Consider the following 57,671-nt stretch of genomic DNA (forward strand, 5'->3'; position numbering starts at 1 on the left):
CGTGGAGGTTCGAGTCCTCTCTACCGCATATAGAATGATGAAAGAATCCTTGCGATGCAAGGATTCTTTTTTTGTGCTTAACGAGCAATCGGAAAGCTGTATTTTCGTATAATGGATAATGACAAAAAGGACACTGACCGCATATCACCTGGTGGTCTGAGGGATGTGGCCAGTACCCTTTTTCAAAATTTCTTATTGAATGGATTATTTCAGAAGCTTGGAGATATAGGATTCGATCTGCTGAGGAGTAGTTTTAGGAGCAAAACGCTTAAGGACACGGCCTTCTTGATCCACCAGGAACTTGGTGAAGTTCCATTTCACGCTTTTTGAGCCTAGAACACCAGGAGCTTCCTTAGATAAGTATTTGAATAATGGATGTGCTTCGTCGCCTTTTACATCAATCTTCTCGAACATGGGGAAAGTTACCCCATAGTTAATCTCGCAGTATTCTGCAATTTCATCACTTTCGCCAGGCTCTTGGCCGGCAAACTGATTGCTTGGGAAACCAAGCACTTCGAATCCGCGATCCTTAAATTTATCATACACTTCCTGAAGCCCTTTATACTGAGGCGTAAACCCGCATTTGCTAGCTGTATTTACAACAAGGAGTACTTTACCTTTGTACTTGGACAATGATTCTTCTGCACCCCGAAGAGTGTTGACCTCAAAATCATAAATACTCATGGATGCCACCTCCTTTGGAATTCCTATTTTTAATTTATCACAATTTAATTGTACACTATTTATGATGGGGAGCCAAATAAGAAAATTCTATGAACCATTAACGCCCATTCGGTTTATCAAATCACAGCAAAATGAATGATCATAAATTAAATGTATCTGTATATATTTTATGGAAATAATGACTGAATAAAGGTGTTGATCAGAAAAGAGCAATAAATAGCTTCCGTGTTAGCCGTCTTTGGTTGACATCACCCTTAAAATTCTTTAATATGTCTAAGTATCTGAGAATATGTTGCGTGTGCAATTTACAACCAAAAATTTAAATAATGGGTGATGAAGATGTCTTACAGACCGAATATTACGAATGTGACCAAAGCCAGCAGCAACGATAAGGAAGGATTGTACGAGTTCATTATCAAGCTTGCTGATGGAACGGAGTGCCGTGCGTTTTATAATCGGTTTCCGGAATGGAAAATGACGAACATCAGCCGCCTGCTTAAAACTCCATGTCCAATTTGCCGCAAAGATTTCATCTGTAAATGCATGGAGGCATTCACTGCTGATTTCGAAGGACAAATGATCGGTGATCAATGGATTGAAAAGGCAATTGCTGAATAATTAAAGAACGGTACATGTTGGCGCGGGATTCTATCCCGCGTTTTTGTTTACCCAAAATATGCGATACACTTATCTTTATAGGGAGGGGGAGCTATGAACGAGGAGCTGAACATTATGCAAAATAAATCCATTGTGTTGATCGATGGGGTGTGTCATCTATGCCAAGGTTTGATTCGTTTCATCATCCCGCGTGATCCCAAGGCTAAATTTCTATTCGCGCCTTTACAAAGTGAAATTGCCGCTAAGCTAATGAGTGAGGCTGGACTTCAACCTGGGCAGTTGAACACAGTTGTATTGCTGGAGAACGGTATGTATTATACAGAGTCGGCTGCTGTACTGCGAATTGCACGTAGATTGAGATGGCCTTGGCCTGCTGCGTATATCTTCATTATAGTGCCGCGCCCAATACGGAATACCCTTTACCGCTATGTTGCAAGGAATCGTTACCGTTGGTTCGGGCGTGATGAGCAGTGTCTGCTCCCCACACCGGAGATCAAACAAAGATTTTTGTAATCCGCAGTTTGGCTAGATGTTATAATGTACCATAATTTGGTATGGTTAAGGACATGTAGCGAGGGGTGAAGGGATGGCGCGAAAGGTAGGATTTTATCTTTTAATTCTTATGCTAATTTCTTTAGGTACAATGGGGACGATATCCGCAGATTCTAAGCTCAGGGTTATGGTGAATAATTCGAGCCTGAATTACGGTGTACAAATCATTTCCGGACAGACGATGGTTCCGCTGAAGGCTTTTGAGAGCTTCAAGAATACTTCTATTCAGTGGGAAGCCCGTACAAAGCAAGTAACGATCGTTAGAGACTCTATGAAGCTTAAGCTTGCTATAGGTTCTCGAACGGCGTGGAAGAACTCGGAATCTGTGCAACTGGCAGCACCTGCTAGAATCATGGATGGAAGAGTTACGGTACCGCTGAGATTTATTGCAGAAGCTCTTGGGGCTAGAGTAACGGTAGATGCTGCTACGAAGACTGTCTGGGTTCAGGAACGTGCTAATACAAAGCTTGTGCAGAATTATACTAGTAACGACTTAGTAGTTTCCCGCATTGCTGCTTTACAATTCCCGGTTGATGAAAGAGAACCGTCTCAATTAACGGGTGATAATGAAGCGTTGTCTATGTCGTATTATTTTCCTGAAGGCAGATCTGATGGATATTTCATAATCTATGGGCATTTTGTATCGTATTATGAGATTAAAGACAACATTAGAACAGTCGTATGGGAAGCCGATTTGGACAATTCGAAAGAGGCTGATAAAAAAGATTTTACCGCGATATTCGGACACCCCATTGCGAAGGAATATGGCAAAGCCCCTGTTTTAGCGCCATCCTATGCCTATTATTATACGAGTGTATGGGGTAGTCAGATTATTTGCGGAATCGTTAATGTGGATGGAACAACTAAAGTATCAGGGAAGTCGCTGAACTGGGAGAACAACAAGCCCTTTATCGTGGCTATTCCCGGCGAGACGAAGCTTTAAACGCTCTACAAGTCATATAAAATATGGAGATGAATTATGAATAAAGGGAAGCCCAAGGGATTTATGCGTTTTGATTGGCCTTTTCATTTTGTGACGATGCCGCTTGCGCTGATTTCGTTTGTGTGGTCGACGATTTATGCTGTTCAAGAGATACGTGATGATGGTGCTTTAACGGTGCCATTGCTGTTATTCGGGATGTCCTTATGCTTACTTTTTGCGATTACAAGAATTCGTATATATGCGACAAAAAATCAGGACCGCGTGGTGAGAGTGGAAGAGCAGTTTCGCTATTTCCGTCTGACAGGCGAAGCTTTGAGCCCAGAGCTTGAAATAGCCCAAATTATAGCGCTACGTTATGCGGGTGATGATGAGTTTCCAGCACTGTGTCAGCGGGCGGTGAAGGAGAAGCTCAACCCTGCCGATATTCGGTCTGCCATTAAGTACTGGCGCGAAGATAAGATGAGAGTATAGTATCCAGCTAGTGTGTGAAAAAACTTATTGCTGCCTTCTTATATATATGCTACTATAGCTGTAAATTAAAGGAATAGTAACGGAAGCACCGTTCAATTACCGTATTCACGGTTATTGTCGGTGCTTTTTTTGCTGTCTTTTTTTGAGAAAATAATGGATTTCTTCTTATCGAAAGGAGCGTGGTTTCATGGCGGCAAGGATTGTGCTCGCAGTGCGTGAAAGTCAATATATCGAACCCTTACTGCACTATCTTCATCACAGCGAGTACGGAGAAATGCTGCGTATTACGGCTTTTAGCCGAATGGATGCTTTTATCGAATTTATGAGGGGAGAGGACATCCCGGATGCTGTTGTGGGGGACTCTTCTTTTATTGAGGCTTGGCTAGTAGAGGGGAAAAGCATGGTTCCGTGGGCAGTTTTGAGTGAGGATGGAGGTTATCTCGGTAAGAGTGCTAAGAGTCTGGGAGGAGGAGTGATGATTGCCAAATATCAGGCGCTTCCTTCCCTTCTAGGAGCATTTCTCCAGTTATGTGAAGTTCAAAGAGGTAGAGGAGCTTCTGTACTAGATGAAACGCTGTTGCTGGGGGTTGTCTCTTCTAGCGGCAACATGGGCAAAACGACGATAGCATTGAATATGGCTAAGCAGCTTGGTGAAATGGGCCTTTCGGTGTTTTATTTGAACCTTGAGAGTGTTGACAGCAGTGGGTTGTTTCTCAGAATCCCTGCAGGTCATACGCCTGGACTAGAGCGACTGCTATATGAAATAAAGGCCCATCGAGATAAGGATGAAGCGGATACGATCGAATTAGGACAATACTTCATTAGATATGATCACCTCCGAACTGCTTCTTTCAGGCCAGTTATTAATGTGAAGGAAATGCTGCAGATGACTTTGCAAGATACGCTGGATTTATTAGAGCGGCTGGTTGCCGAGAGAAACTTTGATGTTGTTATTGTGGACACCGGAAGCATCGAGGAAGAGCGTGCGAAAGCTGTGCTACAGCGGAGTGGGATTTTACTTTGGGTCCTGAAAAATGATGATGTAAGCATGTATAAGGCTATGAGATGGCTGTCGCATTGCACTGCTCCTAACTCTGGAATGTCCCCCCATGTGATGGACAAGAGTAAATTTGTAGTGAATTTTGCAGTAGATCGCTTGGAAGAGTGGGTGCCTCCAGAGGGAATTACCATTGAAGGCATATGCCCTTTTATCCCGTCATGGACACTGCAACACCGTGAGGAGCTTTTTTTGAACTCTCCGCAATTTCAGCGAGAAATTTTGCAGTTATGCAAACGGATTGTAGAACCAGCGCTCCCACTGGTGTTTACCGGGAAGAACCTGCATGAATGAAGAGATGTTCAGGGCGCTGCGTAGTGAGATTCGTGCAGGACTTGATGTAACATCTGCAGTAGAGAACCGTGAACTTACCGGGTTTATCGAACGAACGATTCTAGAAAGTGAAAGACTCCGTTACTTAACAGCGCAGGAGAAGCATGAGCTAGTGAAGAGATTGTTTGATTCTTTCCGGGGATTGGATGTGCTTCAGCCATTAGTGGACAACCCGGCGATCACGGAGATTATGATCAACAGTCATACTGAGATTTTTGTGGAAGAGGAGGGTCAGATTCGTCGTCTTCCTTTGGAATTTGAGTCCAGCAGCAGGCTGGAAGACATTATCCAAACGGTAGTATCCGGTGTTAACAGGGTAGTAAATGATTCCTCTCCTATCGTTGATGCCCGGTTGAAGGATGGATCTCGCGTGAATATTGTTCTTCCGCCAGTCTCGCTGAAAGGACCCGCGATGACCATACGTAAATTCCCGGAGAAGCCGATGACGATAAATGAATTGGTGAGCCGTGAAGCTTTAAGCCTGGAAGCAGCAGAGTTACTGCAAATCTTAGTAGCTGCTAAATACAACATTTTTATAAGCGGGGGAACCGGCTCGGGGAAGACCACCTTTCTAAATGCATTATCTCAGTTTATCCCATCACAGGAGAGGGTCATCACAATAGAAGATTCTGCTGAGCTACAGATTGTAACGGTGCCAAATCTTGTATCCCTGGAGACTAGGAACGCGAATACAGAAGGTAGAGGTGAGATTTCCATTCGAGATTTGATTCGTTCTTCACTGCGGATGAGACCCAATCGAATTGTTGTGGGTGAGGTGCGTGGAGCGGAATGTCTTGATATGCTACAGGCGATGAACACTGGGCACGATGGAAGCTTGTCCACAGGGCATAGTAACAGTGCGCACGATATGGTCAGTCGATTGGAGACGATGGTGTTAAGTGCAGCGGATCTGCCGGTAACGGTTGTTCGTCAGCAGATTTCATCGGCGATTGATATTTTCGTACATTTATCCAGGCTCCGTGATCGTTCTAGGCGAGTGATGGAGATTAGTGAGGTTGCAGGCCTGAAAGATGGAGAAGTGTTCTTAAACCCTCTATATGAATTTCAAGAATCCGGTGAGCGAGAGGGACGGGTACAAGGGGGGCTAGTTTCCTCTGGAAACCTGCTTATGCATACAGCAAAGCTTAGAATGGCTGGTGTAACCTCCTACCCGTTATCTCAGGCTGGATTTTAAATTCTAAAGGGGGCAAGAAGTAGTGCTTAAGATTAAGTTTGCTGCTGAAAAATCTAAGGAAGCTGATGCCAGAGACCATTCATTATTGCCGAATTATACGGTATACGAATTGACCTTGGTACAGAAAACTCTGGCTATTGCAGTAGGTGGTATGCTGCTGTTTGGAGTGGGCTATCTTTTTTATCATCATTGGATACTATCGTTACTACTTATGCCTGGTGGGCTGTATGCACCTCGTATGCTGCGTAATTATTTGCTGAAAAGACGCCGGAGTATGCTTAATTTACAGTTTAAACAGACGTTGTTTTCATTGTCTTCCTCACTCTCAGCAGGGCGATCGGTCGAGAATGCTTTCCGGGAAGCGGTCCAGGACTTACGTATGCTGGACCCGGAGGGGGGCGGCGATATGATCTCGGAGCTAAATATTATCTGTACGCGCATGGAATACGGTCAGCCAGTGGAGGAAGCGCTTCGGGATTTCAGTGCAAGAGCAGGAATGGAAGATATTGAGCGGTTCGCTGACGTGTTCACTGTATGTAAACGTACAGGCGGCGATCTGGTAGAAGTAGTGCGCCGTACGTCTACGATTATTGGGGAGAAGCTGGATATTCAGCAAGATATTGCTGTAAGCATTTCACAGAAGAAATTCGAAGCGAAAGCGCTGTTAATATCTCCACTAATCATGGTGATCTTTATGAGTTTGACTGCAGGAGACTATATGCAGCCCATGTACACAGGAGCGGGTATAGCTATATCGACGCTTGCATTAGTAGCTTTGTTTTTATGTTATCTCTGGACTACTAAAATAATGGACATTCCGCTGTGAAGGGGAAGTAATCATGCGATGGCTATGTGCAGTAGTCACTATATTTTTACTTGTTGTCTGGGCTCTGTTACGAATTAAATGCGGAAAAAGATATGACGGATTAAGAGAACTTCCTATGGAAGGACTACGACTTCGGAAGTTGGGTGAACCGCTGCTGCTGCTCATTGAGAAAAGCGGCATTGTCAGTCGTTTTCCATCATTGATGTTCAGGATTCAACGTTCCCTGCAGCGAAGTTATGGGATGCGTTACAGTGCAGAACGAACCCTGCTGTTCATGGGTGAGATGCTTAGCTACAGTTGGTTGTTGCTTGTGGGTGGAAGTTTGATCACAGGGTTTAGCGGCGATCAGACAGGTCTGATTCTAGGTATTTTCTTGGCGGTAGCTCTACCAGCTGCTATGGTGAGTGATTTGCATAAAAAGGTGAGGGTGAGAGAGCAAAATATTATGCTCGAGCTACCAGAACTTCTGAACAGCATTGTATTGCTGGTAGGAGCAGGTGAGACCGTACAACGGGCGATTATCCGCTGTGTGGAGAGCCGCCGAGGTGATGTTAATCACCCATTATACAAGGAGCTTAGGATCATGACCAGTGAATGGGAAGGAGGGTATTCATTTCAGCAGGCATTCGAGAATTTTAGCAAGAGATGTGCAGTGCAGGAAGTATCGTTGTTCACGACGACGGTTCTTTTGAATTACCGCAGAGGTGGAGCGGATTTTGTGTTATCGCTACGCGATCTCTCGCGGATGCTGTGGGATAAACGTAAAGCTATCAGCCGAACGCGAGGGGAGCAAGCTTCCTCTAAACTAGTCTTTCCGATGGTAGTTATTTTTTTAATAGTAATTGTACTGGTGGGAACACCAGCATTCATGATGTTAAAAATGTAGGAGGGTGAACTAATGATGACGACAATGTCGGGTAGTGTGAAGAATTTCTGGAAGGACGAGGAAGGCCTGGGGACACTGGAAATGATTCTGATTATTGCAGTGCTGATTGCGGTCGTTCTTTTGTTTAAGGACAAAATTCAGGAGGTAGTAGAGGCTTTGATTAAAACTGCAGGAGAAAAGAGCCAGGAAGTATTTGAGTGAATAAGCTTAAGGACGATCGAGGCAGCTTTACTATTGAAGCTTCAATTCTACTACCTATGGTCATGTGTATTACAATGCTTCTTCTGTTCTTTTGTTTGTATAGCTACCAAAAGTCCATGCTGCTGCAAGTAGCCTCAGGGGCTGCTGAGCGTGCGGCTTACAATTGGGACAACAGCCATAAAGAGGTTTCTGGCTCCTATGCTGCTGGTGAGTATGACTCCCTTTATTGGAGAATTGGAGATGATGCGTTGCTGGCCTCATTATTCGGCGGAGAAGCTGGGAAAGGTGGCGCGACAATACAGCTACCTGGTGAAGTGTCAGATGAGAGTGATCTACCAGATCTTAAACTCAGACATTCGTCCTCTATGATTCCGAATAATATGCCGGGAAATATGAACTACGAATACACGCTTACGGGGCGGAAAGTAAGCGGTGAATTAAATCGTCTACTGCACTTACCTGTACTTGATGAAGTTTTGTCTGATGAGGCAAAGCCAACTGTAAGAACTCAATCTATCATCGCTGAGCCTGTTGAGTTTATCCGTACGGTAGACCTGATGCGTTACTTCGGGGCTAAGTTCAAGGGTGGCTCAGAGGGTACTAGTGGGTCTGGAGTCCACATGGAGAAGAAGGATGCATCCGCGATGATGACCAAGCTTCAGGATAAGTGAATATTTCCTTGCTAATGGATCTTGTATCTATTGAAGGTAGGGATAAGGAGGGAGGTTTTGATGAGGAGTATCTTTAGCAGTTGCCTTGTTAGCGGTAAGAGTCGAAAGAAACAAAGGCAGGGTAAGGGCAAAACGGAAGGTTCAGTATCCATTTTTTTAATTACGGTACTGGCTTTCGTCTTTCTGTTTACCGCTGTGCTGATTGACTATGCGCGGATTGCGGCCTTCAATGTTCAGGAGGAACGTTTAGCGAGGGCTAGCGTTCGCTCTGTAATGTCATCTTACGATGTTGAGCTACGAGAAAGGTATGGTTTATTCGCCTTTGGAGAGAGTGACGGGGATATGCTGCTGTCTCAGGTACTCAATGATAATATGCATAAAAGTGGTAGGAGTGACGTGTTCAATCTGGTACCCTTCGTGTTGGAAACGTCATCTTTGAAATGGAGCAGGCCGCTGGGTAGCTATGATGTTGTGAGTCGACAAATACTGGAGGAAATGAAGTATAAGGCTCCTGTGGATTTTGCTTTGGAATTGGCAGGTAAATTCAAGCCGATGTCAGGAGTAATGGCAGAGGCCTCACGGGTTACTGAATTACTCAGTAAGCTACAGCCGTTATATGACGAGCGGGAAGAGGCTTTGGATCTTATGTTAGAACGGAGAAGCCAGGCTGCGGAGAGTGGGAGAAGGTTGCTTCAATCGATTATGGATCCGCTTGCAGAGTCCATTTCGGCCAGTTCACTCGGAAGTATACAATCGGCGGCGGATATTCCCGCACAGTATAGTGACTATCTTGGGAAATATTACGATGATCTTTATCGTGATAGTAAAAAGCCTGCAAAGTACACTTATCAATTGTCTCTCTATCGGAGTCGAACTACTGAGATGTTATCGCGGTTTCCTGGCTTATTAACAGCTTTTCGAGAAGATCATGAAAGATCAATGGAGGGAGCGAATGAAGCGATAAAGAAGGCAGAGCAATTGAATGACGAGATGAGAAATATATTGGAACAGTCGCGAATGGAGGGGGTGAATCTATCAAATGATCCTGCTAATGACTGGGATATTCCGGGAAGCTCAGGAGAGATAAGCTCAGACCCGCTTAAAAAGCTGCGTGAGCAGGAAGATGCACTGATTCTCTCCTCAACGGATCTAAGTCAGATGGAGAATAGTATATCCACGCAGCAAAGTGCTTACGGTGCCATCGAACCGATTGTGACAGGAATGTCGGGTGTGCTGTATGAAGCTTTGAGTGAATATGGTGACTCCTATCAAATGATCTCTTCTGTTCTAGAAGCTTCACGCGTAGTGAATAACTATCTGCAGAATTACGGTAAGAAGGGAAGTATTATCGTTAGTGATTTGGCTGTAATCGAACAGCACCGTAGCTCAGATAAAGAGCGAAAGCAGTTGGAGAGAGAAGCAAAATCTAAGCTGGGTGAAGCGAAAGCATTGCTTGATAAGATTCGAATGATGGGTAACGGAGTGACAGATTCTCTGACAAGCTATCAAACACTTCGTCAATATTACGAGGAGAATATCGCTTTTAATAAGGAATTAGTATCCGATTCACTTGTTAAATCTGAAGTAAGCACTAACCCGTATACTGCTGGGAGTTCGGCAATGGAGGATATGGACGGAATCTATGCAGCGATGGGTGGCATTATGGGAGGAGCTAGAGATAGACTTTTCCAAACAGAGTATTCTGCGTTCTATTTTCAACATTTTGACGTTTCCAAGCTAGCCACTCTAGCAAAAGGTTCTGAGGGTACAACCGAACTTACAGACCAGCTTAATCCTCAAGCGCAAGAGCTGGAATACATTCTTTATGGATTTCATAATCCTGCTGGAAATGTAGCCGCAGCGTATGCTGAAATATTTGCCATGAGGCTGTCTATTCGAACGATGGAAGGTTTTATTGAGAAGGCAAGTTTAGGAAACCCGTTGGCCGTTCTGGCCGCAGCACTGTTGTATGGCATCCAGCAAGCTATTCAGGACATGTTGTTACTCTGTGAGAAAAATTCCATAACACTGTCTAAATACTTACCAGCCCAGCTGACTTATCGCGATCATTTGCGTCTGTTCATGATGCTGCATGGAGGCGGAAATGTTCAGTTATCTCGAATGCTGGCTCTAATCCGATTGAACACAGGAATAAATCCAGATGAAAGAAGTACGTATGTCTCTTCGAATATTAAGCTTGGGATGCGGCTATGGTTTCTGCCGGGTGTTGTGAAGCTGTTGGATTATAGCGCTGGGTATTCTGGAGAAGTGCAAGGCAGTACATATATGAGAACAGTACAGGCTGATTTTTCATACTAGCAGGAGGTTGGTAAGGATATGGGGGACAGGTACCGGATTAGGGGGAAGACGAAGGAAGAAGGCAGTATGGTAGTAGAAGCGGCGATGGTTCTCCCGATCTTCCTACTGTTTGTTTTGTTCCTAATTTCTATCGTACAGATGACCTTGTATTCGACAGCCTTACAAAGCACAGCATCCGATACTGTGAAATCTATTTCAACGCATATGTACCCGGCAGCTTTGGCGGTGCAGAAATGGGGAGCAACAAGCGAAGCTGGTGCTGATCCAGTGAAGGGTGGTACGGATCTACCCGCTGGCAATCAAGCTGAATCGAATTGGACGATCCCTCGCTTGTCACTTACAGATTGGGGCAGTAGTTATGCAATGTCATTACCTAAGCCGCTGAATGAGTGGGTCATGTCAGCTTTAGAGAAGGGCGAGGGACCTCTGCAGAAGCTACAGGCTGAGACCTCTGAAAGTGTACTGGATCTAGCGATTAAACCCCTATTAAAGCCTTATCTGTCATCAGACTTGTTGGATTATGATCGAATTCATGTATCTAACATTATCGTGCCTGAGTTAAAGAAGGGTACCCGACCTTACTTTGGAATGGTTGTTAGCTATGAGCTGCCGATGAAGGTGCCCTTTCTAAACCAACGCATTGTACTTGAGGCAAGTGCTGTTGAACGTCTTTGGATCGGGGATACAGGAGAGGGTACAAATAAGGGCAATGACGGCACTGGTCAACCAGAGGATTTTATTAAGATTTTGGAGAAGCCGAATCCAGCTGTAGCCAATAAGCAAGGCAAAGTTCGTGCTAAAATTCCGCCGAATGCTTCCGCTAGCTTATCCGTTTTTTATAAAAGCGGGGGAAGTACTGCTAGATATTTAGGCTGGAAACAAGCGGATGCGGACGGATATATCGAGTGGGAGTGGAAAATAGGTGTGAATACCACACCGGGCTCGTGGCCATTTGTAATTCAGCTCGATGACGGTAGATCTATTGAGGTGATGTTCACAGTAGTGAAATGAATGAAGGGGAAGGAGGGTAATCCATGGCGGAGTGGGCCTTCTGGGGATGTCTGCCGTTTCTGGCAGCTGCATTTATTACGGATATAAAGTCGATGAGAATACCAAACTGGATCACTGTCTCAGGATTGCTTGCGGGTCTGCTGGCTCAAGCGCTGATGAACGGCTGGGATGGACTGCTGAAGGCTGGTGTGGGTGCCGCTGCAGGATTTACAATACTTCTAATCTTGCATTTGATAGGGGCGGTTGGTGCGGGGGATGTTAAGCTTTTTGCCGGGATTGGAGCGTGGACAGGGATGCTATTTACATTGCAGGTCGTGATGTACTCCGTACTGTTTGGTGCTTTGATAGGCTGGCTAATTGTCTTAAAGAGACGGGAGACAGGCAGGCGTACGCGTAAGATCTTTAACATAATTTCCGGATTTATATTATTGAAGAGTTCATTCCTATTACGAAATAAAGATAATGAGCTGTTGAAGTTTCCCTTCATGCTGGCTGTAGTCCCTGGTACCATTTGCGCTTATCTTTATTTTTAAAATAGGAGGTGGTAATGCTTGTTGTACGGATTATCCCGTGACTTTATGCAGCAGGACGGTATATATATGATGCTTGGCGAACCAGAAGGGATGCCGGTGGGGAAGCTTAACATGGTTCAAGCTCGTATGCTGATGAACACTGACATCCCTCATCATTTAAGGTTGTTACTTAGGGAAATTGATTTAAAGGTTACGATGGAATATGCTGTTCTGCGTAAAAAAATGCTCAGTCATTTACTCAAAAGTGAGAAGCTGAGCATGGCCTCATTTTTTGGATTACTTCTGCAAATTGCGCAAGGGATGGAAGATGGCAGGTTATATATGCTTCGGGCGGATCAGTATGCTTTGCATGAAGATTACATTTTTATTGAAGGATCATTGCAGAGTGGTAAGGTATATCTCACCTATATCCCTGTGCAGGGGAATGAGCCTGCTTCTAGGCTGGGACATTCCCTCAAGTCCCTGATCATGGTGATGATGGCATCTATCACAGAGCTTACTGGCAGTGGTGTTCAAAGAGTACTGCAATACTGTGGGGAAGAAGATTTTACACCAGCCGGCTTAAAGAATCTTCTCTCAGAGCTGTTGACAGAGGGCGACTCTAGTAGAGGACAATTCAGTAGTAACGCAGAAATGGCATACACATCACCTAAGATGACAGAAGTACGTCCGGCAGAGCCTGAAAGACGAATGCAAGAGAGAGTAAGGGAACTGTTTGTGAATGAGGTAGCTGCTCCCCAGAAAAAAATGAGTGAGCGGAACGAGGAAAAGGGTCTGCTTACTCAGCAGAACTCAGCTCCGTGGTTAAACAGCTATTCCAGTCCGAATCTTAGGGGGAAAGTAGAGGAGAGGTCTCTTCGGTCTACAGAAGATAACAGGTTGACGAATTCACAACCCTCAAGCTCAAGAACCTATGTTATTCTAGGGTGCTTATTGGGTGATGCATTATTATGGAAATTCCTATATCTAAATAACCAAAAACCTTTATGGCTAGCCGTGTGTGGGATCGCAACGATTGTCTTGGCTACTTTTAGCTGGATGGTATGGAGCGAAAGGATAAGGTTTGGAAGTGACGAAGAAAAGGAACATAAGAGTGAGGATTCTGAAGATACAAACCGGAGTCCGAATCGAAGAGAACTGGAGTGGAATTTTGGTAGGAATCCTGTGACCACTGTGCGTCCAGCAGCGTCAATTCCAAAGGGTGATCAGCATCCATCCGACCCTTTTTCTGACATTCCGTCAGTACGATCTGAATCAAGGAAAGAGGAGGAGAGTTTCGTAATACCACCAGGTCCAATAGCCCCAACAGCTTTATTATCACGGGAGGAAACACCTGAGCAAGGCAAACGAAATGAGAAGCTGGCTCGAAATGTTCCTTATCTTAAAAGAAGCGATGAGGAAGAGGCAGAGTCGGAAACCATTGCGTTAAACCGAACTAGCTTTATCATTGGCCGATCGGCGGAAGTAGCTCAGTATGTAGAAAAATCGGAAGGAGCTTCAAGAGTACATGCGGAGATATCTAGAAGCCCAAGCGGATACGTACTAAAGGATCTCGACTCCAGAAACGGAACGTTTTTTCAAGGGGAAGCCATGATCCCTTACAAAGAGTACCCGCTGTCAGAGGGGACCGTATTTAAGATTGTAAAAGGAAGTTACACATTCCACATGGAATGAAGAGCGCAAGCAAAGAGTGTTGATTCTGCTATATTTGGCTTTTCAAATTTTCTAAAGCGGTTTGAAGTGTAGGGAAGGTAAAGTTAAAGCCCTGCTCTAATGCTGCCGAAGGAAGGACGCGTTGTCCTTTGAGCAAGATCTCAGACAATTCACCTATTGCTGTTTTTAACAGCATGGCAGGCAGTGGGAACCAATGCGGCCGGTTGTATACTTTGCCAATCATTCTACCGAACTCTTCGTTCGTAACCGGCTGTGGAGCAGTCGCATTAACAGGTCCGGAGATGGTGGGGTTTTGAATACAAAAATCGATTAGACGAACGATATCGGTCAGGTGAATCCAGGAGACCCACTGGTTTCCCGCTCCGATGTTACCACCAAATCCTAATAAATAGGGAAGCTTCATCTTGGGGAATGCTCCGTTTCGGTTACCAAGAACAACCCCAGTTCGCAACTTGATCATACGGATATTCGTGTATGCTTCATCAGAAGCTTCTTCCCATGTCTTAACCACGTCAGAAGGGAAGTCCATGACATGGGCTGGTGATGATTCATTAAAGGTATCTTGCAAAGAGGTTCCGTAAATAGCCACAGCTGATGCCTGAATGACTACAGGAGGTTTGTGTTTCAAACGGGCGAGTAGCTTAGCTGCAGCGGAAACGGCCCAAAGACGGGATTGCATAATTGCTGTTTTGCCGCTCTGACTCCAACGTTGGCTGAGAGAAGCTCCAGCAAGATTGATCAAAGCATCCGCATTTTCGACGGGTGTTGAATCAGTGTGTAGGCTGTCCCATGTGTGGTAACTCAGCTTAGGATGATATGGCGCAGCTTTAGGTAGATTGCGACCGACGATTGCAATTTCATTTCCTGCCTGTAGCCAGTATTTTGTTAGTTCACTGCCAATGAAACCGGTGCCGCCACATATTACATATTTCATAAGGTTGGCCTCCGTTCTGAATGCAACATCAGATTATCAATCACTTGAACAAATGCTGATAAGCAGTGTAGTCGATTTTATTCTTTTCAAGAAAATTGACGAGGAAACGATTGTCACGCCGTGGTGTGGCGACTATGTAACCTTTAATGCAGTGATCACGAGTAACCTCTTTCGCATTACTTTCCACAGCGATCTTACCGATCTCGGCAGCAATGGAATGTTTGGCGATATCGCGAAAAGGGCTAGGCACAGGCTGTACAAGCTGGTCTAAGAAAGCTTTTGATTCATCACTCCAGAGTGAACGACTGCGTTCTACCCAGTAATTTTGCCAGTCCAGCTTTGATTTTCCATCGGCTTTCGGCAATACCTTTAGGAATTTCCGGAACATAAAAAAACCGCCGATACACATGGAACCCAGCAGCATAAATGTCCAGAAAGCGATAGAGTTCATGAACCAATTGCTCGGTGTTGCGGATAATAAACCAAGTCCTGATTGGATAGACATGCATACACCACCTTTTGGCAATGAGTATTCTCACATAATTTAATCTCATATTAAAGTATAGCTTATTTCCAAAGTTTTGCGAAGCAGAACCCAGCATATTGACCTTGTCTAGATTTATTTTTCTGATCACGGTAGAATAGGGGGTAATTCGTGAAGGAAAGAGGGAAGAAGTATGCTGAAAATAGGTTCACACGTGTCTTGCTCGGACAAGGGTCTTTTGACCGCAGCAAATGAAGCAAATGAGTATGGTTCCAGCTCATTTATGATATATACAGGAGCGCCACAGAACACGCGCCGCAAGCCGATTGATGCCATGTATCCGGTTGAAGGAAAGCAAGCAATGAAAGAAAACGGTGTGGAGGAAATTGTCGTCCACGCACCTTATATTATTAATCTCGCTTCCTATAAAGAGAACACGTATCAGTTGGCTGTTGATTTCTTACAAGAGGAAATCCGCCGTACGCATGCGCTTGAGGTCAAGCATATCGTATTACATCCAGGTGCATTCACTGATAAGGATGCAGAATACGGTATTCAGCGGATTGCAGATGGACTTAACGAGGTTCTTGGAGGAACCAATGAAACGGAAGTTCATATAGCCCTAGAAACTATGGCTGGTAAGGGAACAGAAATCGGGCGCAGCTTCGAGGAGATAGCTTCTATTATTGATAAGGTTGAACATAACGAGCGTTTATCCGTATGTCTTGATACTTGTCACATTCATGATGCCGGCTATGATATCGTTAATGATTTGGATGGCGTTCTTAACAAGTTTGATGAGATTATCGGCTTGAATCGTCTTGGGGTTATCCATATCAATGACAGCAAAAATCCATGTGGAGCAGGTAAAGACCGTCACACTCCAATTGGTTCGGGTTGGATCGGTTTTGATACGATTAACAAAATCGTCCATCATGAGAAATTGACAGGTCTGCCATTCATTCTTGAGACGCCATGGGTTGGTAAAGATGCGAAGAAACAGCGTCCGATGTATGAGGTTGAGATTGCTTTGCTCCGTGGCAACGTAGCGGAACGATTTGGACCGGAGTTTATAGAGGATGTTGAAAAACTGCGTGAGTTTTTTGCGAATAAGGAGATCGACTCCCGTCAATTTGTGCTTAATGTCTGGGAGTTGCTGAAGAACGATGCCAAGGCTAAAAAAGCTGATCCACGTGAACCACTGGAACGTCTATATGATGAAGTCATCGCTGCCGAGCTATTCCCGCAATTGAGCGAAGAAGCCATTAATCATCGCTTGATTGCATGGTTAGCAGGCAAGTAAGTGCTCGTTCATGCATAAGTTAGACTTCAGATTGCACATGTAGATGAGAGGATGGGATGAGGGTCATGGAATTACACGTAAAAAGAAACAATTCGTCAGGTGTTGAGTCTTATTCCAACCGCGCGCGTATGCTCATTTCTTGTCCTGACGGACCAGGAATCGTGGCGGCTGTATCACACTTTCTGTATCAGCATGGCGCGAATATTGTGCAATCGGATCAGTACACAATGGATCCAGATGGCGGAATGTTCTTCATGAGAGTTGAGTTTGACCTTCCCGAATTAGGAGATCGTCTGGAAGAGATACGTTCTTTGTTCGGCGGGGTGGCTGAACGTTTCAAGATGAACTGGAAAATTTTCAATGTTCGTCATAAGAAAAGATTAGCCATATTTGTCTCTAAAGAAGACCATTGTCTTGTGGAGCTGCTCTGGCAGTGGCAAGCTGGTGATCTAGAAGCCGACATCGCTCTCGTCGTGAGCAACCATTTGGATATGAAATCGTATGTTGAGTCCTTCGGCATTCCTTTTCACCATATTCCAGTTACAGCTGATACTAAGGCTGAGGCGGAAGTACGTCAGCTTGAGGTCATCGGAGACGACATTGATGTTATCATTCTGGCTCGGTATATGCAGATTATCTCGCCGTCGTTTATTGAACACTATCGCCACCAAATTATTAATATTCATCACTCCTTCCTGCCAGCCTTTATTGGCGGCAATCCTTACGCTCAAGCGTACCAACGCGGGGTGAAGATTATCGGAGCAACTGCTCACTATGTTACAGAAGAGCTTGATGGTGGCCCAATTATTGAACAGGATGTACAGCGGGTTAGTCACGGTGATGATGTCATCGAGCTGAAGCGGATTGGACGCACCATTGAGCGGGTTGTTCTGGCTCGTGCGGTGAAGTGGCATATCGAAGACCGGATCCTCGTCCATCAAAATAAGACCGTAGTGTTTAAATAAAAGGTTATTTTCCGGTGAGAGCCTATGGTATGAACCTGAGCGCTTTTATCGGAACCCTATAATCTAATAGCTCTTTAAATCTCTACAGGTAAAAAAAGCATTTTACCAGCAGCTTGGCTATTTACGCCAAGTTGCTTTTTGTCGTTTTTCAAAACTGTGCTTTTGAGGAGGCGGAAGGCTTGGCTTTACAGCGTAGGCAACTGTTGAAACGCAATTATTTCTTCGCAAGTCTCATTTTGATTACTGGAGTCGGCGGATTATTAGGCTATGATCTCTACTTCAAGCCCTACGTACTATCCCGAACTGTGGTCAAAATCAAAGTGGAAGGCGGGGAGCTTCTTCCCAAAAACTATGAGCTGAAAGCAAGTGATTTATATCTGGATTCTGTTCAGACCAAGGATATACCTTCGGGTGTAATTACAGAAATCGCACAAGTGGAGCACAAAATTACGAATGTAAATCTGACCAATGGAAGTATTTTGACGGCATCCTTAGTGGATGTTAGTGATTTAGAACCCCTAAAGGATGAAGGGATTTTTCCTATACCGAAGGAGGCTATCTTTGCCATCAATGGTTCACTGCGCAGCCGGGATAAGGTGGATATTTATCTTGTTGATGGAGACCGAGAAAGGCGGAGTGAATCGCTTAGCCCAGACAAGAAGGAAGAGGAAGAACTGATCGTGCAGAGCCCAATTAGTGAACCTGCAAAGGAGGTGTTTATATCGGGAGTCACCGTTAATTATGTGCGAACAGAAGACAATAATGATGTGCTGGATTCAGAAAAGGGAAACAACAATAATCGTTTTACTTCGACTGGCAAGGTGGCGACACCAGAATTGAAGCTGAAGAAAAGTGATGGCGAGCGGCTTGGACAATTTTTGGAGCAGGGAAAGAAGCTGTGGATCGTACGGGTCGAGTAGGAGGGAAGAGTCTTGAAAATATTTAGTCTAGGCCTAGAACAGTTAACCATTAATGATATCAAAAATGCAGGATTTATTGTAATTACACAAAGTGTACTTCCTGATCCATCTCATACAGAGGGCCATATGCTAATGGTTACCAGTGATCAGATTCAAGCTCAGTCACTTAGCGAACTGCGCCGGAATTATCCGGGCTCAACGATCTTATATGTATATTTGCAAAAGGGAATCAGTGGTTACCAAGCTGTACATATGCTGTGTGAAAGCTTAGGGATCTATTTTATACCTCCTCGTTCTACCTCGTCAGCGGTGATAGAGAAGATTCGCTTTATTCTAGACGAGAATGGCGAGGAACGAGGTAATTTGGTTGGTTTTTTTGGATCTGGTCCGGGGATCGGCTGCACTAGTGTAGCCAAACTGTTCGCAAGACGAATTGCCGCGGCGGGCCTTCGTGTTATTGTCCTTGGACTTGATTTATATGATCCCGGATATGACCGCAAAGCTACCATTAGTCTGGATAGGCTTCGATCAAGGCTCACAGGGAAGATGATTCATGATGAGGATTTTGAGCAATTGATTAAGCAAGACGGTTACTCGTATCTCCCAGGCAATTACGATTACTTAAGCGCACAAGATTATCAGGAGGATGAGATTGAATATTTTTTGTCTAGAGCTGGGGCAAATGCAGATGTGGTTATTGCTGACTTCGGCTCTATCCCGGAAAGTGCTGCATGGTATGTCGGAATGCACAAATCGGCACTGCGTATGATCGTCACTCATCCAAAGCATGAATACAGACTCGAACCTCTGCTAGAGCTTGCTGGGCATATGGATCTACATCCACATGATTTTCAACTAATTATTAATCGCAGTAATGTGGAAGAAATATCTTCTCCTAAAAATCTAGCGCTTCGCTTTGGGACTGAAATTTTGCTGGAGCTGCCGTATTACCAGCCCTTGCAGGAGAGCTTACCCCTAGGCAAAAAAGAGCTGCAGCATGTGGATGATAAGGTACATTCTCTGCTCGTGTCCATGAGCCTGGCGCCAGAAGCTAAAAAGAAAGGTATATTCCTATGAATGGAAATCAACCGAACCGTCCATTGTTCTCTCTAAAAGAAAGTATCCTACGTATGAGCAAACCGGGCAAGGAAGACTTTTATGTATTTTTGCAAAAAATGAAAAACGATATGAACGAAGGGCTGGAACGTGAGGATGATGTTTACTTCGAGTTAAATGCGAAGGCGCTAATTGGGGATCCGCAGGCGGTTAGCTTTTTTATGAATGAGATAGAGAAATACTTGCGGAAGATACCCTTTACGGGCATGGTTCCAGAAGCATACAGAACAGCTGCAGAAGCGCTCTATCATGAGTGGAAGGGCTTTGGTCCAGCGTATCGTTGGTTTACGGATCGTGCATACAGTGAATCAACCGGGCTACAGATGATCGGAAAGCAGATCTTTTATAACCATAAAGGTGAGTTTGTAGTTTATCCATATGAGATGCCTTCACTAGATCGGGTCGAACAGTTAAAGCGCTCCTTATTAAAAAGTGATCCCAACAAAAAGCTGAACAAGGACAACCCTTCAGTGGAGTTTAAAATGGATGACCCGCTCTGGCCTGGCCGATTTATTAGGCTTGCCATTTGGGTATCCCCGAGAGTATGGGATGGCTTCACCACAATATCGTTACGGCGGCAGGTTGTAGAGTTTCTGAGTCTAGACGATCAGGCGGGTACGGAATGTATTCCTGCGGAAGCGGTTGAAATGATTCGGGTGTTATCATCTACCTTTCGCAATAGCATTATTGCGGGCGCTGTAGGCTCGGGAAAAACAACCTTTGCAAATACGATCGTCGGTGAGCAACTGCTCGGATCTTCATCCTGTATGGGTGTAGTGATGATAGAAAAGCATCCGGAGTCGATTTTACCTTATCAAATTAAAGGGCACCGAATCATTCCAATCCAGGCTGCGAACGAGGAATTGATGGAGGTAGGGGTAGAGTCTCTGCGGCATGATCCGAACATTTTGTATATGACCGAGATGCGGTATAACGAATGGGAATTTTATCTGTGGAGTGGGGAAAAAGGGTATGACGGCATCACCGGAACGTTCCACACCGTTGATTCGGAGGATATTCCTTATCAAGGCGCTTTTGCCGTGTCGACAAGGATTGGCGGGAGCCTTAAGGGGCATTTGATCTCTGCACTGAAATCATGCGAGCTGGTCTTTATTCTGGAAAGTGTTCCGAACGGAAAGAAGCGGTTAACTCGAATATCGGAAGTCTTTTATGACGAGGAAAAGAACTCTGTATTTGCGAATGATCTGATGCGCTGGGAACCCCAGAAGATGCGTTGGTCCTATAATGACAAGCTGACGAAGAACCTGATTCTGAAGATGACTAGGAAAAATGAGCAGGCAACACAGTTGCTTCAGAAAGAGCTGGGACAGCTTGCAGCAGCAAAACCAATGGATCAGCCTATCAAAGAAAGCTTGAAATCTAAGATCATTCTTAACGAGTGAGGAGGTGAAACCGTGGATTTATTATTGTATATTTTTCGTTTTGTCCTTCATTTGTTAATTGTATGGGGAATTTGGCTGCTCATTAAACCGCTAATCGAACGGCATTTACGACAGGTAGGTCAGAAGTTCGATTATCGGATCAAACATAAAATGAGTATTTTTGGAAAAAGGGTTAGCTCGGTGAAAAAAAGGTTGTGGCTCTACCGTCATCTAGATAATCTTTTATATTTTGTACACCGAAAATATGAGCCGGGCATTAGCGTTATGCGATTTTTCATGCGTACAGCAATAGTGTTTATCGCGGTTTTTCTATCAGGACTACTGACGCTAAGCGAGCTTCCTGGGCAATTGAGTTTTAACAATCCTTTTCTGGAGGGGATAACTTTTAACGAAGGGCGTTCGATTCAGGGGGCTTGGAGATTTCCACTTTTTATGGCTGTGATTTCTGCGACGATTCCTTATTTTCGTATGAGATACATCTACGCGCAGAGGAAGGTGCATGGAAGCTATGATTTACTCGATGTAGTCAAAATTTCCACCAAATTCACTCACTTGTCGGTAGATTCCATTCTCGATCGGACAACGGATTTTCTTACGGATAAGAATGTGCTGAAGGGTCCTTTGAAGCTGCTAGGGGCTGCATTTTCCAATTACAGTAGTGAGAAGGAGCTTGTTGAGGAAGCCGGGAGATTTTCGAATGCGATTGGCACTACCTTCGCCCTAGAATTTATATCGGATCTGCTCTATGCCGAGAAGGAGGGGACCCGTTATTTAAAAAGCTCATTGATGCTGTTAAATCGTTCCATGGAACAACAGAGGGAAACGATTTTGACTGTGAAAGCGGGGAGTAGAGATGCGATTAGCCTTGGCTTATACGGAAATCTTTTGGTGCTGATATCAACGGTTGGAACCTTTATGTACATGCTGAAGCCTGATATCTATTTCCAATTGCAGTTTGAGACTACAGTAGGACTTTCTTTTTTGATGGTGATCATCTCCGGTCTTTTTATTTCTTTTGTGATTAGCACTATTCTTGCCAGACCTAAACTGGACTACCACTAAGGTGATGAGCTATGGACAGATTGTTACTATTAATTACTGTAATCGGGATTGTATATGTCGCTTTACTTGTCTTTATAAGCAGCAGCAGTAAACAGGAAAAATATCTTGTCCGATTAGGACTGCGGTGGAATAAGTTTGGGGAACGGATGCAGGGAGATAGACTCCAGCAATTATTGAACGATTCAGGTTTATCTATTGCGGCCCGTAAAATTACGCTTTTCCGTTACTCGGCAGCGCTGATTTATTTAATAACTCAAGTCATCAGTGATTTTATTCGTTCAAATTCTTTTTCTATCTATGACCCTCTAATTGCTCTACTTATTCTCATAATTAGCAGTCCGATGCGCTATCTTCCGTTTGGCTGGGTGCTTGCATGGCTTCATCAAAAAACGGTTATTAAAAAAGACGGTGAGCTGATCTCTTTCATCCGTCTATATGAGAATAATCGGCTGCGCAAGCGCGGATATGCGCAATTTGGCACTTTTTGCGGGAGTACGGCTGGACATTTTCAATATATACGTCAGGACTTGTACGAGTTGTCTGAACGAGCAGTAGATGAGGGTGTGGAGGGGGCGATTGAATGGTTCTGTGCCAAGTTTCCGGATAATCATAGTTTTATTAATGACATCCGGTCCATTTTGCTGGCTACTGAGGGTATGGAGGACGACACAGAAGCGGCGAATTATTTGCGTGAGCAAGGTAAGATTATATCCAAAATCTCCAGTGATCAGTATTTGAAAAAGTGGTCTTTTATCGGTGATTTATCTACGATCATTAATGTGATCCCATCGATTGCTACTTTTTTGATGATTGTCGCGATGGCGATGCAGTACATTTTGCTGATCAAAGGGAATTTTAATGGTGTCGGCATGTTCCAGTGAAAAATTGTATATTCAATATTATTTTAAAAATATAAAATAAAAGGGAGATTTTAACAATGAAAAAGGATGCTATTTCTACAGGTTTGTTTATTGCTATTGGATTTTTATGTGTGGCCATCGTAATTGCTGTTTTGATTCCTGTAGTTCGGGAGGTCATTGATGCTACGGATGATAATAAACCGACGATTCCGGGTGTGACTTTTATTCAACCACTGGATTCCAGCCAAACTTCAACTGCTCGGGTTTAATTCGATTATGAAAAAAGACTCTATCTCCATAGCAATGTTTCTGGCTATTGGCTTTGTGATCGCAGGGATGTTTATCACAGTAGCTACGCATATCATTGGCAGCAGTCAAGACGATATCATCACACATACTAAGCAAGTAGAGCAATATTAGAAGGAGGCGTTTCTATTGAAGGAGACCGTCCTCCGGGCATTATTCATGTGGCTTGTCCTGTTTATTATCCTGCAGCCCATATTTACCTATATTGATTATTTGCTAGATTTACAGGTCAAAGCTAATACGTCCTACATCACACAAAAAGCTGCAACAGAGGGGATGGTCACAGCGTCTATGCGGAACGAAGTGATTTCAAATCTCAAGGCGATTGGGTTCTCAGAGGGTTCTATAGAAATTACGAGCAGTACGGATACCATTCAAGAACGCAAGCAACGAATTGATGTGTATGTAACAGCACCGCGGATAAATTTGTTTCCGTATAACTTTTCCACAGTTTCGCAGCCGACCCGATATTATGGCCATGGGTCAATTATGAGTGAATATCTCGATTGATTAAGGGATGAGCCTAATTTATGGATTACATTATTAAGCTGGCATTTGTCCTGCTGATCTTTATCTACTCCTGGTTCTTTCAGATCCAGAATCAGGAGTGGGACATGCTGCGCAGCATGCTAAAAGATGCAAACAATATCGCTGTTCACGATGCTGCGCAGGAATTAGATGAAACTGAACTCACACGAGGTCGTCTAATTATCGATCCCGCGCTTGCTTACGATACTTTTCAACATGCCTTGCAGGCGAATCTTGGGCTTGATAACGGCCTTTCTCCTCAAGTAGGCAGTCGTTTTAAGAATCAAGTAAAGATCGTGAAGTTTGATATTATTGATGATTCCGATGGAGTGACTTTTCCGCTTTTATACGAGGATAGTGAATATGGCATTACCAAATACATAGAGGGTCCCTCGGTTATTGCCGTTATCGAGACGGAACATCCGTTGCTGATCTCCAGAGCCAAAACACAAGAGCCTATCAGAGTACCTGCAGTTCAGGAGTATAAGTTCAATAAGTAGGGAAAATCCAATTGAGACTAGGGAGAGATTCGGGGATGAAGAAGAGAGTTGTAAAGGCGACTTTGGCAGCGGCAATGTTATTTAGCGTGGTTTTAGGGCAGGGAGTGGCTGTAAAAGCGGAAACGATTACACCAGTAGTTACGGCTAAGCCAATCACATCCGAGGTACCCGCAGCAACGGTGAAACCTGCAGTTACGCCAGCGCCTATCATGAGGGATAATCTGTTTAAATTTGGTCTGAAGAAAGACTTGGAGTTGCCTGTGACAGTTACGGCGGGTGGGTTGAGTTATACTCTGGAGAAGCTGATGTTTTACGACGTAAAGTCTAAAGAAGCACAATCTCTAATGAAGCTGTATGGTTATTCAGATCGAATTTATAAAACACCTACTAAATATATGGTATGGACTAAACTCACCATTGAAAATAAGGGTAGTAAAATCATTCAATTAAGTGCTAAAGATCCGAGTTCGAAATGGTATTTTAAAATGGATGGTAATAATCTTCTTGAACCTGCACCTAAAAATAAAATGTTAGAGTTGAACAATAAAGAAGCATTGTGGAATTGGGTATTGAAACCAGGTGAAAAGCTATCTAGCTATCAGATGTATGGGTACATTAAAGACCCTTCAGTTATTTCTATATACGTTAATCTTGGAGGCGATTTTGAAGAAAAATACATTGTTAAACGCCAGGGGAGTAATTTATATGAAGAAAATTTGGATTGTTCTGCTTACAGTTATACTAGTTTTTGTATATATCCCACAGAACATTAAAGCAGCTAATTCGCAAAGCAAAACAGTGTCAATACCTTCAGAAATTCTTAATGGGTCTGCAAATGCTCAAAAATCTTACTACTTAGATCTTCCAAGTGGAGTATCCAATTCGGCAATTAATGTCTCTTCTCTTAAATATAATGGCACTAATCAAAAAGTTGCTCTTACAATGGAGAATGGAAAAATAAAGGTTACTTTAAAGGGCGTTGAAGCAAAACAACGAATAGATAATTTACTCGGGTATAATGCCTCATTTGAAACCCTTTTTTTAACAACTCCTGGTAATTCTATTTGGCGATATTCAGACGGAGTAAGATGGCAGATAAATGAATGGGATCCATACATTAATGCTCAGAAACATAACGATAAAAATGGACAAGGTAATGGTACACCTAGAAATGATCCCCCGGATATGACGGTGGTAACTCAATCAGCAGTATCACGTTCGGGAATTAAATGGTATGACAAAAACGTGAATTCGGTAATTGATTCATCTCAGATCATAGAGTCAACCGTCCAATTAGTTGTACCTACAGATACACTTCCATCAACATATGTTAATCATAATGTCTTAAATGGGAAGCAATTTATTATTTATTATAAAACTGACGCAGCTACGCAAAATTTTGATCCTGAACAATTAAGTTCGAACTTTGACAAAAGTGGTCATGCGTTGGGTAGGCGTTATAAAACAAAATTAAACTACTACTTTACAGGTTCGGCTAATGTAACTACTTACAAATACAGTGGAAACGTCTCTTTTGACTACACTCTCCCTACAGAACCAACACTTACCGGTACGGTAACTCTAAATAAACCTAATCCCAATCCAACAAAATTGGGAGATAAAGACGAACCCGTTCAAATCTCATTAATAGGGCTGCTGCAAGGATACAATGATGCTTCAAACATTGACGAGTGGGTGTTCTATGCTAAAGAGAAAGATAAGAACAACACACTCAAAACGAAAAAGGAATCTGCAAAGACATTTAACGTAAGCGCTTTATTTGACTTTGAGATCAAAAAGTCGAGTGTAACGGGCGAATATTTTACTCAGGAATATGCTTTAACCGTTCTCGTCCGCTTTAAAAAGCCAATCGTCACAAAGAGTGGAACCATCACCTCTCTGGAACAGCCCCTACAGATTTCAGCAGGTGTTTATAAAAACAAACCTCTGGTTACTTTTCCTCCACCTCCGACCAAGCCAACAGAACCGGAAGGAAAGCCGCCTATTGCAAGAATATCAACAGCTAGATACATAAAAGCAGGGGATGATATGCTCGTTAGCGGAAATGCTTCCTATGATCCGGATGGATATATCACTGATTATGCTTGGAGCACATCTGGAGCGCAGGGAGAAATAGGAAATGTCCCAAGGGGGTATGTATGGTATACCAGAGAGCAAGTTGGAGAGACATTTCCTATAGCGCTCACAGTCGTTGACAATGATGGACAAATAGGTAGTACAAGTACAGAAGTTACCGTCATTGAGCCGAAACCAGCAGCAATTATAGGTATAGAAGGAATACTTAAACAAAATCGTAAAACGACATTGTTTAATAGAAGCCAGAGTCCAACACGCTTTCCGTTAATACCATCGAAAACACGAGTTACCATCACTGCGGTTTCTGTTGGGACGAATGAAGATATTAAGTACAGTGGCACATTGTCTGATTTCGAAAGCAAAGACGTCTTATTTAAGAAACCTGGAAAATATAAGGCTACGATCTATGTGGAAAACACGCTTGGATATTCTTCAAGTAATGAGATCACTTTTGATATTGTGCCAGATGAAGCGCCGTACAACTATTTTACTCTGCCTGGAGTGCTATATCGAAGTCCTGATTACGGTAATAAAGCGGTGGTTTCATTGGATGATATCTCCTATTCGCCTGATAAAGATGTAGTGGGTCGGAGACTCTGGGAGTATCGCTATGATTCAAATAATGACGGGAGTTTCAGCGGAGAAGCATGGGTGATCTTCAGTAATGAGAACAAAGACCGCTTAAATTTAGAGCTGAGCGAGGTAGGGAAATATGAAATCCGACTTACTGTGTTTGAAGAGTTTGGTCAACCCACCATTGATGAGTTTGTGACAGAAGCTGATCGGAAATCTACAAATTCAGATGGACAAAAGTTAAGCTCACGGATTGTAGAAGTGAAAAATCGAGCGCCAGAAGTTGATTGGTCCTGGTAGGAGAGGTGCTTAAATGAAAAAAACAAAAGAAATACTTTCACTAGTAATTATAATCACTATCTTATTCGGAGTTTTTCCTAGTCAGGGAGTGTATCTTCAGACAGCAGAGGCTGCGACGGGTGATCCTAATTTCATTACTTATAAAGATATAAATATACCTGCTGATGGTGATTTTTATGACGCTGGTTGGAATTATGGTACTATGCGTGGGACAATAAATAACCAAAAACTAACGAATATTAAATATAATCGTACCACTAAGCAAATTACATTTGATATTAGTTCAGATGCAACATTGACTGTAGGAGTAAACTTGTATAAATCACAAAGTGCTCTAGATAGACGTGTTGTTCGAGCGGATCTCTGTGTAGCGGCAATACCAGAGGGGGCACCATTAGATTTACCAGTCTACCAATATAATTGTCCGAGCCACTGGTCAAATCCAAATACCAATTGGACCCCATTGTATAGGAGTTTTTTTGCTGGACCGTTTGACCCGAATACATTCGATCATACATTTAATCTTGCGACAGATGTTCCTTATGGAAATGTTATAGGGAATTTAAGTTATGGTGAACTTCCAATAGGTTTAGTTATTAATTACAGTTTTGGTGCAGGTCAACAGGATGGATTTCGTGGATATGGTCCAGAACATGGATATGGAGGGCCGTACATTGGTTGGAGTTTTCAAAGAGTATTTCCTTTGATACCTAATAGTCCACCTACCATTTCGTTAAATACACCCAATAATCAAGTCCTGCAGAACGAGCCTGGACGAAACACACTTAACATCGAGGGATATGTCCATGATCCAGATAATGATGATCTTATCGTAAGTGCGGAGATACCAAATATATTTTATAGGAAGACGGTAGTCTCTCAAACGAAAGGGTATCAGTATTTCTCTATCCCTGTAGACGCTGTGGCTGATTCGATCCCGCCGGGCGATTATACGATGACTGTAAAAGTAGCAGATCCTTCAAATATGTCAGAATCCGCGAGTATGACCTTTAAAGTTACAAACAGACTGAAGCGAAACGCTTTTGTTCTCGTTACTAGTCCTATAGAGAATAGCGGCACCACCTATGAAGATTATGAGTGGGATGCTAAGTACGCTGATCGAGTGAGATATGATCATGATCCGAATTACTTTGATAACTCAATGGGGATTATAGGGGATTCGGGACTATGGAGGACGAGCCTTTACACTTCATTTCCGTATACCGGACAATATGTAGTGAGTTATCAAGCTAAGGATATACCGAAACAGGATGCTCGCTTTGCTGAATATCAGATGTGGAGTAAAGATGCCGCATCTACGATGAGTTTTAAAGTTCACCGTAAGCCAATAGCGCTTTTTTCAGCAAGGCTTATCAATGGAAATGTTCAATTAACAGATTCATCCTACGATTTAGATCATATTACAAGTGCTGATAAAGGGATTGTGCAGTGGCAATGGCAATATAAAAAGAGTCTTGATGAGATGTGGATCGACGGGCAGCCACCTGGGGGAGTTTTTGAAAAGGACAGCTACGACATACGTTTAAGAGTCCGTGATGTGGATGGAGATAATGGAATCGGTGTATGGAGTGATTGGTGTCAACGTACTGTGGGGAATGCGTCTGTTAATCTACCACCCGTTGCATTATTTACCGTTAATCCGAATATCGTTTCTTACCGTAAATTTACGAGTATTATAGACAAGTCTTTCGATCCAGATAATGATCCATTGGATGTATATTACTGGACTGTAATCAAAGACGGATGGAATAAAGTATGGGAACATTGGGGTGGAGCTACAACACCGCCGAACATCGCATCATTCGGTGAAGGGAATTATCAACTCAATCTACAAGTACATGATAATCGTGGCTTGTGGTCGGATGGGTACAGTCAAAATGTACAGGTAGTCAATCATCCACCGGCTGCAGCATTTACAATGCCTAACGAAATTTACCGCGATACGATTATCACAATGGATAACTTAACACCAGATCCGGATGAAGATGGAGATGTTTTATCTTATGCCTGGAATGCAAAGTTTAATGACTCTCCATACTACTGGGCAGGAAACAACCGTTATCAATCTATGACCATTCGTGATCTTATTAACCGTAACGGTATATCACATAAAAAAGCTATTTCTGAGAGTTGGGAAATGCAGCTCACAGCCTCTGATGGAAGGTTAAGCTCTTATGCGACACGTACATTTATGGTTAAGAATCATGTTCCTGTTGCTAAGATTAACGGACCGTCATCCGTAAATCAGTATGATACAAAACAATTTACGTCAGGCGATATTGATGAGGATACATCAGATCAAGGCTCGTTAGAATACTACTGGAAAGTAACGAACAGTACGGGTGAAATGAAATCATATCTTACTCGCGATATAACACTTACTTTCTCAGATCCAGGGGTATATACGTTAGAACATTGGGCAATCGATCAAATAGGAGATAAGTCGAATATCGCTGGATTGCAAGTCCAAGTGAAAGAGAATTTGGCGCCTACTATGACTTTAACTAGCCCTTCAGGTACAGCAACAAACCCATCTGTGATTGATGCGGATCAAGGCGATCCATTAATTAAATGGACTTACGCAGATCCGGAAAATGATTCACAAGAGAAATACAGGTTAGAGTTCTTTACGAAGGATGGTCTATTAGTCTCCACGATAGAAAATCCGGATCCTACAGGATTGCTCAGACAATATCAAATCCCAAATAATACATTTGAACGGTTTGAATACTTTACAGTGCAAGGTCGGGCATACTCCAAATTTTCATGGTCAGATGTATCAAATGAAAAAACATTCATCATCGATAACGCACCTAAGCCGGGATTCACTCTGATCACAGATACTGGTAAAGATGCGGCTAAGGTACCGATCTACAGGACGGACGTTCTGAACATTAAGAGTACCGCCTCTGATCCGGACGAACCAAAAGGAGATATAATCAGCCACAAGTATTTCTTAAAACCATCAAGTGGAACAGAAGCCCTAGCGAGCACTCAAAAGGACTTCACGAAGCAGTTTAGTAGTAATGGTGTCTTTACCTTTAGACAAATCGTTACAGATTCATTGGGTCTGCAACGTGAGCTTTCGCAGAACATTACAGTAGTCAACCGGATACCGACGACTACAATAACGTACCCAACCAGTGTTGATCCATCTAACCCGACAATCGCAAGCACACTTACCCCGATCATTAAATGGGATTATCAAGATGAAGACGGAGATCTTCAGCAACGTTATAAGGTGCGAATTATTAACTTGGCCACAGGTGTAATCAAGGTACAATCTGGTGAGCAAGTATCAAGCGCTAAGCAATGGCAGATTCCAGTTGGTTCACTGATCGAAAACGAGAAGTATGCAGTCGAGGTTGAAGTTTTTGACGGGTTCAGCTGGGGCAATGTTTCTGCACGTAAATATTTCATGGTTAATCTATTAAGTATAAAAGGTGGAGTGAAGCACACTGAAGAGTGGAACAACAACCGTAAGGGTTATAATCTGAAAAAGAGCGGCAATAAGGAGAGTCCAAGAGGATACAATGTATTTTGGGCAGGTGAACGTTTTGTTCTGCAAGGTACAGCAACAGGTCTCCCAGATACTGTGCAAGTGACTATGAACGGAGGGTTTACTACGCAGCTCAGCCCAACTAACGACGATAAAACCTTCTGGACAGGTGAAATGTACGATAGCTCTTTTGAAAAGCTACCCGATGGCCCTGTTACTTTTACCTTTACGGCTCAGAATGCGTACAACACCAAAACGGATACCGTTACAGTTGTTATATCATCAGATTGGGCGGAGTATTTCCAAAGTCATCGAATAAAGTAGAGTAGGGCCTATATCACCTATCCCATTTCTTTTTTGCGTGACTTCACAGGATCATGTTAATGTTGAAGCATTGTATCAAACATTGATAGGGGTAGGAGATATGATTCGAGAGTTAACACCAGCCGAAATGAAATCAATCTTGAGTTTGATAAATAGGGAACAACATTTTTTATACTATTCATACCTTACAGCTCGTAAGCATAATTCGGTACACTATGGACATTTTACTGAACAGGGGGAGCTGCTCGTTGTATTTGCCTTTTTAAGGGGGCTCCCATTCTATGCTTTTTCCGTATTCCCTGTGGAGAAGTCTTTTTGTCTCCGGTCCGTGCTTTCATTTATGAAAGAACAACTGAATTTACCTGACAATGCTGTCGGTAGCGCAATCGTTAATGAAGAAGTTATGGATGTACTTGATTCACAGCTTGAGCTTGTTAAGTCTCCCAAAAAGCTGCTTCTAATGAAGCATATCCATCAAGAAGCGTTGCCACCGGTGGATAAAAGCGTTTTACCTTTGGGTCATTCTTATTTTGAGCTTATTGAGTCGAAAATGGCCGATTTAGAAACAATGGCTTTTTCAAAAGAAGAATTGCAGTATCCGTTCTATGGTGTGATGGAACAACATGAGCTGATTGCGGTAGGTGGATACCATATTTATAGCGAGGATTACGTTGAATTGGGGAACATCGGCACGGATGTAAGATGGAGAAGGCAAGGCTACGGAAAAAAGATCTGCGCAGAGCTCACCCGAGCGGGGAGAAGGGTTACCTCCAACGTGTATTTGAATGTCCTTGAAGAGAATACAGGTGCAATTTCTCTATATCAATCGATCGGTTATGAACTCATGTGCAGTCAGTACATGGTTGAATTCGTTATTTGATGGTTAAAAAGGACTAAGCGGAATTACATTCCGCTTAGTCCTTTTTAACAAGCATTGAGCCTTTTATACGACCCCTTCAGTCCGGTCTTCATTTATTCGCATCATTCGTGCGGCAACCGAAGTATTATGTAATGGTAAAGAAGATGCACGGGCAGAGGCTCTCTGAGCTCTACGTAAATAATACGATAGCTTGCCAGTAAAAATCTTATGTGCACAGAGTGAAAGAGCGAAATCTTCCGGTGTAACGAAGCAGGAAGGCTTATTCACAGGCTGAACTGCAGTTTCTTCAAATAAAGAGGCAACGAAATGGGAACAAAAATAAGCATTTTCTCTATCGATTTTAATATTTAGAAGCACACCTATTAATCCTAAAAGATGGTATTTATAACGCTCCTGATTTTGCATCATCCCTTGGACGTGATTGTACATCGTATCGTATTCCTCAGCGCTAACACGCAACTGATAGATGGAACAATTAGCACTGTTATAAAAAGGGTCGATAAAGTTCTCCTGGATTAGTCCTGCCACAAATGGATTGTGCATTTTTTTTCTTCCGAAGCTGTATACCTCCCGCAGTTCACAGTCAAAGGCGATCGAAGCATGATTCAGATCGGCTTTTGTAAACCACTTTATAAAACCACTAAAGGCCGTACCTGTACCGGTAAGCACAATAAAGATGTCCTTATTCGAACTCATGTTCAAAATTCCTTTCCACTAGGAAATGTTGGGTAATGCATGAAAATTATGCTTAACTAACTCCATCTTACTGTATATTTGAGCATTGTAAAACAATCTTTAGTCGTAATTAAAAACTAGACCATAGACTAGTGCAATTCTGGCTTGTCTCATAGTTCATGTGTGTATATAAATACGTCGATATTGCAAAAGATAAGCTGTTCAAATAAAGAGTTTTTAAAAACAATTGGAATTGCTTCCACACTAATGATACAATAAGAGTCAAAATGACATTCTTGAGATTTCAGAGGAGGAACTATTAAATGAGTGAACAAGAACAAGCGATTCAAAAGGAAGAAAACTCAACTGTAGATAACCTGTCCATTACAACGATTCGTACTTTGGCGATTGACGCCATTGAAAAAGCAAACTCCGGCCATCCAGGTATGCCAATGGGTTCTGCACCAATGGGCTACCAATTGTTTGCAAAAACAATGAAACACAACCCTGATCATCCGACATGGGTAAACCGTGACCGTTTTGTATTGTCCGCAGGACATGGTTCTATGCTTCTATACAGCTTGTTGCACCTTAGTGGTTATGATCTTCCTATGGAAGAATTGAAAAATTTCCGTCAATGGGGCAGCTTGACTCCAGGTCACCCGGAAGTGGGGCATACCGCTGGTGTTGATGCTACAACAGGTCCACTTGGACAAGGTATTGGTATGGCTGTTGGTATGGCTATGGCTGAAGCGCAACTCAGTGCTACTTACAACAAAGATGAACATAAAGTGATTGACCACTATACTTACGCTATTTGTGGTGATGGTGACCTGATGGAAGGGATCTCTTCCGAGTCCGCTTCACTCGCTGGTCATTTGAAACTGGGCAAATTGGTTGTATTGTATGATTCAAATGATATTTCCCTTGATGGTAAATTGAACCTCTCGTTCTCCGAGAACGTGGCTCAACGTTTTGATGCTTATGGCTGGCAAGTACTTCGCGTTGAAGACGGAAATGATCTTCCTGCTATCGCCAAAGCGATTGCTGAAGCTCAAGCTGAGACTAGCAAACCGACATTGATCGAAGTGAAAACTGTTATTGGTTATGGTAGCCCTAACAAACAAGGTAAAGGCGGCCATGGCGGTACTCACGGTTCCCCACTTGGAGCAGAAGAAGCTAAGCTTACCAAAGATTTCTACAAATGGGTATACGAAGAAGATTTCTATGTACCTGACGAAGTTCGTGCTCATTTTGCAGAAGTGAAGAAAAACGGAATCGCAGCTAACAAAGCTTGGGATGACAAATTTGCGGCTTACAAAAAAGCATATCCAGAGCTTGCTGCACAATTTGAAACAGTAATCAACGGCGATCTTCCAGAAGGCTGGGATGCTAACCTTCCAACTTACACTACTGAAGATAAAGCAGTATCTACTCGTGTAGCTTCCGGTAGTGCACTTAATGGTCTGACTGCTGGTGTTCCTCAGCTTGTGGGCGGTTCTGCTGACTTGGAAAGCTCCACTATGACACATTTGAATGGTTTGACATCGTTCACACCAGAATCTTATGATGGCCGCAACATCTACTTCGGCGTACGTGAGTTTGGTATGGCTGCTGCCATGAACGGCATTGCACTGCACACGGGTCTTAAAGTATTCGGAGGAACATTCTTCGTGTTCACAGACTACCTGCGTCCAGCCATTCGTTTGGCTTCGATCATGAAATTGCCAGTAACCTATGTACTGACACATGACAGTATTGCAGTTGGTGAAGATGGTCCTACGCATGAACCAATCGAACAATTGGCTTCCCTGCGTATCATCCCAGGTCTGACTGTTATTCGTCCGGCTGATGCTAACGAAACTTCAGCAGCATGGGCTTACGCTATGGAAAACAAAGACAATCCGGTCGCTTTGGTTCTGACTCGTCAAAACTTGCCAATTCTTGCTGGAACAGTTGATGGCGTTCGCGAAAACATCAAACGTGGTGGTTATGTTGTCTCTGATTCCAAGAATGGCACTCCACAAGCACAACTGATCGCTACTGGTTCTGAAGTACAGCTGGCTGTTAAAGCACAAGCTGCTTTGGCTGAAGAAGGTATCGATGTTCGTGTAATCAGCTTGCCAAGCTGGGATCTGTTCGAAAAACAAGATAAAGAATACCGTGATTCCGTTATTCTTCCAGGAGTTAAGGCTCGTCTTGCAATCGAAATGGCACAAACCTTTGGCTGGGAACGTTACACTGGTGACCAAGGCGATATCCTCGGCATCACTACTTTCGGAGCTTCCGCACCTGGAGACAGAGTAATGAAAGAATACGGCTTTACTGTTGAGAATGTAGTTAGCCGTGTGAAAGCACTTCTGTAATTAACTGAATAATCATTAGGGGGAGAACAAGTAATGAGTCAGTTTAACAACGCAACGATTGAAAAAGCAGCCAATGTATATTATGGCGGACAAGTAACCAGCCGTACGGTAATCTTGCAGGATGGAACTAAGGTGACGCTTGGTATCATGTTGCCTGGTGTATATGAATTTGGTACGGATGGTCCTGAAATTATGGAGATTCTGTCCGGCGATCTTAAAGTGCTGCTTCCCGGCACTGAGGGTTGGCAGGAGATTAAGGGAGCGGCAACGTTCAATGTCCCTGGCAACTCAAAATTTGCGTTGGAAGTATTTGAAGTAACTGATTATTGCTGTTCTTACCCGGTTCTATAAGTGTTTTGAAAATCATAAAGACAGCAACGCAGCGATTCTCCTGTTAATGGAGAACCGCTGCTTTTTGATTTTTAGTGGCGATGCAGAGTCAGCTGTGACCGATAGCAATGGCTGTGGCTTGTTGCTGCAAAAGTTACTCTAGCAAATTTCCATTAACAAACAAAATTCCCATATAGAAAGACCGCCTCACACATTTGAATAGTCATGTGTGAAGCGGTCGTAAATGTTTCTAACTAGAGTAGGTTTTAGTTTTTGAATTTATTTATCGGATACAGTAGAACCCATTTTTTGTCCGATCCACTCTTCATAGCATTTCACTACAGCGGAGAGGTCTTCGTCGCCATAGCCTTGGGTAAACCCGGCTTGGAACATACTTTTGGCTAGTCCCAGCATTGGAGAAGGGACGCCTGTGAAATCGCTGTGGGCGGAGGCTAACTTCAAATCCTTTAACATTAATGCAAGGGAGAACTGATTGCTGAAATCATTTTCTATGATTTTACGGCCTTTAAGCTCTGCTTGTTTGCTACCCGCAGAACCAAGCTGCACTAGTTCAAGGAATTTGTCAGCTGGAACACCTGATTTTACAGCGATAGCGAACCCTTCAGCCAGGGCAACATTATGAATGCCGACCATAGCATTATGAGCCAGCTTGGCTACAGCACCACTGCCGTTCTCACCCATATGTATCAGCTTTTTGCCCAAAGTATCGAAGATATCGCGATGCTGTTCTATGACTTCAGCACTGCCGCCAACCATGAACACCAAGGTTCCTTCAATAGCTGCCGGCTTGCTTCCAGTCACTGGAGCGTCAAGGAAATGTCCACCCCGGGCTTCTACAGCAGTGGCAATTTCGTGAACTAGTCCTGGAGAAATTGTGCTGGAATCAATAATTAAACCGCCTGGCTTAAGCGCATCTAGAATACCATCTTGACCATAAAACACTTCACGAACCGAATCATCATTACTGATCATGGTAATAATAACATCCTTACCTTCAGCGGCAGCACGTGGCGTAAGAGCGGTCAGGGCACCTTCTGCTTCAAGAGGTTTACATTTAGCTGCCGTACGGTTGTACACTGTCACCTGAAAGCCGCCACGAAGCAAGTTGGAAGCCATTGGTGCTCCCATTGTTCCAAGTCCGATAAAACCGATTTGTTTCATTTGTATAGCCACCTTCCGTTTTCTTCATTCTATCACGGCACTTAGGCCAGCACCACAGCTCAGCCTTGCCTAATGATGCGGGAAACGCTTCCATGAAACTTTCGAAAACTTGGTTCTAAAGCCCGGGATGTGCCCTAAGACCTTGCCAGTCAAGGCAAATTAAAGTATCCTAATTATAAAGTTGTAACAAGCGGTTTCAAATTTAAAGAGATAAACAGGAGGTTTCCATTACCGATGTCTAAGAAGATTAATTTTGACTACACCAAAGCCCTTTCTTTCTTTAACCAACAAGAAATTGACAACCTTGCCGCTCCAGTTAAGTTAGCGCACGAACAGTTGCATAATAAGACTGGTGTAGGTTCCGACTATCTTGGATGGATTGATCTTCCATCAGCTTATGATAAGGAAGAATTCGCACGCATTCAGCAAGCCGCAAAGAAGATCCAGAGCGATTCCGAAGTACTGATTGTAATTGGTATTGGTGGTTCTTATCTGGGAGCACGTGCAGCGATTGAAGCGCTCTCGCATTCTTTTTACAATAACCTTTCTAAAGATAAGCGCAAAACTCCAGAAGTTTATTTCGCTGGTAATAACATCAGTTCTACATACATCACGCATTTGCTTGATTTAGTAGAAGGCAAAGACTTCTCCGTGAACGTAATCTCCAAATCAGGAACTACGACTGAGCCAGCCATTGCTTTCCGCATTTTTCGCGCAGCTCTGGAGAAGAAATATGGTAAAGAAGAAGCTCGCAAACGTATTTACGCTACTACAGACAAGGAAAAAGGTGCCCTTAAGAAATTGGCTACTGAAGAAGGTTATGAATCCTTCATCATTCCAGACGATGTAGGCGGACGTTACTCCGTATTGACACCTGTAGGCTTGCTTCCAATCGCTGTAGCAGGTATTAACATTGAAGAGATGATGCAAGGTGCTGCTGCTGCTGCGGATGAGTTCAATAATCCAGATGTAGCTACTAACCAAGCTTATCAATATGCTGCAGTTCGTAATGCGCTGTATCGCAAAGGTAAGACAACTGAAATCCTCGTTAACTATGAGCCTTCCTTACACTTTGTATCGGAGTGGTGGAAACAATTGTTTGGCGAGAGTGAAGGTAAGGATTTCAAAGGAATTTATCCTTCTTCCGTTGATTTCTCTACGGATCTACACTCCATGGGTCAATTTATCCAAGAAGGTAACCGTAATATTTTTGAAACGGTAATCCAAGTAGATCAAGTGGCTCATCATGTGACCATTGAGAACGATCCGGATGATCTGGATGGTTTGAACTTCTTAACAGGAAAGACTATGGATTTCGTAAATAAGAAGGCTTTCCAAGGTACGATGCTTGCGCATACAGATGGTCAAGTACCTAACCTTATCGTTACTATTCCTGATCAAACACCATACACATTTGGTTATTTGGTTTACTTCTTTGAAAAAGCTTGCGGCATCAGCGGTTACCTGCTCGGTGTTAACCCATTCGACCAACCAGGCGTTGAAGCATACAAGAAGAATATGTTTGCGCTACTTGGCAAACCGGGTTACGAAAAAGAAAAGGCAGAGCTGGAAGCAAGACTTACTGAATAGTATTGCAGCAGTATTTTAGAGACCATTCATACTAGTGTAAGTCACCAGGAGCAGTCCATAGGTAATCCAATACCGGGGGCTGCTCCTGACATTATATGAAGACATCATATGTATATAAGGACTGGAATAATTATGTTAGAACAATATCGAACGGTGCGCTCTTCCGGTTCCAAGGAAGTCGTAATCCGCAAATCTCGCTTCATTGGTCATGTTATGCCGGTTGAGAATGAAGAAGAAGCATTGTTGTTTATCGAAGACATCAAGAAGAAACATCGGGACGCAACGCATAACTGTTCTGCTTATGTGATTGGGGAGAGAGACGAAATCCAGAGGCAATCGGACGACGGGGAGCCGAGTGGAACAGCCGGCAAACCGATTTTGGAAGTAATTCGCAACCAGGGAGTTAAAAATGTCGCAATTGTTGTTACCCGTTATTTCGGAGGCATTATGCTGGGTGCCGGAGGGCTGATTAGAGCTTATACGGATGGGGCAGTGCTTGCGCTTGAAGCAGGAGAAGTAATCACCCGTGTGCTAAGACGAGAGGTATTCGTAGAAATTGATTACACTTGGCTAGGCAAGGTGGAGAACGAACTTCGGGGAAGGGGTATTCAGACCGGCGAGACTTTATTTACCGATAAAGTAACGTTGTTATGTTTACCGCGAAATGATGAGGGAGACGCATTTATGGCATGGATAACAGATCTAACCCAAGGGCAAGCCTTGGTAACAGAAGGGCGGCGGATTTACTACAGCGAAGGGGATTAGGTATATGGCAAGGAGAGCAGTGGAGCAGGAGTTGTCGAGGGAAAGAATACTAGAGGCCGCTAGGCATCTGTTTATTACCAAAGGGTATCGAGCGATTTCAATGCGAAGCATCGGTCAGCATTTGGGATACAGCCACGGCTCTCTCTATTATCATTTCAAAGAGAAGGCAGAGTTGTTCTACGCCATTGTTGTCGAAGATTTTAATCATGTGGCTGCTTTACTGAGCCAAGTAATGAATAAGCCACCTGAAGAAGGTATGACTCGAGTAGAGCAGCTGATTATGGAGTTTATAAGGTTTGGATTAGATCATCCTTATCAGTATGAAATTATGTTCATGATTCGTGATGAAGAGCTGCTGGCTTATTGTAGAGCAGAGCAGGGACGATGTTTTGATTTATTCTCAAGTATTGTACGCCGTCATATGAAGGAAGAGGGATATGTATCCGAGGATTGGCAGAACGTTCCGCTAACCTTGTTCTTATCCGCTCACGGATTTATATCTTATTATATCCAAGATAAAGTATTGTTTGAGGATGTAAAAGAGGCAGCATCAGCTCATATCAAGGTTTTATGTCGCAGCCTTTAACATGCTGTTTTTTTTATAAGTTTACACTTTAAAGCTGTGCATTGGTATAACACTACTTCTCTGCTTGGTCAAAGTAATATTTGATTCTAGTTATATTTTAATGGCCGCTCCGTAGCAATAACGGAAGCGGCCATTCATTGTTATCCTTCAATAATCTTTAAGAAACATTGTCTACGTCTTGGTCCATCAAACTCACAAAAATAAATACCCTGCCAACGACCAAGTAATAGTTCGCCATCATGGATGATTATGCTCTGGGAAGGTCCGGATGTAATAGACTTAAGGTGGGAGGCAGTATTGCCTTCAGCATGTCGATAATTCGGATGCTCCCAAGGGTAGACTTCATCCAAACGCATCAGAACATCATGCCTCACATCAGGATCTGCATTCTCATTGATTGCAATTCCTGCGGTGGTATGTGGACAATAAACTACGATCACCCCGGTACGCACCCCGTTTTTTTTCACAAAAGAAATGACTTCACGCGTAATATCCCGTAATTCATCCCGTTTCGTTGTAGTGATCTCCAGTGTATGCAGCATAATCATTCCCCTTCCTGTGATGTGCCACTTTTTCCTAATCTGTGTTATATATATTTTACCCCAAATTCACTTGAAAGTAATTGACGACAACGAGAAGGATTTGGTAAAGTAGTAATATTATAAAACCAAGTATATAAATAGGAATAATTAATGGAGACGTTGGTTAGTATACCGACCGGTTATCCGGAGGTGGGAGGGCAAAATCATTGAATTCGCTGCTTAGACACAAAGGTTGGACTTGGGGTTTTCGAACTACAATTTTGCTCTATTTTGTTGTATTGATCGTGCTGCCTATACTTGGGGTCTATTACAACTCTTTTTCACTGGGTTTCGGTAATTTTGTGGAAAGCATAAGCGACCCGATTGCCTGGAAGTCGGTGCTGTTAACCTTAAAGCTGGCGATCATCGCTACTTTAATTAATGTCTTTTTAGGAACAATGATTGCCTGGGTTCTTATTCGTTATCAATTCATTGGTAAAGCATTGCTTAATAGTCTTGTGGATTTACCATTTGCACTGCCGACGGCAGTTGGTGGTTTGATGATTTTACTCTTGCTTGGACCTGGCAGTCTTATCGGCAAGGCTGCAGAAGCGCTTGGTTTTGAAATAGTTTTTCATCAACCGGCTATCGTAATTGCTATGGTCTTCGTAACCTTTCCTTTCGTGATTCGAGCGGTTCAGCCCTTGCTGGAGGAACTTGATCCATCCGAAGAGGAAGCGGCATATACAATGGGTGCCAAGGGAACTAGAGTCTTCTGGCATGTTATTCTCCCCTCTATGGCTCCTGGGATGATCAGCGGTGGAATGCTCGCCTTCTCGCGGGCACTTGCTGAATTCGGCGCTGTAGTCCTCGTAGCAGGCAATATTCCAGGTCGTACACTCGTATCTTCTGTTTTTATTTTTGGTGAAGTTGAAAGTGATAATCCAGTTTCCGCAGCAGCGGTTTCTGTCATTCTCTTGACCTTATCTTTTCTCATTCTTTGGCTCATTAATATGCTGCAGATGCGGGGGAGACGCTCATGAGAAAATTGTGGATCGGTCTCACTTACTTGGTGTTTTTTCTGCTAATCGCTGCGCCACTAGGGAAAATGGCTATAGGTGCTTTTAGTGAAGGATTTGGTGGTTTCTGGAATGCTCTGACTAGGCCTGAAGCGCTGCATGCGCTTATGATGACTGGGCTTGTTGTGATCGTAGTTACGTTATTAAATACGTTGTTCGGAATTATGATGGCGCTGTATCTTGTCCGGGCGAACTGGATAAATAGACGTCTAAAGGGCTTGCTTAACAGTGTTGTTGATTTGCCTTATGCTGTGTCCCCTGTTATTGGCGGGCTGATGATTGTTCTGTTGCTGGGTCCGGATAGCACCTTGGGTGCGATTTTTGAAGGGATTGGGCTGAAGATCGTCTATGCCATTCCTGGAATGATCATCGCCACCTTGTTCGTAACCTTTCCTTTAATGGTGCGTGAGGTAATGCCGGTGCTTCAGGAGATTGGTTCACAGCAGGAGGAAGCTGCTTCTACACTGGGCGCTCGTGGCTGGACAATTTTTTGGAAGGTGACTTGGCCTTCGATTCGTTGGGCGGTTGTGTACGGAGTCATCCTTACGGTGGCTCGTTCACTAGGTGAGTTCGGGGCGGTGCTCGTGGTCTCGGGTAACATTATGAACAAAACCCAGACGGCGACGACGTTAGTCTATCAGGATGTTGAGAATTTTAATGTAACGGCTGCTGGAGGAATAGCGCTAGTTCTGGCTGCATTTTCCGCAGGTCTACTGTTATTGATGGAATGGACCAAGAGAAGAAAGGAAGTGCAGTAATATGCATGTTGAAGTGCGGGGATTAAATAAGCATTTTGGAGATTTTCATGCGGTCAAGGATGTCAATTTCACCATTACTAAAGGTCATCTGATCGGACTGCTTGGCCCGAGTGGTGGCGGTAAAACTTCGATTCTTCGTATGCTCGCAGGGCTGGAGACACCGGATAATGGCGAGATTATTTTTCATGGTCAGACGGTTAATAATCTTCCTCCTCAAGAGCGCGGGATCGGCTTTGTCTTTCAGAACTACGCATTATTTAAGCATATGACTGTTTTTGATAATATTGCTTTTGGATTAAAAGTTAAAAAGGCCAGCAAAACTGCCATTCGTGACCGTGTTATGGAACTGGTGGAGCTTACGGGGTTAAAAGGCTTCGAGAAGCGTTATCCGCATCAGCTATCTGGTGGACAACGTCAACGTGTGGCCTTTGCCCGTGCACTTGCGCCTGAACCACAGCTACTGCTCTTAGATGAGCCGTTTGCAGCTATTGATGCGAAGATCCGGCAGGAGCTGCGCGCTTGGCTGCGTGAGCTGATTGAGCGTGTTGGCATCACTTCCATCTTCGTAACGCATGACCAAGACGAAGCGATTGAAGTTGCGGACGAGATTATGATCATCAACCAAGGGCAGTTGGAACAAAAGGGTACACCTTGGGATATTTATAAGGAGCCTAAAACACCGTTCGTGGCAACTTTTATCGGGGAGTCGACACTGATTGAAGATGCTTCTGAGGTGAAAGGCTTTAAAGGCGCTGGAGACGGTAAGCCTACCAAAGCACTTATTCGTCCTGAGTATATTGAAGTTGGTAACCTGCATGAGTTCAAGATGGCTTCAGCTACGGAAAAAGGCGTCGTAAAGCATCTGCATTTCCGTGGAAGCGAATGGCTCGTTGAGGTTGAAGTTAATGGTCATAAGCTGGTTACTTACCGTTCCTTAGAGAAAGAAACCTTGCAGCCGGGACAGGACATCTCAGTCCTTGTGCACCGCGCTTACCTGTTTAATGATGAGCGAAGCTGGATTCAGGAGAACAACCTGAAAGAAGATCCGATGCCGATATTTATTTAAAATAAAAATAAATAAAATGATTTTCAATTTTTTTGAAAAGTAGCGAATGTGATGAGGAAGGATTAGAGGAACTGATGTGAAGGTATGAAGTAATGGAGTGGAAGCGGTAGTTACTTGATTTTCAGATTCAGCCGTAGAGCTACTTTCAAAGAAATATTTAAAATCATTATCTCGAAGGATGTGGGCCGCAATGAATTTCAAAAGGAGCAGACAACTGCACGGATGTTTTGCTGCCCTAATGCTGGCCATACTCACGCTGGCAGCAGTCGGTTGCGGGAATGAGAAGGCGATTACGACGATGGCAGATCCTTCGAAGCAAGGGGATGTTACGCTAGTCGTTGGCGCATACAGTGTGGCTAAGGATGCGATGGAAGATATTTTGCCGTTATTTGCAGCGCAGTGGAAGGCGGATACTGGACAGGAGATTCATTTTCAACAGTCCTATGAAGCTTCAGGAACACAGGCACGTGCAATCGTAGGCGGGTTCGAAGCGGATGTTACACTGCTAGCCATGGAAGGTGATGTCGAGAAGCTGGTTAAGGCTGGACTTGTAGCGCCAACGTGGAAAGAGCAGGGGGAACAAGGCATGGTGACACGTTCGGTAGTCGCACTTGGTACCCGTGAGGGAAACCCCAAAGGAATTCACGATTTTGCGGACTTAGCCAAGCCAGGGATTAAAGTGTTATACCCAAATCCCAAAACATCCGGTGGTGCGCAGTGGGATATTAACGCGATCTATGGGGCTGGTCTGAAGCTGTCAGAGGAGCAAGAGGGCACTAAGGATCCAGCAGCAGCGAAAGCTTTTTTAGAAAGTGTACATGCCAATGTGGAGTCTTTGGATAAGAGCGGACGTGCATCTATGGCTGCCTTCGAGTATGGAGTGGGTGATGTCATTGTCACCTATGAGAATGAACTGCTGGCCCGGATTGCTCAGGGTGTTAAATATGAAGTGATTATTCCTAAAAATACAATGCTGATTGAGAACCCAGCGGCTGTCGTAGAGAAGTATGCGGATAAGCATGGGACACGCGCGGCAGCAGAAGCATTAGTTGAATTCTTGGTGACCCCACAGGCACAAGAGATCTTTGCAAAATATGGCTTTCGTCCCGTAGATAAACAGGTCTATGTGGAGAACAAAAGCCGCTACCCGGATCCAACGGGTCTCTTCGATATCAATTATTTAGGGGGCTGGGATGAGGTGCGAAGCACGCTTTATTCCAAGCGGGGGATTTGGTATCAGGTACTTGCCGGAATATAGGTAGACGTGTAAAAATAGAGTCATCCTAGCAGGGCTCCTGCTTAAGGGATGACTTTTTTGACGAGAGTATATATTTGGGACCCCCGCAAAGTACCTGAGTACGCATCGAAGCAAAGCTCCACTTTGTGGGATATTTTGGTGAGCATCTTTAAGATAGACATATGATAATTTAAGACTTCCTTGATGGGAACTGAAGGAGAGATAGATTATGGATACGTTAGTATTTTTGGGTACTGGGGATGCCATGGGTGTTCCACGGATATATTGCAGCTGCGAGACCTGCACAGAAGCAAGGGAGCATGGGAGCAATACAAGGCTGCGTTCCTCTGTACTTATAGATAATGGCAGTGACTTTCTAGTGATTGATTGCGGGCCAGACTGGCGACGTCAGATGGAGGCGCAGGGAGTACGGTATATGCGAAGACTGCTGGTGACACATGCTCACTTTGATCATATTGGCGGGCTACCGGAATGGGCAGATGCTTGTCGATGGACTGGCATTAAGGGTGAACTGTATACTCCAGCAGAAGTTATTCCTATTATCGAACGGCAATACCCTTGGCTGCGAAATCACATCGAGATGATTCCCTGTGATGAAGGAATAGAACTGGACGGCTGGAAGATAGATACCTGGAAAGTAAACCATGGTAAGAATGGTTATTCGTATGCCTTTCGGCTAGAGAAGGATGATTATACATGGGTGTATTGTCCTGATTCCATTTCTTTAGGGGCTGAGGAGACACGCCTGATGCATGGTGCCGACTTGCTGGTTCTAGGTACAAGCTTCTATTACGAAGCGGCGGAGCTATCCACTCGCTCTGTGTACGACATGACCGAGGCAGCGGAGCTGCTGCAAATCGTGAAGCCTAAAAAGGCAGTTTACACCCATATGTCGCATGATGTAGATATGAGAGAAGCATATATTTTACCGGAGAACGTTACTCTAGCCCAGACAGGTATGAGAATTCCAATAAACAAAAGCCCATTCTCTTCACTTTAGAAGAGAATGGGCAAGTAGAAATAAACGGATTAAACAGTTAATTGTTCTGGTTCATTTAAAGGGTGACGTCCGCTTACTGCAAGCATGATTAAGGAAATACTGATGAGTATAAAACAGAGTACAAATGAATACCGGTAACCAACAATACTGGCTAATCCCCCGCCAACAAGACTACCAATCAGTCTGCCAATTGTGGATGAATTAGAGTAAAGCGTGGATGCATACCCAGGCATGGTTGGCAGCAGATCCTGGATGTAGCTAATGCCAATCGCTGAAATAACAGCTACGAAAACGGCGAGTAGAACTTGGGCTGCAAGCATCTGCCACATCGATCCTGAGAAAATGACAACGAGATAATATGCTCCTCCTAAAATGGCCCCGCACATCATCAAGGCTCGGTTACTGTACTTCGCACTGAGTAGACCGAGCATAATCATAAATGGAATTTCCAGCGCAGCACATATACTGCTGACTAGACCGACATCGCTTGTCGTTCCCCCCAGATTGTTTGTAATAAAGAGAGCAGTATTGATGCTGCTCGTCCAGTGAGCTACATACATGAGTATCAGAATCAGAAAAGGCAACAGAATATTGCGGTTCTGACTGAGCCGGAAACTTTTCACTTTTACTTCAGCCTTGTTGCTGCTCAGCGCTGTATTTGATTTGAGAAATAAGAAAACGAGTAAGGCAACAAGTAGGAATACTCCGATCGTACCCGTGAAAATCCCCTTAAACCCAACAGCAGCGATTAGCAGGGTGCCGATTAAAGGACCTGTAATAAAGCCGAGAGAGAAAGCAGAACGCAAGGTAGAATTAGCAAACGCAGTATCTGTAAAATTGCTCTTATTCACTGCTTCTCTAGCAATGGCGAACAATTGAGGCATCCCTGGTGCACCGAGGGCGGTGAACACAATCATGTAGATGAACAAGATCGTGAAATCCTGAATGAGCAAGTACCCGCTATAAGCCAGCGCATTACAGAGCGTGGCAACAAGGTAAATGTGCTTTCGATTCAAACCAAGGTCCGAGCGTCTCCCGATTAGCGTACTGATCCATATTCCGGCAATTAACGTGGTGGCTAGAAAAATACCAAACAATCCGACAGATACGCCAAGCTGTTTTGTGAAATAAATGGATAAGAAGGGTGCGCTGAGTGAAATCCCCATTCCCTGCAGTAACATACATAAAAAGAGTAAGGCGTAAGAGGGAATTGAAAATAGTGCAGTAAGTCTTTTGATCATGTTGTGAAGTTACTCCTCTATTTTTGTTAAGATAATCAAACTGGTTCTAGTATACATGAAAAAGACAGCAACAATATATATGCGATTTGACTAGAAACCTCTACGATATGGCTTCAGCTGTGATTTTTCTATGATATAACGGGGACATCATTCGGGCAAATCCAGCCTGTGGATATCCCTTTTGTGATTTCTATTTCATTCTGTATTCAGAAATAGGTATATGCTTTATAATCAGAAAAGATAACAGTCTTATATTTACAAATATAGAATAATTAACAACGATAGGAAGGGAAATACCTGATGAATAATCCTGTTGATCCGATTCTGATTGAATTTTCAGAGAGCTTTGAACCCGAGCGTCTGCTTATTCGCGCCCCTTTGTGGGGGGATGGAGCCAGTATGAATGTGGCTATAGCTGAAAAGGCCAGACTGGATTTTTTAAAGTGTAATCAGTTATATATGCGGATTTTGGGAGAGGGTTGGTAGTTTGAAGCAGAAAGGTGTTTTCTCAAGATTAAGTACATACATGTTAAGGCACAAGCTCTTATATACGGTTTTATTATTTACGACTTTATTTGGTATTGTTCTGGATTTAACGATTGCTTGGCTGCTATCAGTAATTACGGATGCGGCGGTTAGACTTGATGTGAAAGCTTTTAAGGGTCTGGTTATATTCGGATTAATCTACTTATTAGTGAGTGCAATCAACGGTTACATCGATCGATATCTCAAAAATAAAATTTCAGCTAAGATCAGAAATGAACTGCGGCTAGATATGATGCGACATGCTTTAGCTCTTCCTCAGTCTTATTTTGACCGTAATCACTCCGGAGATTTGTTGTCCCGCTTTACTAATGATAATCAATCTGTGGGTAATGCTACCGGCGAGGTAATGATTGATTTAATCCGTAACCCTTTGCTTGCTCTCGCGGCTTTTGGTTATTTGCTCTATATTAACTGGCTACTGGCATTGATCTGTTTTGCAATGGGGCCTTTGATGTTCCTTACGGGAAAAATTTTTGGTTCAGCGATGCGTGAGAACAGTGTGAAGATTCAGACTAATATGAGCAAGATTACTTCCTTTTTGCATGACATTCTAGGCAGTAGTATGGTGTTTAAATCCTTTAACATTGAACGCAGACTAATGAAGCAATATCAGGAACATAGTGAGAATATCACTTCCGAAGAATTAAAACGGGGAAGAATTGAAGGAGCTACTGGCTCATTCTCCTCTTTTCTGGGAAACTTTACGTTTCTTCTGGCGCTGGTCGTGGCTGGTTATTTTGTGGCAAAAGGATCCCTTGAGGTCGGTGCGATGATTGCTTTCATCCAGCTCATGAATTATTTAGTGATGCCGTTCTCGGCATTGCCAGGACTGATCAATTCGATGCAGCAATCACTTGGGGCGGCGGGACGGATCTTTGAAGTGTTGGATAGCCCTGTAGAAGTGGAGGCTTTACCCGAAGCAGCTACGAAGCAGCCTGAATTTGAGCGTATGGTCATGTCCTCGGTATCCTTCTCTTATCCGGGAGCGGAGAGACGTAGTTTGTACAAAATCAGCTTAGAGCTTCAAAAAGGGGCTCAAATGGCAATTGTGGGACCGAGCGGTGGAGGGAAATCTACGCTTTTTAAGGTACTCCTTGGGTTGTATGAATCTGATGAGGGTGATGTATTTATAAATAATGAGAAGACAAGCGAGATGAGTTTAGCTAAACTTAGGAGCCACTTCTCTTATGTGCCGCAAGAGTCAGGGCTTTATACAGGAAGTATCCGTGATAATATCCGAAATGGAAATCCAGATGCAGATGAGCATGAAATTCTGGAAGCTTTGCGGCAAGCGAACGCTTATGATTTTGTAATGGAGTTACCGGAGGGTCTCGATACAGATATTGGTGAGGAAGGCTCGCGCCTGTCCGGTGGACAACGCCAGCGACTATCGATTGCGAGAGCGATTCTTAGGAACTCTCCAATTTTGTTGCTGGATGAAGCTACTGCTGCGCTTGATAATGAATCGGAGAAGCTGGTGCAGCAAGCGATTCGTAAATTAATAGGAGACAAAACCACACTCGTTATCGCTCACCGTCTATCAACGATTCAGAACGCTGATGTCATTCTAGTGATGGAGAACAGTGAAATTGTAGAGAGTGGTACCCACCAGGAGCTACTTGCGGCAGAAGGAAGATATCATGATTTGTACTATTCTCAGCTGGAAGAGGAAGAGGCTGGGGAGGGTGAGCAAGAGTCATTGGAGTTTGCATCTACAGGAGTACCGAGCTTGCTGAAATAACAAAAGGGTGTTGCACGTCATAAAATATGGCGTAGCAACACCCTTTTGCTTAAGAAAGTGAATTTATATAGATTGAACATTAACTCTATATAAGTTGAACTTTAAAATATTCTAAAAAGGGAAAAGTGAAGGAGGGGAAATCTGGTGACAACAGTGGCCGGAAGTCCAAACATTCCCCGCAGTCTCGCACTTACCTGAATAGAAAAATCTTAAGTTTAACGTATATAAAACTATTAAGTTCAGCCGATTTAATTCACTTTATTGAGTATGAATTTATCAATCGCGTATTTTACGCCATCTTCATTGTTGCTTAGGGTTATGAAATCAGCAATTTCTTTCAGCGCAGGAATAGCGTTCGCCATAGCAACGCCAAGACCAGCAGCCTCAAGCATCTCATGGTCGTTCCAAGAGTCACCCATAGCCATAGTCTCGGAGAGATCACAACCAAAATGATTGGCTAGGAATTCAAGCGCAATTCCCTTGGTTCCTTCATGATGCATGATTTCTAGGAATTGTGGTTTGGATTTGGTAATATGCACGGAATCGCCGAGCAATTCACGTAGAATTGGAGCCAGCTCATCCAAAAATGCAGGATCGTCGATAATCAGCATTTTTGGTGTTTTTTGTGGGACAAGTTTTTCCCAATCTGGTTCAATATAATATGGCGTTTTGTTCAGGTCTGTATAATCTTTGATCTTCTGGTTGTCTTCACGGGCATACAGCTTGTCGTCAATGTAAGTTTGCAAATGCAGATTATGCTCCACGCAGTAAGTGAACAGCTTGTGTACCGCATCTTGTGGCACGTAACGCTCATATAGTACCTTTTCATCGAGCAAGTTCTTAACGAGTGCGCCTTGGTAAGTGATGATTGGCACGTTAAGTCCAGTTTGACGTGCAATGGCTTGCGCAGAAGCATAAGCTCGGCCTGTAGCAAGGGTTACAACAACGCCAGCGGCTACAGCCTCTTCAAGCGCAGTCTGTGTAGCGGGTGTTACTTCCTTGTCATCGTTAATTAGAGTGTCATCAATATCAATCGCGATCAATTTGTACATTTGTCTCTCTCCTTATCTCTTTCTAAATAAATGTAATTTGGAAAAATAATTCTTCTTATGTTGATTCTGACCCGGTTCCGGACTCAGCTCTGCCATAAGCATAGCTCCCAGAATACAACCACAACCGAGCAGAGCGGACAACCCAAGCGTTTCGCCGCCAAAGGCTAAGCCTGTCAGAACAGCGAATACAGGTTCTGTGGCATAAATAATGGCTACCCGGGAAGGCGTAGTGTACTTCTGGCAGGCGGTTTGAATCCAGAAGGCAAAAGCGCTGGTAGGACCAATAGAGATTAAAAGTGCCCAGAGAACGTCCGGGTCCTTGATAAGCTCTGCGCTGTGGGCAAGCGGTGAAGCTCCTTCAAAGATAAGCGAAGCGACTATGCTGAACAGTCCAACGAAGGCGAGCTGCAAGGTTGCCAGCGGCAACGCCGGATAATGAGGTGCATAAACGCCAGTGTATGCGACTTGTAGCGCAAAAGCTATGGCGCAGAGCAGGATCAAAGCATCGCCTTTATTCAGGGACAAAGCAGAACCGGTGAAGGTCAGCAGATAAAGACCTATTGCGGCAAGCGCCGCGCTGAACCAAGTGTAACGTGAAATGGCATGCTTTAGTAGCGCCAGAGAGAGAAACGGAACCAATACGACCGACAGACCGGTAATAAACCCGGTATTGGAGGTGGTTGTATATAGAAGTCCCATGGTCTGGAAGCCATAGCCCATAAACAAAAAAAGGCCTAGCAGCAGAGAATCGCGTACCATGCGGAAACTTAGCTGTTTCCACTCCTTGCGGTAAAAAATAAAAGTGATTAGAGCCAGCAACAGGGCAGCACCTGTAAAGCGGATGCTGTTAAACGCGAGTGGAGGGAGCACTTTGACAGCATTTTGAACAATCAGAAAGGTGCATCCCCACATCATCGCCACAAGTAGCAGGCTGAAATCGGCCATACGGGAACGCTTCACTTCTTAGGTCATCCTCTCTTCGGCAAATGCCGTCCTTGTAAGAACGACAAGGTCAAGTTGTCCAAATTGTATCGTATAATCATGGGGAGGACAAGATAGGAATCGCTCAAAGGCTTATATTTAAAGGGATTTAAGGGATAAGGCTAGACAAAAAAACAGGGTCTTGATATACTTCGATAACCGCACATTTGTTCTTGTTTTTCGCATCTTAGAAAGGAGCGGTTTCACCATGATGGGCAGATCCCATTTAATAATCAGCACTGGGGTTACCCTATCTGTAATGAGTTTGATGGCACATGAGATTACAATTCCAGTGATTGCGGTCGCAGCATTGAGCTCTTTGTTGCCTGATATTGACGAACCGAATTCGCTGCTCGTGCGCAAAGCGATTCCAGAGTTTCTATTAAGAGTGCTGCAAATTGCTTTGATAGGCGCGGCGATCTACCTCTATTTTGCCGGAATCGTGGAACGTCCTTGGAATATTGTGCTTGCACTGCTAGTTGGAAGTGTATCTTTCCTTCCCAGTCGAAAGCTGCGCCATTTGGTCATGATCTTGATTGCCATAGCACTCTTTGCCTTCGGGGAAGCCTATGATCCATGGAACTACATTGCAGCGTGCGTGCTTGTAGTCTCATCGCTTGTTCCTCATCGTGGACTGACACATACCTTGTATGGAGTTGCGGGCTGGAGCGCCTTATTGTATTTTGCCTCAGCGGGTATAAATGATGGTGGCAGTCTGTGGATAGCTGGCGGTATGTCGTACGCACTTCATCTACTGGCAGACTCCCTTACTCAAAGAGGAATTACACCATTGCCGCCAGTACCCTTTAAGCTGCGTCTAAAGCTAATGAGTACAGGCACGAAAAAAGGTGGAGCCGTAGAGAACATCTGCATCATGCTGACTCTAGCGTTCGTTGTCTATGTATTTATACTTTCTCCTTGAACTAAAATGAATATGAAAGAGGGGCTTGTCTATTCTTTACGCAAATTGCGCATAGGATAAGCAGGCCCCTTTATTTTTGTATAGCTATTCTTCTAGGAAAACCAGTCCGATAAAGTCCTCCGGCTCAATACGTCCGAAATAATGCTTCAAATCCAGATCAGCTAATGCTTCTCTAACCTCTGCTTCATTATAACGTTTGCCCCGAAGTGCATTTTCAACATCTACTACGTCACCAACCCCAAAGAAGTCACCATAGATTTTGATGTCCTTAATGAGGGAATCCTCAATATCCATACGAATATCAATAATTCCGGCAGGGAATTTGCGTGTGTGTTTGACATTGCTTTTTGGCGATAGACCGTAGTTCCAATCCCAGTTCTGGTAGTGCTCTTTGGAGATTTCGTGGATTTTGTCCCAGTCTGCTTCCTGAAGCTTATACTGAGGGACCTCGGATGGCTCCATGCCAAAGATCGAACGCAGGAGACCGGAGCGGAACTCTTCAATGGTCATGTCTGTACCTAGCAGCTCTTTGATGTTGGCTACGCGACTACGTACGGATTTGGTGCTCTTCGATTTGAACTTCTCTGGATTTACTTTTAGCGAGGCTTGTACATTGTCCAAATTGAGATCAAACATCAGTGTGCCATGGCTGAACATGCGTCCACGTGTGGAGAATTGAGCGTTGCCGGAAATTTTTTGTTCACCGACTTGAAGATCATTTCGTCCGCTAAGCTCAGCGTTAACACCCATGCTTTGTAAGTAGTCGATCACCGGCTGGGTGAATTTCAGGAAATTATGGAAGGATTGGCCGTCGTCCTTAGTAATGAAGCTGAAGTTAAGATTTCCGAGATCGTGATAGACCGCTCCACCGCCAGACAAACGCCGCACAACCTTAATATCATTCTCTTTAACATATTCCTGATTGATTTCTTCAATCGTATTTTGATGTTTACCGATGATGATAGATGGGCTGTTAATATAAAAAAGCAGGTAACTCTCGTCCATCGGCAAGTGTTTCAGCGCATATTCCTCAATCGCCAAATTGATGGAAGCGTCAGTAATCCCTGTGTTATCAATAAAAATCATAGTGAATTCCTCCGTTGCAGCAAAATTGATTACAGTTCTCATTTTAAACCAAAAGCAGTTTTTTAACAAAAGAGATCACTTCGTGTTTCGGTGAGTATAATTACATCAACAAATCTTTTGCATTTCTCCAGCCCATGCGGTACTATTTTTATATTGACAAATTTGCAGGTCTAAATAAGGAGGTTACACGCTATGTGCCCCCGTACCAAAGAACAAAATGAGCTCATACGCATACAGCGTAGAGAACAGATCCTGGACGTCGCCGCACGCTCCTACTTTCGCACGGGCGGCAGCTTTGATATTCGCGACGTCGCCCGCGAAGCCGGACTTGGGTACGGCACAGTATACCATTATTACCCCAACAAGCTTTTATTAATAGAAGATGTGTTAGAAAGCGGCTTTGAGCGATGTGAGCAAGTTATCGCAAAATGGGCGAACATCAGCGGTAGCCCACCGGATGATTGGCCGCTGTTGATGTATTGTAAAGCGCTGCTCCAGCTGTGGCAGTCGGACGCCCGCGCATATCTCGTCTACAAAATGGCGGCGGAACATTATGTAGGCTTGCCTGAAAGGGATCGACACCACGCCAAAAGAAAATTTATGGAACGCCTGTACGTTCCACTCCAATCGATCGCCCAGTGCGAAGACGACAGCGTCGACCATATGCTTGCCGTGCTGGTCGGTTGCTGTGGGCTGCACTACTATGCGGGCAATTCCGATCTGAACGTTGATCGAGTCGCCCGGCTCGCTATTCAAGCTATTACGAAGGGGTCCTGATACGAACATGGTCATTTTAAAAAGCAAGCATGAAATTGAGGCTATCCGCAAGGCATGCCAAGTGGTGGCTGAATGTCATCGTACCATCGCCCCGCTTATCAAACCGGGTATTACCACAAACGATATTGAGCGCATATTCGAGGACATTATGTTGAAGCACGGCGCAAAGCCATACCAGAAAGGCTATAGGGGCTATCAATATGCAACCTGTGCCTCCGCCAACGATGTAATCGCGCATGGCTTCCCTAGCAATAAGCCACTTGAGGAAGGCGATATCGTGACGATCGACACGGTCGCTGAGCTCGATGGCTGGCTCGGCGATTCGGCCTGGAGTTATGCGGTCGGGCAGATCTCGCCGACGGCCGAGAAGCTGATGCGTGTCACGAAGGAATGTCTTGACCTGGGCATCGGGCAGGCTCAGCCCGGCAATCGACTCGGCGATGTGACGAGCGCGATTCAGCGGCATGCGGAATCACACGGTTTCGGCGTCGTGCGCGACCTTCTCGCTCATGGCATCGGCCGCGACCTGCACGAGGAGCCGACTTATATGCATGTCGGCAAGCCTGGAAAAGGCCCCCGTATCAAGGAAGGTATGGTGTTCACGATTGAGCCCATGATCACCGAAGGTACCTACTTCATGACCATCGATCCGGACGGCTGGACCGCACGGACGATGGACAACAAGCTCGCCGCCCAATACGAGCATACGATCGCCATCACGGCTGAAGGTCCACAAATTTTGACCGCGCAATAGAAAAATTAGAGGTCGACCAACGAAATGGTCGACTTCTTTTTTTTGTATTCGGCATAGCAGCTTTCTTTATTCGTACAGGCGATCATGTAAACGATATCCCGTTTCCATCTTCAAGCTGAAGCGGGTTCTGGGACAGCGTGTCCATAGATCTGATGAGACTGCCAGTCTAGAACTTTATTATCTTTTGACATCTCGTAGATTTTAATGTCGATTTGAGGCAAGCGGTTATTCAGGTGATTCCTTTAGTGAGCATTGACGTATTCCCGGCAAAGACGCAATAATGGTGGCAATGAGATACATATCGAACAAACGAAAGTGGATAGAGGGAGTGTAAATATGCTTGAAAAATACGGCCACGGCGGTGATTTGCTAACAGCTGCGGAACTTTATGAGGAGGCTGGTGGCATATTTCTTGATTTCAGTGCAAACATCAATCCTCTCGGCCCTCCGCCAGCCGTCTTAGAGCTACTCAGAACAGCGTTGTCTACGGTGGTTGCCTACCCTGACCCTGGACATCGACGCTTCAAAAGTCTGCTAGCAGAGGACCTTGGTATACATAGTAGTTGGTTGACAGTAGGCAACGGAGCCGCAGAATCTATGGCATTGTTGCTGCTTGCGATTTCTCCGCAAAAGGTAGGTATCGTAGAACCTTGTTTCTCTGAGTACCGGCAGCTATCTGTGCAATTCGGCGCAGAAGTATTATCTGTTCAAGGGACAAGGGAACAGCACTTCCGAGCTGGAGTGAACGAGATTGCCGGGCTGCTGGAGAAGGTTGAGCTGCTGTTCCTTGGACAGCCGAACAACCCTAATGGCGTTCAGTATACTGTGGATGAGCTGCGCTGGTTAGCGCAGAAGGCTGAAAGCTACGGGACGTATTTGGCTGTAGATGAAGCTTTTATTGATTTTATTCCAGAAGCAGAACGAAATACGCTTTTGCCGGATCTGGATCAGTTTCCGCATACGATTTTGGTGCGGTCGATGACGAAATTTTATGCAATTCCCGGATTGCGTCTCGGGTTTGCCATTTCGCATCCGGAGCTGGCAAAGGCGATGACCGGAAAGCAGGTTACCTGGAGCGTGAATGGTTTGGCGCTGCTGGCGGGCGAAGCCTGCCTGGAGTGTGGACACGAATATGGACGTCGCACACGCGAACTGATCGCCACGGAACGGGACCTGCTGCGGCAAGGCCTTATGCAGCTAGGCTGCGATGTGCCGCCAGGCGAAGCCAACTTTCTGCTCTGTGGCCTGCCTTCGCCGTGGAGTGCGGCTGAGATGCAGACCCGTCTTGGGCGTGTCGGTATACTGGTGCGCAGCTGTGCTATGTACCCCGGTCTAGGAGACGAGCATATCCGAGTAGCCGTTAAGGGACATGAGGATAATGTCCGGCTGCTCAAACAGATGAAGGAAATGCTGGCGGATAAGTGACCTATGTAGCTTAGAGGGCTGCGTTAAGTGACTGTTGTAGCGTAAGTGACTCGGGTGGCATAGAGAAGGCTGAAATTCTATTGCCTAAGTGACTCAAGCGCGCAGAAGTTGGGATTTGATACCAGATGTCAGGGTTCAGCTCGCATCATTAGGTTGTGACAAAGTTTGGTGAGGTAGCTTCTGATGGACATCCTCCAAAGTGCATTCGTTGTATATCGTACAACAGAATTCGTTTTGCTGGCGCAGGAATTCGATTCTATAGCACTTTGTACAATAGAAATTTGGAGAATGATGTGAATTAGATTTTTTCGTGACATTCTATTGCAAGAAATACAGCAGAATGGCTTTTGCTAGTGTTTCTAGCTGAATCTGTTGTATAAAGTGCAATAGATGGGTGAGGGACGGATTTTTAGGTGGATATTAGAGGTATGTGTTGTAGTGGATTTTAGAGCAGATAGTCATTTGCTGAGATAGAAGATTAGGCGGCTTTTGGGTGAGGTTTCTGGGAAAGAGAAGAAGCGACAGCCAAGCTTGTTGGATGAATGGATGAAAGTAATGAGCTGTGGAAGGAGCAGATCGAGATATGGTGCAAATAAAGATTCCATTTGACCTCGCAGGAGGTGTTAAAGAGTACCATTCGGCCATATGGCCGGGGCTTGTTTTGCAGTGGAAGGGAAACCATCTGCTGCTTGAGCTGCCTGCTGAAGCAGATGGATTATCGAGTGCGTTCTATGGTGGAGGAATGAATCGGTTAGAGCGGGCCGTTAATTTATATGTTGACCGTAATTATGAATGTAGTGATCCTGTTCAAGATATGGAGAATAAGCTCCGCGAGTGGGGTTATTCATTATCTGGCTGTGCCGGTCTGATGACGGCTGTACCGTTAGAGCATGCAGCGGTAGCTGAGGAAGACACAGGCTCAGCGGGTATTTTTGTCTGCGTTACTGCTGCCGCAGGAAATGCTGCGCGCGCGGGTGTGGAACGCAATGTGCTGGCTGTTTATCGACCAGGTACGATTAACATCATGTTAGGTATTGATGGCCGCCTGACACCGGCGGCCATGGTCAATGCTGTGCAGACAGCTGTCGAAGCGAAAGCTGCTGCTCTGGCCGATCTCGGGATTACTGATCCCGAGAATGGGCTGATCGCAACCGGAACAACAACGGATGCCATCGTGCTCGCTGTGAGCCAAAGCGGGCGATACAGCGCAGAGCATGTCTATGCCGGAACCGCTACCGACCTTGGGGGCGCAATCGGACGCCTTGTATATAGCGCAGTGAAGGGCAGCTTGCTGTCGGTGCAGGCAAGGAAGGACAGCTAATGAGAATCGGTAGCTGGAATTGCTGGAGAATGTACAGAGGTGATCGCCTGTGACAATCGCTTTAGTGCTGCTTGCGGCTTATGTAATTGATCGTCTCGTAGGTGATCCGCGTAGCTTGCCCCATCCCGTAATTGGTATGGGCAAAGCAATCACGGCTCTGGAGCGGGTGATCCGCCTTCTATGGTCCAGACCGCAAAGCCTGCGGAGAGCGGGAGTATTACTTCCGCTGTGTGTGGCGGGCGGTGCTTGGGCACTGACAGCCATCCTATTATGGCTCCTGTCGATCATCTCACCTTGGCTTGTCTGGATAGCCGAGGCTTGGTTGATTTCGACGACGATTGCCTCCAAGGGACTGAAGGATGCAGGGATGGCGGTGTACGTGGAACTCCGTAAAGGCGATATTCCTGCTGCCCGCAAGGCGCTGGGAATGATCGTGGGGCGTGATACGACTTCGCTAGATTCCCCGGAAATTGTGCGCGGCACGGTAGAGACTGTAGCAGAGAACATCGTCGATGCGATTATTTCTCCATTGTTCTATGCGCTCATCGGTGGCGCACCGCTTGCTATGGCTTATCGAGCAGTAAACACACTCGATTCCAT

General features: G+C 44.3%; 57 protein-coding genes (1 of these 57 running past the window's edge). 47 read left to right on the top strand and 10 right to left on the bottom strand.

Annotation, left to right across the window (positions count from 1 at the left end; translation table 11 throughout):
• Positions 1–204: 204 nt before the first annotated feature.
• Complete coding sequence (locus CA598_RS14490; protein ID WP_094870679.1) at positions 205–684, bottom strand: glutathione peroxidase; 480 nt, start codon at positions 682–684, stop codon at positions 205–207.
• Between the two features lie 339 nt (positions 685–1,023).
• Between CA598_RS14490 and CA598_RS14495 the strand changes: the two genes are divergently transcribed.
• From CA598_RS14495 to CA598_RS14560, 14 genes are all read left to right on the top strand, one after another.
• Positions 1,024–1,302: a hypothetical protein gene (locus tag CA598_RS14495; protein ID WP_042124803.1), complete on the top strand. Its 279-nt coding sequence runs from the start codon at positions 1,024–1,026 to the stop codon at positions 1,300–1,302.
• A 93-nt stretch (positions 1,303–1,395) separates the two neighbouring features.
• Positions 1,396–1,815, top strand: a complete 420-nt coding sequence (locus CA598_RS14500) for a thiol-disulfide oxidoreductase DCC family protein (protein ID WP_094870678.1) — start codon at positions 1,396–1,398, stop codon at positions 1,813–1,815.
• A gap of 73 nt (positions 1,816–1,888) precedes the next feature.
• Positions 1,889–2,797, top strand: coding sequence for a copper amine oxidase N-terminal domain-containing protein (locus CA598_RS14505; RefSeq protein WP_094876956.1), 909 nt, complete (start codon positions 1,889–1,891; stop codon positions 2,795–2,797).
• 36 nt (positions 2,798–2,833) lie between these two features.
• A complete protein-coding gene (locus CA598_RS14510; protein ID WP_094876957.1) occupies positions 2,834–3,268 on the top strand; it encodes a DUF6526 family protein in 435 nt (144 codons plus the stop codon).
• A 187-nt stretch (positions 3,269–3,455) separates the two neighbouring features.
• Positions 3,456–4,619 carry a P-loop NTPase family protein gene (locus CA598_RS14515; protein ID WP_094870675.1) on the top strand — a complete coding sequence of 388 codons (1,164 nt, stop codon included), beginning with the start codon at positions 3,456–3,458 and terminating at the stop codon, positions 4,617–4,619.
• Positions 4,612–5,853: a TadA family conjugal transfer-associated ATPase gene (locus CA598_RS14520; RefSeq protein ID WP_094876958.1), complete on the top strand. Its 1,242-nt coding sequence runs from the start codon at positions 4,612–4,614 to the stop codon at positions 5,851–5,853. Before CA598_RS14515 ends, CA598_RS14520 begins: the two co-directional genes overlap by 8 nt.
• A gap of 31 nt (positions 5,854–5,884) precedes the next feature.
• Positions 5,885–6,679, top strand: coding sequence for a type II secretion system F family protein (locus CA598_RS14525; protein WP_256989837.1), 795 nt, complete (start codon positions 5,885–5,887; stop codon positions 6,677–6,679).
• 10 nt (positions 6,680–6,689) lie between these two features.
• Positions 6,690–7,565 carry a type II secretion system F family protein gene (locus CA598_RS14530; protein WP_373455828.1) on the top strand — a complete coding sequence of 292 codons (876 nt, stop codon included), beginning with the start codon at positions 6,690–6,692 and terminating at the stop codon, positions 7,563–7,565.
• A gap of 12 nt (positions 7,566–7,577) precedes the next feature.
• Positions 7,578–7,766 (top strand): Flp1 family type IVb pilin, encoded by a 189-nt coding sequence (locus CA598_RS14535; RefSeq protein WP_094870671.1) that lies wholly within the window; start codon positions 7,578–7,580, stop codon positions 7,764–7,766.
• Entirely contained in the window at positions 7,763–8,437 is a 675-nt protein-coding gene (locus tag CA598_RS14540) for a TadE family protein (protein ID WP_094876959.1), read from the top strand. Before CA598_RS14535 ends, CA598_RS14540 begins: the two co-directional genes overlap by 4 nt.
• Positions 8,438–8,497: 60 nt before the next feature.
• On the top strand, positions 8,498–10,756 hold the full coding sequence (locus tag CA598_RS14545) for a hypothetical protein (RefSeq protein ID WP_094876960.1): 2,259 nt from the start codon (positions 8,498–8,500) through the stop codon (positions 10,754–10,756).
• An 18-nt stretch (positions 10,757–10,774) separates the two neighbouring features.
• Positions 10,775–11,767 (top strand): TadE/TadG family type IV pilus assembly protein, encoded by a 993-nt coding sequence (locus tag CA598_RS14550; protein ID WP_094876961.1) that lies wholly within the window; start codon positions 10,775–10,777, stop codon positions 11,765–11,767.
• Between the two features lie 23 nt (positions 11,768–11,790).
• Positions 11,791–12,300, top strand: a complete 510-nt coding sequence (locus CA598_RS14555; RefSeq protein ID WP_094876962.1) for an A24 family peptidase — start codon at positions 11,791–11,793, stop codon at positions 12,298–12,300.
• A gap of 18 nt (positions 12,301–12,318) precedes the next feature.
• The gene (locus tag CA598_RS14560) at positions 12,319–13,974 is read left to right on the top strand and encodes a DUF6382 and FHA domain-containing protein (RefSeq protein ID WP_094876963.1); all 1,656 of its coding nucleotides are present in this window, start codon (positions 12,319–12,321) and stop codon (positions 13,972–13,974) included.
• 28 nt (positions 13,975–14,002) lie between these two features.
• On the opposite strand, the gene CA598_RS14565 is transcribed toward CA598_RS14560, so the two are convergent.
• Positions 14,003–14,908, bottom strand: a complete 906-nt coding sequence (locus CA598_RS14565; RefSeq protein ID WP_094876964.1) for a TIGR01777 family oxidoreductase — start codon at positions 14,906–14,908, stop codon at positions 14,003–14,005.
• A gap of 40 nt (positions 14,909–14,948) precedes the next feature.
• Complete coding sequence (locus CA598_RS14570) at positions 14,949–15,413, bottom strand: DUF2621 domain-containing protein (protein ID WP_094870664.1); 465 nt, start codon at positions 15,411–15,413, stop codon at positions 14,949–14,951.
• A 172-nt stretch (positions 15,414–15,585) separates the two neighbouring features.
• On the opposite strand from CA598_RS14570, the gene CA598_RS14575 reads away from it, so the two are divergent.
• From CA598_RS14575 to CA598_RS14640, 15 genes are all read left to right on the top strand, one after another.
• Positions 15,586–16,695, top strand: a complete 1,110-nt coding sequence (locus CA598_RS14575) for a deoxyribonuclease IV (RefSeq protein ID WP_094876965.1) — start codon at positions 15,586–15,588, stop codon at positions 16,693–16,695.
• 65 nt (positions 16,696–16,760) lie between these two features.
• Positions 16,761–17,660 (top strand): formyltetrahydrofolate deformylase, encoded by a 900-nt coding sequence (gene purU, locus CA598_RS14580; protein WP_094870663.1) that lies wholly within the window; start codon positions 16,761–16,763, stop codon positions 17,658–17,660.
• A 179-nt stretch (positions 17,661–17,839) separates the two neighbouring features.
• Positions 17,840–18,580, top strand: coding sequence for an SAF domain-containing protein (locus CA598_RS14585; protein WP_094876966.1), 741 nt, complete (start codon positions 17,840–17,842; stop codon positions 18,578–18,580).
• A gap of 12 nt (positions 18,581–18,592) precedes the next feature.
• On the top strand, positions 18,593–19,657 hold the full coding sequence (locus tag CA598_RS14590) for a CpaE/TadZ family protein (RefSeq protein WP_094876967.1): 1,065 nt from the start codon (positions 18,593–18,595) through the stop codon (positions 19,655–19,657).
• Entirely contained in the window at positions 19,654–21,099 is a 1,446-nt protein-coding gene (locus tag CA598_RS14595; protein WP_094876968.1) for a P-loop NTPase family protein, read from the top strand. The genes CA598_RS14590 and CA598_RS14595 overlap by 4 nt, the downstream gene beginning before the upstream one ends.
• Before the next feature lie 12 nt (positions 21,100–21,111).
• Positions 21,112–22,161, top strand: a complete 1,050-nt coding sequence (locus CA598_RS14600) for a hypothetical protein (RefSeq protein WP_094876969.1) — start codon at positions 21,112–21,114, stop codon at positions 22,159–22,161.
• Between the two features lie 11 nt (positions 22,162–22,172).
• The gene (locus tag CA598_RS14605; RefSeq protein ID WP_094876970.1) at positions 22,173–23,042 is read left to right on the top strand and encodes a hypothetical protein; all 870 of its coding nucleotides are present in this window, start codon (positions 22,173–22,175) and stop codon (positions 23,040–23,042) included.
• Positions 23,043–23,098: 56 nt separating this feature from the next.
• Complete coding sequence (locus CA598_RS14610; protein WP_094870657.1) at positions 23,099–23,290, top strand: hypothetical protein; 192 nt, start codon at positions 23,099–23,101, stop codon at positions 23,288–23,290.
• 7 nt (positions 23,291–23,297) lie between these two features.
• A complete protein-coding gene (locus CA598_RS32300; RefSeq protein ID WP_156113062.1) occupies positions 23,298–23,441 on the top strand; it encodes a hypothetical protein in 144 nt (47 codons plus the stop codon).
• Between the two features lie 15 nt (positions 23,442–23,456).
• Positions 23,457–23,837: a hypothetical protein gene (locus tag CA598_RS14615; protein ID WP_076284074.1), complete on the top strand. Its 381-nt coding sequence runs from the start codon at positions 23,457–23,459 to the stop codon at positions 23,835–23,837.
• A gap of 20 nt (positions 23,838–23,857) precedes the next feature.
• On the top strand, positions 23,858–24,355 hold the full coding sequence (locus tag CA598_RS14620; RefSeq protein WP_094876971.1) for a hypothetical protein: 498 nt from the start codon (positions 23,858–23,860) through the stop codon (positions 24,353–24,355).
• Between the two features lie 35 nt (positions 24,356–24,390).
• Positions 24,391–25,128: a hypothetical protein gene (locus CA598_RS14625; protein WP_094876972.1), complete on the top strand. Its 738-nt coding sequence runs from the start codon at positions 24,391–24,393 to the stop codon at positions 25,126–25,128.
• Positions 25,061–27,325, top strand: a complete 2,265-nt coding sequence (locus tag CA598_RS14630) for a PKD domain-containing protein (protein WP_094876973.1) — start codon at positions 25,061–25,063, stop codon at positions 27,323–27,325. The genes CA598_RS14625 and CA598_RS14630 overlap by 68 nt, the downstream gene beginning before the upstream one ends.
• A gap of 13 nt (positions 27,326–27,338) precedes the next feature.
• Positions 27,339–31,169 (top strand): hypothetical protein, encoded by a 3,831-nt coding sequence (locus CA598_RS14635; protein WP_094876974.1) that lies wholly within the window; start codon positions 27,339–27,341, stop codon positions 31,167–31,169.
• A gap of 100 nt (positions 31,170–31,269) precedes the next feature.
• A complete protein-coding gene (locus CA598_RS14640; protein WP_094876975.1) occupies positions 31,270–32,049 on the top strand; it encodes a GNAT family N-acetyltransferase in 780 nt (259 codons plus the stop codon).
• A gap of 63 nt (positions 32,050–32,112) precedes the next feature.
• Here the strand turns inward: CA598_RS14640 and CA598_RS14645 are convergent, their stop codons facing one another.
• Positions 32,113–32,745: a hypothetical protein gene (locus CA598_RS14645; protein ID WP_179281616.1), complete on the bottom strand. Its 633-nt coding sequence runs from the start codon at positions 32,743–32,745 to the stop codon at positions 32,113–32,115.
• A 302-nt stretch (positions 32,746–33,047) separates the two neighbouring features.
• On the opposite strand from CA598_RS14645, the gene tkt reads away from it, so the two are divergent.
• Together tkt and ppnP are read left to right on the top strand one after the other, a co-directional pair.
• Positions 33,048–35,090 (top strand): transketolase, encoded by a 2,043-nt coding sequence (tkt, locus tag CA598_RS14650; RefSeq protein ID WP_094876976.1) that lies wholly within the window; start codon positions 33,048–33,050, stop codon positions 35,088–35,090.
• Positions 35,091–35,123: 33 nt separating this feature from the next.
• Entirely contained in the window at positions 35,124–35,441 is a 318-nt protein-coding gene (gene ppnP, locus CA598_RS14655) for a pyrimidine/purine nucleoside phosphorylase (RefSeq protein WP_094870650.1), read from the top strand.
• Positions 35,442–35,699: 258 nt separating this feature from the next.
• Here ppnP and CA598_RS14660 read toward each other — a convergent pair whose 3' ends face one another.
• On the bottom strand, positions 35,700–36,602 hold the full coding sequence (locus CA598_RS14660; protein ID WP_094870649.1) for an NAD(P)-dependent oxidoreductase: 903 nt from the start codon (positions 36,600–36,602) through the stop codon (positions 35,700–35,702).
• A gap of 234 nt (positions 36,603–36,836) precedes the next feature.
• Between CA598_RS14660 and CA598_RS14665 the strand changes: the two genes are divergently transcribed.
• The 3 genes from CA598_RS14665 (at position 36,837) to CA598_RS14675 (ending at position 39,543) form a co-directional block, all read left to right on the top strand.
• Positions 36,837–38,192: a glucose-6-phosphate isomerase gene (locus CA598_RS14665; protein WP_042124930.1), complete on the top strand. Its 1,356-nt coding sequence runs from the start codon at positions 36,837–36,839 to the stop codon at positions 38,190–38,192.
• Between the two features lie 132 nt (positions 38,193–38,324).
• Complete coding sequence (locus CA598_RS14670; protein WP_076284084.1) at positions 38,325–38,957, top strand: YigZ family protein; 633 nt, start codon at positions 38,325–38,327, stop codon at positions 38,955–38,957.
• Between the two features lie 4 nt (positions 38,958–38,961).
• Positions 38,962–39,543: a TetR/AcrR family transcriptional regulator gene (locus CA598_RS14675; RefSeq protein ID WP_094870647.1), complete on the top strand. Its 582-nt coding sequence runs from the start codon at positions 38,962–38,964 to the stop codon at positions 39,541–39,543.
• A 140-nt stretch (positions 39,544–39,683) separates the two neighbouring features.
• Here the strand turns inward: CA598_RS14675 and CA598_RS14680 are convergent, their stop codons facing one another.
• Positions 39,684–40,085: a secondary thiamine-phosphate synthase enzyme YjbQ gene (locus CA598_RS14680; protein ID WP_094876977.1), complete on the bottom strand. Its 402-nt coding sequence runs from the start codon at positions 40,083–40,085 to the stop codon at positions 39,684–39,686.
• Between the two features lie 206 nt (positions 40,086–40,291).
• On the opposite strand from CA598_RS14680, the gene cysT reads away from it, so the two are divergent.
• The 5 genes from cysT (at position 40,292) to CA598_RS14705 (ending at position 45,225) form a co-directional block, all read left to right on the top strand.
• Positions 40,292–41,107: a sulfate ABC transporter permease subunit CysT gene (cysT, locus tag CA598_RS14685; RefSeq protein ID WP_042185592.1), complete on the top strand. Its 816-nt coding sequence runs from the start codon at positions 40,292–40,294 to the stop codon at positions 41,105–41,107.
• On the top strand, positions 41,104–41,901 hold the full coding sequence (locus tag CA598_RS14690) for a sulfate ABC transporter permease subunit (protein WP_094876978.1): 798 nt from the start codon (positions 41,104–41,106) through the stop codon (positions 41,899–41,901). Before cysT ends, CA598_RS14690 begins: the two co-directional genes overlap by 4 nt.
• Before the next feature lies 1 nt (position 41,902).
• Complete coding sequence (locus tag CA598_RS14695; protein ID WP_042124940.1) at positions 41,903–42,967, top strand: sulfate/molybdate ABC transporter ATP-binding protein; 1,065 nt, start codon at positions 41,903–41,905, stop codon at positions 42,965–42,967.
• Between the two features lie 190 nt (positions 42,968–43,157).
• A complete protein-coding gene (locus CA598_RS14700) occupies positions 43,158–44,225 on the top strand; it encodes a sulfate ABC transporter substrate-binding protein (protein ID WP_094876979.1) in 1,068 nt (355 codons plus the stop codon).
• Positions 44,226–44,433: 208 nt separating this feature from the next.
• Positions 44,434–45,225, top strand: a complete 792-nt coding sequence (locus CA598_RS14705; RefSeq protein ID WP_094870644.1) for an MBL fold metallo-hydrolase — start codon at positions 44,434–44,436, stop codon at positions 45,223–45,225.
• Between the two features lie 29 nt (positions 45,226–45,254).
• Here the strand turns inward: CA598_RS14705 and CA598_RS14710 are convergent, their stop codons facing one another.
• The gene (locus CA598_RS14710; protein ID WP_094876980.1) at positions 45,255–46,466 is read right to left on the bottom strand and encodes a sugar efflux transporter; all 1,212 of its coding nucleotides are present in this window, start codon (positions 46,464–46,466) and stop codon (positions 45,255–45,257) included.
• A gap of 300 nt (positions 46,467–46,766) precedes the next feature.
• Here CA598_RS14710 and CA598_RS33340 point away from each other — a divergent pair, with 300 nt between their 5' ends.
• Both CA598_RS33340 and CA598_RS14720 read left to right on the top strand, forming a co-directional pair.
• Positions 46,767–46,952: a hypothetical protein gene (locus CA598_RS33340; protein WP_179283671.1), complete on the top strand. Its 186-nt coding sequence runs from the start codon at positions 46,767–46,769 to the stop codon at positions 46,950–46,952.
• Position 46,953: 1 nt separating this feature from the next.
• Complete coding sequence (locus tag CA598_RS14720) at positions 46,954–48,753, top strand: ABC transporter ATP-binding protein (RefSeq protein ID WP_094876981.1); 1,800 nt, start codon at positions 46,954–46,956, stop codon at positions 48,751–48,753.
• A gap of 248 nt (positions 48,754–49,001) precedes the next feature.
• On the opposite strand, the gene CA598_RS14725 is transcribed toward CA598_RS14720, so the two are convergent.
• Positions 49,002–49,805, bottom strand: coding sequence for a Cof-type HAD-IIB family hydrolase (locus tag CA598_RS14725; RefSeq protein ID WP_060624902.1), 804 nt, complete (start codon positions 49,803–49,805; stop codon positions 49,002–49,004).
• Positions 49,806–49,817: 12 nt separating this feature from the next.
• Entirely contained in the window at positions 49,818–50,765 is a 948-nt protein-coding gene (locus tag CA598_RS14730; protein ID WP_094876982.1) for a DMT family transporter, read from the bottom strand.
• A gap of 229 nt (positions 50,766–50,994) precedes the next feature.
• Between CA598_RS14730 and CA598_RS14735 the strand changes: the two genes are divergently transcribed.
• Positions 50,995–51,708, top strand: coding sequence for a metal-dependent hydrolase (locus CA598_RS14735; RefSeq protein WP_094870640.1), 714 nt, complete (start codon positions 50,995–50,997; stop codon positions 51,706–51,708).
• Between the two features lie 84 nt (positions 51,709–51,792).
• On the opposite strand, the gene lplA is transcribed toward CA598_RS14735, so the two are convergent.
• On the bottom strand, positions 51,793–52,794 hold the full coding sequence (gene lplA / locus CA598_RS14740) for a lipoate--protein ligase (RefSeq protein ID WP_042185606.1): 1,002 nt from the start codon (positions 52,792–52,794) through the stop codon (positions 51,793–51,795).
• A 192-nt stretch (positions 52,795–52,986) separates the two neighbouring features.
• On the opposite strand from lplA, the gene CA598_RS14745 reads away from it, so the two are divergent.
• From CA598_RS14745 to cbiB, 5 genes are all read left to right on the top strand, one after another.
• Entirely contained in the window at positions 52,987–53,571 is a 585-nt protein-coding gene (locus CA598_RS14745; protein WP_094876983.1) for a TetR/AcrR family transcriptional regulator, read from the top strand.
• A 7-nt stretch (positions 53,572–53,578) separates the two neighbouring features.
• Positions 53,579–54,325, top strand: coding sequence for a type I methionyl aminopeptidase (gene map / locus CA598_RS14750; RefSeq protein ID WP_094870637.1), 747 nt, complete (start codon positions 53,579–53,581; stop codon positions 54,323–54,325).
• 336 nt (positions 54,326–54,661) lie between these two features.
• On the top strand, positions 54,662–55,750 hold the full coding sequence (locus CA598_RS14755; RefSeq protein WP_094876984.1) for a pyridoxal phosphate-dependent aminotransferase: 1,089 nt from the start codon (positions 54,662–54,664) through the stop codon (positions 55,748–55,750).
• A gap of 583 nt (positions 55,751–56,333) precedes the next feature.
• Entirely contained in the window at positions 56,334–57,071 is a 738-nt protein-coding gene (locus CA598_RS14760; RefSeq protein ID WP_094876985.1) for an adenosylcobinamide amidohydrolase, read from the top strand.
• A gap of 49 nt (positions 57,072–57,120) precedes the next feature.
• Positions 57,121–57,671, top strand: the 5' portion of a protein-coding gene (gene cbiB, locus CA598_RS14765) for an adenosylcobinamide-phosphate synthase CbiB (RefSeq protein ID WP_094876986.1). It continues 409 nt past the right edge of the window; the window shows 551 of its 960 coding nt (coding positions 1–551); its start codon is at positions 57,121–57,123; the stop codon falls past the right edge of the window.

The sequence above is a fragment of the Paenibacillus sp. VTT E-133291 genome, from assembly GCF_002264395.1.
GTDB lineage: Bacteria > Bacillota > Bacilli > Paenibacillales > Paenibacillaceae > Paenibacillus_AQ > Paenibacillus_AQ nitricinens.

Coding starts and splice junctions, on each gene's coding strand:
- CA598_RS14670 (WP_076284084.1), top strand. CDS start 38,325: ATGTTAGAACAATATCGAACGGTGCGCTCTTCCGGTTCCAAGGAAGTC.
- CA598_RS14735 (WP_094870640.1), top strand. CDS start 50,995: ATGATGGGCAGATCCCATTTAATAATCAGCACTGGGGTTACCCTATCT.
- purU (WP_094870663.1), top strand. CDS start 16,761: ATGGAATTACACGTAAAAAGAAACAATTCGTCAGGTGTTGAGTCTTAT.
- CA598_RS14745 (WP_094876983.1), top strand. CDS start 52,987: ATGTGCCCCCGTACCAAAGAACAAAATGAGCTCATACGCATACAGCGT.
- CA598_RS14505 (WP_094876956.1), top strand. CDS start 1,889: ATGGCGCGAAAGGTAGGATTTTATCTTTTAATTCTTATGCTAATTTCT.
- CA598_RS14695 (WP_042124940.1), top strand. CDS start 41,903: ATGCATGTTGAAGTGCGGGGATTAAATAAGCATTTTGGAGATTTTCAT.
- CA598_RS14630 (WP_094876973.1), top strand. CDS start 25,061: ATGAAGAAAATTTGGATTGTTCTGCTTACAGTTATACTAGTTTTTGTA.
- CA598_RS14555 (WP_094876962.1), top strand. CDS start 11,791: ATGGCGGAGTGGGCCTTCTGGGGATGTCTGCCGTTTCTGGCAGCTGCA.
- CA598_RS14565 (WP_094876964.1), bottom strand. CDS start 14,908: ATGAAATATGTAATATGTGGCGGCACCGGTTTCATTGGCAGTGAACTA.
- CA598_RS32300 (WP_156113062.1), top strand. CDS start 23,298: ATGAAAAAAGACTCTATCTCCATAGCAATGTTTCTGGCTATTGGCTTT.
- CA598_RS14500 (WP_094870678.1), top strand. CDS start 1,396: ATGAACGAGGAGCTGAACATTATGCAAAATAAATCCATTGTGTTGATC.
- CA598_RS14535 (WP_094870671.1), top strand. CDS start 7,578: ATGATGACGACAATGTCGGGTAGTGTGAAGAATTTCTGGAAGGACGAG.
- CA598_RS14520 (WP_094876958.1), top strand. CDS start 4,612: ATGAATGAAGAGATGTTCAGGGCGCTGCGTAGTGAGATTCGTGCAGGA.
- CA598_RS14625 (WP_094876972.1), top strand. CDS start 24,391: ATGAAGAAGAGAGTTGTAAAGGCGACTTTGGCAGCGGCAATGTTATTT.
- CA598_RS14610 (WP_094870657.1), top strand. CDS start 23,099: ATGAAAAAGGATGCTATTTCTACAGGTTTGTTTATTGCTATTGGATTT.
- CA598_RS14490 (WP_094870679.1), bottom strand. CDS start 684: ATGAGTATTTATGATTTTGAGGTCAACACTCTTCGGGGTGCAGAAGAA.
- CA598_RS14755 (WP_094876984.1), top strand. CDS start 54,662: ATGCTTGAAAAATACGGCCACGGCGGTGATTTGCTAACAGCTGCGGAA.
- CA598_RS33340 (WP_179283671.1), top strand. CDS start 46,767: ATGAATAATCCTGTTGATCCGATTCTGATTGAATTTTCAGAGAGCTTT.
- CA598_RS14645 (WP_179281616.1), bottom strand. CDS start 32,745: ATGAGTTCGAATAAGGACATCTTTATTGTGCTTACCGGTACAGGTACG.
- CA598_RS14570 (WP_094870664.1), bottom strand. CDS start 15,413: ATGTCTATCCAATCAGGACTTGGTTTATTATCCGCAACACCGAGCAAT.
- CA598_RS14595 (WP_094876968.1), top strand. CDS start 19,654: ATGAATGGAAATCAACCGAACCGTCCATTGTTCTCTCTAAAAGAAAGT.
- ppnP (WP_094870650.1), top strand. CDS start 35,124: ATGAGTCAGTTTAACAACGCAACGATTGAAAAAGCAGCCAATGTATAT.
- CA598_RS14635 (WP_094876974.1), top strand. CDS start 27,339: ATGAAAAAAACAAAAGAAATACTTTCACTAGTAATTATAATCACTATC.
- CA598_RS14605 (WP_094876970.1), top strand. CDS start 22,173: ATGGACAGATTGTTACTATTAATTACTGTAATCGGGATTGTATATGTC.
- CA598_RS14710 (WP_094876980.1), bottom strand. CDS start 46,466: ATGATCAAAAGACTTACTGCACTATTTTCAATTCCCTCTTACGCCTTA.
- CA598_RS14660 (WP_094870649.1), bottom strand. CDS start 36,602: ATGAAACAAATCGGTTTTATCGGACTTGGAACAATGGGAGCACCAATG.
- CA598_RS14575 (WP_094876965.1), top strand. CDS start 15,586: ATGCTGAAAATAGGTTCACACGTGTCTTGCTCGGACAAGGGTCTTTTG.
- CA598_RS14510 (WP_094876957.1), top strand. CDS start 2,834: ATGAATAAAGGGAAGCCCAAGGGATTTATGCGTTTTGATTGGCCTTTT.
- CA598_RS14700 (WP_094876979.1), top strand. CDS start 43,158: ATGAATTTCAAAAGGAGCAGACAACTGCACGGATGTTTTGCTGCCCTA.
- CA598_RS14665 (WP_042124930.1), top strand. CDS start 36,837: ATGTCTAAGAAGATTAATTTTGACTACACCAAAGCCCTTTCTTTCTTT.
- CA598_RS14545 (WP_094876960.1), top strand. CDS start 8,498: ATGAGGAGTATCTTTAGCAGTTGCCTTGTTAGCGGTAAGAGTCGAAAG.
- CA598_RS14690 (WP_094876978.1), top strand. CDS start 41,104: ATGAGAAAATTGTGGATCGGTCTCACTTACTTGGTGTTTTTTCTGCTA.
- CA598_RS14760 (WP_094876985.1), top strand. CDS start 56,334: ATGGTGCAAATAAAGATTCCATTTGACCTCGCAGGAGGTGTTAAAGAG.
- CA598_RS14725 (WP_060624902.1), bottom strand. CDS start 49,805: ATGTACAAATTGATCGCGATTGATATTGATGACACTCTAATTAACGAT.
- map (WP_094870637.1), top strand. CDS start 53,579: ATGGTCATTTTAAAAAGCAAGCATGAAATTGAGGCTATCCGCAAGGCA.
- CA598_RS14680 (WP_094876977.1), bottom strand. CDS start 40,085: ATGCTGCATACACTGGAGATCACTACAACGAAACGGGATGAATTACGG.
- lplA (WP_042185606.1), bottom strand. CDS start 52,794: ATGATTTTTATTGATAACACAGGGATTACTGACGCTTCCATCAATTTG.
- CA598_RS14550 (WP_094876961.1), top strand. CDS start 10,775: ATGGGGGACAGGTACCGGATTAGGGGGAAGACGAAGGAAGAAGGCAGT.
- CA598_RS14675 (WP_094870647.1), top strand. CDS start 38,962: ATGGCAAGGAGAGCAGTGGAGCAGGAGTTGTCGAGGGAAAGAATACTA.
- CA598_RS14620 (WP_094876971.1), top strand. CDS start 23,858: ATGGATTACATTATTAAGCTGGCATTTGTCCTGCTGATCTTTATCTAC.
- CA598_RS14640 (WP_094876975.1), top strand. CDS start 31,270: ATGATTCGAGAGTTAACACCAGCCGAAATGAAATCAATCTTGAGTTTG.
- tkt (WP_094876976.1), top strand. CDS start 33,048: ATGAGTGAACAAGAACAAGCGATTCAAAAGGAAGAAAACTCAACTGTA.
- CA598_RS14705 (WP_094870644.1), top strand. CDS start 44,434: ATGGATACGTTAGTATTTTTGGGTACTGGGGATGCCATGGGTGTTCCA.
- CA598_RS14515 (WP_094870675.1), top strand. CDS start 3,456: ATGGCGGCAAGGATTGTGCTCGCAGTGCGTGAAAGTCAATATATCGAA.
- CA598_RS14495 (WP_042124803.1), top strand. CDS start 1,024: ATGTCTTACAGACCGAATATTACGAATGTGACCAAAGCCAGCAGCAAC.